Raw genomic sequence first — 57,671 nt, 5'->3', positions numbered from 1 at the left:
TGGCGATATGGTTATGCTAGGTGCTAACCTTCCACACTATTGGAAAACCGCTGAAGATGCAACAGAGGATTCGGTTTCAATAGTAGTGCATTTCCGCGAAGACTTTCTGGGCGATCATTTCTTCAACATACCGGAGATGAAAAAGATAACACAGCTGTTAAAGGACAGCAGTAACGGTATACACTTTACTGGAGACACTATCGCTGCCCGGCAAATGATGAATGCTCTTTTACTGGAAAACAATAGTTTCAAAAAACTCATAATACTGCTTGACCTGTTGCATCTGCTAGCTACAGCAACCAGGTATTCTATATTGCAAAAACAAAATGAGTTTGCACTGCTATCATTTTCTGGCATAGAGCGCATTCACCAGGTATTTGCTTATATCGTCGACAATTTTCAACATGAGGTTTCACTGGAGGCCGCGGCAAGCATTGCCAATATGTCTACACATGCTTTTTGCAAGTATTTTAAACGGATCACCCGTAAAACCTTTGTTGGGGTTGTTAATGATTACAGGGTCGATTTTGCCGTGCGTGAATTAATCAACACTGACAAATCAATTTCTGAAATCTGTTACGATAGTGGCTTTAACGATATATCCAATTTCCATAAAACGTTTCGTTCAAAAATGGATATTAGTCCCCTGCAGTACCGAAACAATTTTAACAAGCAAACGGCTTAACTTTGTTTATAAAATCCATTGCCTGAAAAGAGGCAAAGAGAAACAAGTGAACTACCCAACCCCAGCATAGCTGATTGGTGTGGCTTCGGAGGTCATAGACTTACTCAGTGGCAACGCCTTACTCCGTTTTTGGTTAATGTCCGAGTTAGTATCTAAACCAGACAATATTTTTAAACCTTGTATTTTAATGTTTATGCTTGCATTAAAATCTCTATTGGGGACTGTATTACAGCTTTGAAAAGTTCATTCTCTATCTTTTAGAGGTAGGTCTTGGTTCAAATGATTATAGTTTGAACAGGTCTTGCTGCTTGGAAAGAAGCGCTCTATTTTAACAACCGTTTTGTTATTCCAAGTAGCTTTATACTCAAGCATGTCAATATTTTTTGTTTTTATATCAATCCCCAATCCAAAGATATTATCGAAGTTGATTACAGTTATTTCAAAAGAACTGTTTTTTGTAAATTGACTTTACTAATTTTCCATCAATCAAAGAGCATTTTTTAAAATAAAATCTATCATCCGCAGCCAAATTGTTGTTTTTTTTAGGTGTTTTGGCTGTGGATATTTTTTTATCGTCAGCCAAAACTATATATTTGAGACGTGTTTTGGCTGCGGATAAAATTGTTTTTCATCGTTGATCATTAAAAGAAATAAAATGGAATTGCTCATTGGAAGAATAGCTGAGAAAAAAATATTGTCAGAGACATTTGCCTCGCCTTCATCAGAACTCTTAGCGGTTTTTGGCAGGAGAAGGGTCTGAAAAACTTTTTTGATCCATTCAGTCTTTCAGAAGCAGCTTATTTTTGAACTTTCGGGAGTTCATGATGCGAATGCTACTGAGCAACTGCTCAATTTCAGCAAGGCCATCGCAGATGCCTTAGGCTCCCAATTAACTCCTGCAGCCCCTAAGAACTGGACAGAAGCCTTCTGGCAACTCAGGGAATTTGCAACCCCTATAATTAAAAAAAGAAAAGCTGTAATTTTCTTTGATGAGTTCCCTTGGTTAAGTTCACATAAATCAGGCTTTCTTTCTGCATTTGAATATTTTTGGAACCAATGGGCCTCACAGTAGCCAAATCTGATTGTGGTTATCTGTGGATCTGCTGCCACTTGGATGATCAAAAAAGTTGTCAACAGCAAAGGAGGCCTGCATAATCGCCTAACGCGTAAAATTCGCCTATTACCTTTCACATTGCAAGAGACAGAACAGTATCTAAAAAGCAAAAATGTCCATATTGACCGCTACCAAATGCTAACCATTTTTATGGCAATGGGCGGTGTGCCACATTATCTAAAAGAGCTCAAAAAAGGGGAAAGTGCTACCCAGGCCATTGATAGGCTCTGCTTCACTAAAGATGGTCTGCTTTCAACAGAATTCGCAAACCTATACCGCTCGCTGTTCGAAAACGCAGACAGGCATATTTCCGTAGTGAGAGCGCTCGCGGATAAACCGTCGGGATTGACAAGAAACGAAATTATAGCGGCATGTAACCTAAAGAGTGGAGGAACTACGAGTATTTTACTTGAGGAGCTTGTGGAGTCAGGCTTCATTACACCGCACCTGCCTTTCCAGAAGAATGCCAGTCAGAGCACTTACAAACTCAGCGACGAATACAGCCTTTTCTATCTTAAATTTATCGAACATTCCCGTGCCACTGGTGCAGGGACATGGCTAAAAAAATCATCGACGCCTTCTTGGAGGAGTTGGAGTGGTTATGCCTTTGAAGGGATCTGCATGAAGCATACCGATAATATTAAGCAGGCACTGGGTATTTCCGGAGTGTTCACTGAAGCATCAGCTTGGCGGCATATTCCAAAAGATGGAAACGGTGCACAAGTTGATCTGTTGCTAGACAGACAGGATAATGTGATAAGCATCTGTGAAATGAAGTTTTCAAATACTGAGTTCGCAATAGATAAAACCTATGCTGCCGAGTTACGGTACAAGCTTGATATATTCCGTCGGGAGAGCAAAACTAAAAAATCACTGTTCCTAGCCATGGTTACAACCTATGGCATTAAAAACAACATGTATTCTATTGGCCTGGTACAGAACGAAGTTACCATGGATGATTTGTTTTTACCTTAGCATAATATATCATAAGATAATAAGCCCTAATATTGAAAGTGCTAAAATGTCATGGTCACAGAAAGCAATGAATTGGATGTCTCATCTTTTACCATTTTAATTTTTTATGAATAAAGTTCTTAAAGTTTTGTTCTTTATTTTAGTAGTAATGATTTTTTTTGCTTCAATTATTTTTTTTGTAGAGAAAAGTAGCAATAATAAAATGAAGAAAGACAACGCTGTTTTAGAAAAGAATTTCAAACAGATTCAGTTTAAGGGAAAGGTAATTAAATCTACTATTATAAATCGGTTTGGTAAACAATACTATATCATTTGCATTAAACTCGAATATTCAAATATTAAGGATTTCTATCTTTTCAAGGAGGCCCATGGCCTTATAATAAAAAATGGTATCGCCACGATGTCTGGGGGAATCTTTATGGAAGATAAAATAGTAGATCGTGTAGAAGTAAATATTAATAACAGCAATAAAGAAAAGTTTTTCTATAAGAATGGGGAAATTGATGAATTCGAACTGTCATTTGGTGCCGGTGCAATTAAAGAAAGTGACATGAATGTCTGTAATTAGTGCAATTACCAACCTTATTGTTTTGTTAAGACCTCAAGGATAGTAATTTCAAAGCCTGCATAGTTGTTTGCAGGCTTTTTTTAATAGCATGGCAAGATTGGAATTGCAATAGAGAAGTGGGGGCATTTTATCAGTTTTGGTTTTGTTTTCATCATTCACCTTTCAACCTGAGCCGGAGTAAGGTAGCCAAGTTGTGTATTTCAACGAAACTTTCCAGTAGCCCAATAACCTGGCGATCGATGCTTCGGGGAGGGGCTCAATTGCGTGTAGCAATCTAATTTTAATTCTATTGGCCTTGTCCAGAACGAAGTTACAATGGATGATTTGTTTTCAATTTAGGTTGTCATCACTATTCAATTGAGATTGCGCAATCTTGTGATTTCAGGACGGTACACTATTCTTTTAACCCGGCTTATTGTCCCCTGAAAAAGGGAAATAGATATTTTTAACCCCTATTTCAGACAATTTTACCCCTCCAATAGAATTGTTACATTATAGATTTGTATTGGGGAATGCCCTGGGTAAATGGATGTTATTATGCTCGATATATTTGACAATTGGTAGAACATTGCCCCATCGAAAACTTTAAAGAAATAATTTGGGCAAAAAAAACATCGGTAATAGTCAATATTTGATCATTTTTTAACGAAGCATTTTTTGATTTTTAGAAGAAAAATTAAAAATTAAGAGAAGTTTGATGTTGGCTTAGTCAGATGGTTTTAGACGCTGCTTTTAAAGCAAATTAATGGTTTAATAAATATTTAATGCAATTAAAATTTCCTTTTAACACTTTGACAAAAATATTTGCGCTTAAGTTCAGGCATTGGTTTGCTTTGTGCTTTTCACCCTTACGTTTTTTTCCTTGTCCCAGTTACCGGCACTTCTTTCTGGGCTAAGTTTTGTAGCGCGTAATCCCGGATAAATTCTTTAGGTTTTGTAAAGTCCCCTTACACCGAAAGATTATTATTGCCGCTATACAGGAAGGTTACCTTTCTCTGGCCGTGGCAACCTTTCCGCTTAGCACAATATTTTTTGTTACACCAATTAATCACTTTATGACCAATATTCCGGATAATGGCAAATGGGGATCTTATAACGGTAGATCCCCGCTTGTTTCCTTTTGCAATAAGTACCATTTATTAACAGGGGTAATGGAAGCACTTATCAATGCCCAGACTTTTCCTGTCCACTACCGCAAACATAGCTTTATAGTCACCCCAAATGACACGAATCGCTACATATACCTGATAATGAAAGGTGTTGTAAGGGGATTTTACAAAGATTCAGGGTTTGAGATTACTACCTGGATTTGTCACGAGAATGAGATAGTGGGGGCTATAAATAACCCATGGAAAGATGCGCCTTCACATGGCTATATTCAGGCTTTAGAGGATGTAGAACTCATTGCAGTCCCCCGTGAATTAACTACCATGCTTTATGGGGATTTTTCGGAGGCTAATATCATAGGTAGAAAGATGATGGAACTTTATTATCGGGTAGCATATGATAGGGCATTAATTTGTCAAGTTCGCTCGGCCACTGGACGCTATCGGTATTTACTTAAAGTATTCCCCTGGATGATAGGCCGGGTGCCCTTAATCTATATCGCTTCATTTCTAGGCTTAAGATTAGAAACATTAAGTAGGACCCGGGCAAGCGAAATCAGAAAAAAAACAATTGACGATGGTCTTAACCTTTAACCCACCATAAGGATTTGATGAATAGTGTGGTAACTATTTTTTGTGTCAATGTTTTAAGGTGATGTTGGCAAAAGAACTTTCCATCAACAGAAATCCAATCCTTTTCCTTGATTAAAAACAGGGGGTATGTTAACAAACTAAAACTCTAAAAAATTGACGGGTGAAATTTAAAGAAAAATTTCATTTTGCAGATGGGTTGTTAAGCCATTGTTTAAAACAAACGGTACAAAATTGTAGAACAATAAATAATGAAGATAATAAAGCTTGGTTTCTTGTTAATTCTGTTTTGCCAAAGTGGCTGGTCACAAAATATTTGGACTAAGCCACCGGCGTACACTCCAAATAATGTTTCAATCGATGCGCCATTAATGGGAAATGGTGATGTTACCATTAGTGTAGGCTTTAAAAAAGATCGTTTACGTTATTATTTGTCTAAGAATGATTTTTGGCGGCTACGGTCAAAAGCTGATGGGTTGTCAGGCCCCAGGGTGGTAGGTTTTGTCGATATAGCCATTAATGGCTTTAATGAGGATAGTTTTTCTGCTGAACAATCACTTAGCAATGGTGTCACCACCTGTCTGCTACAAAAACAAGGGCAAAGTGTAACTGCAAGATCATGGGTGTCGGCAACAGAAAATCTTATTTTTTTGGAGTTAAGCGCTTCAGGTAAAGCGGCAAAGGTTTCCATTGGTTTAAATGCTCCGGAACATGAGCATGCAAAATTAAAAAGCGGAAAAATAAAAGATGTTTTTTGGTTTACCCGTGCCTTTACCGATAGTGTGGACATTCCGACAGAAGTGGCTGTCGCTTTAAAAAATATTAGCGCTAATGACAGCAGCATTCTACTACAACCAGGTAAGAAAATAACTATTGGAATTGCTGTTGAAAGTAAGTTCAAAAAAGCAAACCCTTTGGAAGATGTGTTGGACCGAATAAAAAAACTTGATAAAAAATCAGCTGCAGCGTTATTGAAAAAACACAATGCGTGGTGGAAAACGTATTGGGACCAATCGAATATAGCTGTTGACGACCCAGTATTGATGAAAGCTTATCATCAGGGACTTTATACAATGGCGGCTTGCAGTCGCGATCCAAAATTCCCTCCCGGAATATTTGGTTGGACCACGACAGATAAACCTGCCTGGAACGGGGATTATCATTTAAACTATAATTTTCAGGCACCTTTTTACGGGCTCTATGCAGCTAACCGAATCGCGCAGGGGGAGCCTCATGATGCTCCTCTTATTGATTTCCTCCCTAGGGGAGAATGGTATGCAAAAAATGTTAAAGGAATAAGGGGGATTTTGTATCCGGTGGGTATTGGTCCTGTGGGGATTGAAGTGACCCGTGATTTTGCTATTGGTGGTTACCAGAAGAAAGGGGATATTGAAAAGGGGGGGCTATTTTACGGTCAACGTTCTAATGCAGCATACGGGTTGTTAAATATGGCCCAACAATGGCGTTGTACTTATGATGAAAAGTATGGTAAAAAGATCTATCCCTATGCACTTGCCGTTGTCGAATTCTGGGAAGATTACCTGAAATATGAAAATGGCCGGTATGTCATTTATGACGATGCCATTCATGAAGGATCGGGAGGAAATGAAAATCCTATTTTATCGCTTGGCTTGGTTAGGAATGCCTTTGATCTCATCATTGATCTAAGTGCTACATTGAAGCTTGATGAAAGTAGGAAGGGAAAATGGGCAGATATTCTAAATAAATTGAGTGAATTTCCGATTCAGATAAGAAATGGCAGAAAAGTATTTAGGTACACGGAGAAAGGCGTAGATTGGTGGCCTGATAATGGACTGGGAATACAACATATTTATCCCTCAAATTCAATTAACCTAGATAGCAAAGCAGATTTGTTGGCCGTTTCCCGCAATACTATTGATGAGATGAAACGCTGGCAGGACATGAACACGACCAATAGTTTTTTTATGGCAGCAGTTAGGGTAGGATATGATCCGGCTGTTATCTTAAATGAATTGCATAAATATGCCTTGCATACTTATCCCAACGGTTTTCAATTAAATAACCCCCATGGAATAGAAAATAGTTGTACGGTGGCTAATGCACTTAATGAAATGCTATGCATGAGTGCAGGAAATGTAATTAGATTATTCAATGGCATTCCAAAAAAACAAAATGCAAGTTTTGAACGCATCAGGGCATGGGGTGCTTTTTTAGTTTCCGCCAATTTAAAAGATGAAATGGTTACCAATGTTAAGATCATAAGTGAAAAAGGAAAACTTTGTACACTCGTAAATCCATGGGCCGACAAAAAGGTTCTACTCATCAGGAATGGTAAAAAGGCAGAAGTCCTTAGCGGAAACAGGATTTCTTTTAAAACAAGTCCCAATGAATTGATAGAAGTACAATCTAATTAATCTTATGCCAAAAATTACAACATTTTATTTAATTACGGAGTACATTTTGAAGGGAAAAAGGCTACACTTGAATTGATTTTTTAAGTCAGGCTTGCATCGGATGTAAAAGATAGTCAATATTGCCTTTCATTTTTGTGCCATATTACAAGCGATCCTGAAAGTTTGAGTTAATGTGCTGATCCAAAGACTGAATAGAAAAATATTTGTATACTATTTTGCAGCAATATATCTGGCTTGGTACTTTTAAGCTTGCTAGAGCAAAAAAAGTATCAGTAAATATCAATGTAGTTTTCAGGTTTAACCATTTTTACTTTTATTGTACCCGATAAGCCTGTTCCAAAATTAATTAACGATCAGGTAAATGTTGTCAATATGGGGATTTCGCTAAAAGTGGTTCTGCACCACTTCTAGCGAAATCCCCAAATAAATATCATACTTACTGTTTTTTTATATTTTTTACGACATACATAAAATGTACAATAAATTATCTTAGCTTCGAAGGCTGAAACTAACTGGAACTGAGCAGATATGTCTTCCCAGACTGATAAAATTTTATTCGTAAAGAACTATAAAGCATTGTGCTATTTTGCCTGGGAAATGGTAAATGATACCGATCTTGCTGAAGATTTGGTTCAGGATGCTTATGTCAGTTTTTTAAAGCATAAACAATCTATTTCCAGCGATGAACAAGCTATCAAATCCTTCCTGTATTCGGCTATACGTAATGCTGTTTACAATCTGAACCGTAAATCCAAAACGGTACAAAAATATTTTCAAAGGCAGAACTTTTCGGATATAGATGAACCCGATTACGAACACATGGTCATCAGGGCAGAGTTCATGTCGGAAGTAAATATGATTGTAGCAGGGCTTCCTGAGGCCTGCCGGAAAATTTTTAAATTAAGCTATTTAGAAGGGCTCTCTAATCAGGAAATATCAGATCAGTTGTCTTTATCCATCAATACCATCAAAACCCAAAAACAGAGAGCTTTGCGTGTTTTAAAACAAAAAATACGTCCAGAGTTTTACGTGGTTTTTACGATGTTATTTTTTCGTTAAAATTTAGTTAACTAATTGTCACCCCTTTTTGTGGTTTAGGTTTCTTATACCTGTAATATGATCCGCATCCTTGAAGTGCAGGATACTAAATATGTATTAAAGATAATCTAGATTGAAGAATTTTATGAACAGCAGAAACTGGAAAGCCCTTTTACTAGGGTTTTGTATAATCGTATGTGGATTTGAAAGCAAATCTCAAGGAATTAATTTCCAACATAACCTGGAGGAGGCCATCGGGCAAGCTAAAAAGGAGAAAAAAATGATTTTTGTAGATTTTTATACCTCCTGGTGTGCACCTTGTAAAGTAATGTCTGATGAAATTTTCCCTAAGAAAGAAGTGGGTGATTTTTATAATCAAATGTTTGTTAACGTTAAGATTCAATGTGATGACAAAGGATATGGCTTAGCGTTAGGTAAGCACTACAAAGTACAGGCATATCCCACTTTAATGTTTTTGGATACAGCAGGTAATACTGTTCATTCTATTGCTGGTGGACTAGATGTGCAGGGCTTTATTCAATTGGGTAAAACAGCTTTAGATCCTAATAAAAATCAATTGGTATTGGTCAAGGAGTGGGATTCTGGCAATCGCACACAAGCCTTCATGACTAAATATTTCAAGACACTGGTTCAATCCTACCGCTCAGATAAGGCGATATATGATTTTGAAAAATATTTTGCATCACTTTCCGGGAAACAGAAGGCCTCAACCAATACGTTTGAGCTGATGCAGATAGTTAAGAGTGTACCCTTTTCTGCTCCATTCGAATATATGGAGATGAATAAGGTGGATTATTATAAGCAACTAGGAAAGAAAAAGATAGACAGTACGATTGCGGCTTCCTATCTCTGGTACTTTAAAAATTTGCAGGCTTCCGGGTTTAGCAATAAGGATCTCAGTGACTTCAAAAATAAAATGAAGCTATTTAGGAGCAAAAAATATCCTTTCTACGATGAGTATGCTGCTTTTTACCAGGTTTTTGATTCCTATGATGCTCAAGGTAAGGATGATATTAAATTGTATATAGCAAGAGGAAATGATTTTTTGACGAAATATGGGTTGAATAATGATGCCTATACTACTTCCTTAACCCATGTACTGGGAAATTTGACCTCCGCTAAAGATGAGGGGGCTGCAGGTATTACCTGGATGGAGTCGCTACTTAAACGCAAGAAAGACCCAAAATATTTAAACACCTATTTCTATATCTTATGGCGTAATTCGCGCTGGGATCAGGCTCTTGAAGTAGGTCAGCAGATCAGGGACAACCAAATCAAGGCTGATCGTTCTACTTTAGATATTGACAAGCAGATAAAAATGGTTAGTGAGCAAAAATCAAAGCATGTTAAATAATTGCTTGAAAAAGGTTAAATAATTGTCACCCCTTTTTAAGGTTTCGGTTTCTTAATCTCTAGTATATGAAGAATAACCCATTTGATATAGCTGACTTAATTGTTAAAAAGTTTCGCGGTAACCTTACCGAGGAAGAAAGTATTGCACTTTCCAATTGGCGTGATGATGATTTGCGCAACAAGTTATTTTTAGAAGATTTAGAGAAAAAATCAGCCCAGGGAATTGATACGTCGGTATTTAATCAATTCGATACGGCGCGCGGCTGGGAATCTGTGCTTAAAAAACAGCAAAGAGGCACTACAGTATTCATGTGGAGGTCAATAGCCGCCGTACTTGCTGTTTTGATATCGATAACCATATATTTCCTGGTTTATCAGTTTAACGATGGTACTGAGCGGATTGTGGAGAGTAAGGATGCTAAATATAAAAATGACGTGTTACCGGCAATTTTGGGTGCGAAAGTAATCCGGGCAGACGGATCGGAGATCAAGGTAGAAGATAATATTCTTTTCTCTGCCGATGGTCACATGAACAATTCATCTACTGAAGCTATAGGCAGCGAAGCGCAATTGCTGACTAAGCTGAATACACTTGTAGTTCCTGCGGCAAACTATATCAATTTAACCTTGGCAGACGGGACGAAGGTTTGGGTAAATGCGAACAGCCGGTTAAATTTTCCTTCAAAATTTGTGGGAAATGAAAGACGCGTGACGTTGCTGGAGGGGGAAGCTTATTTTGAAGTGGCCAAAGATGCTCATCGGCCATTTTATGTAGAAAGTAAGGGGGCAGAAGTTAAAGTGCTGGGTACACACTTCAATGTAATGGCATATTCTAATCAATTGGCAACTACTTTGGTAGAGGGTAGTGTGAAACTCTCTAAAGGGGATAAATCGGTCATGTTACGTCCGGGGGAACGGGGAGATATAAACGGGTCATTGATTGACGTACAACCGGCTGATTTTCAAAAGGAACTGGCCTGGAAAAACAATGTGTTCTATTTCAACGGCGATAATATTGTAAAGATTGCCCAGGAGTTACAATCCTGGTATGATTTGGAGGTTTCATTTTCAAATGACATTCCACTATTACAGACCTATACAGGGGAAATCCGCAGAGACGCTAATCTTTCCGAAGTGTTGAACATGTTGGAATTTGTAAGTGACCTGGAATTTAAAGTAGATAAAAATAAGTTGTTAATCTCTAAACGAAAAATATGAAATAAACTTACTCAACTAAACCATTCAAATTTCCAAAAGAAGACAGAGGTGTTGCTGCACCCCTGTCAAGATAATTAAGCTAACCAAACGATTTACATTAACTCAATTACACAAATGTATGAATAACTTATCATTTGGTAAAGGTTGTGGTACACCCGTACACATGCCTTTTCCAATAATTTTCCGGATAATGAAAATAACAACAGCTTTAATGTTGATTTTTATGACCTGTGCGTATAGTAATGGAAAAGCACAGCGCGTATCCCTTTCCCTTCATAATGCCAAATTAGAAGAAGCTTTTAAAGAAATCAGTAAGCAAACCAGCTACAAGTTCCTGTACAATGATGCGTTATTGAAAAATGTTAAGCGAATTAACCTGAATGTTGAAAATGAAGGTTTATCGCAGGTCATGTCGAAATTATTATTGAACCGGAATATGGTTTATAAAATTATTGACCAGACAATTAGCATCAGTGCTGCTTCAGGCTCCAATGTATCAGGTAGTGGCATTGCTTTACAAGAGCCCATCAAAGGTGTTGTGAGAGATGAAGGAGGAGTTTTGGTTGGTGCATCAATTGTCGTTAAGGGGACAAACATTACAACCAGTACCAATTCCAAAGGTGAGTTTAGTATAAACGCACCTGCAAATGCAATTTTGATCATACGCTTCATAGGTTATAAACCAAAGGAAGTAGCAGTTGCAAACAGGAAAAATATTACAATTCAACTGGAGGCTGATAATCAAACCTTAAATGAGGTGAATGTAGTTTCTACTGGTTATCAAAACATTGATCGTAAATTATTTACCGGTTCAGCAACCAGAGTCAATGCGAAAGATATAGCACGGGCAGGTGTCCCAGATATCTCGCGGATGTTAGAAGGTCAGGTCGCCGGAGTTTCTGTCCAGAACGTAACGGGTACCTTTGGTGCAGCCCCTAAGATACGTGTACGTGGAGCTACTTCTATTTCAGGAGATAATAAACCGTTATGGGTAATTGATGGAATTGTACTTGAAGATATTGTTAATATTTCCAATGAAGCACTTTCTACCGGTGACCCAAATACGTTAATCGGTTCTTCAGTAGCTGGATTAAATCCAGATGATATTGAATCCTTCAATATCTTAAAAGATGCAGCAGCTACAGCGATGTATGGTGCACGGGCCATGAATGGGGTAATCATCGTAACAACCAAAAAAGGGAGAAATACCGATGGGGCACCTCAGCTCAACTACAGCACAACGATGAGTATCTATAGTAAGCCCAGGTATGAGCAATTTAACATGATGAACTCAGGCGAGCAGATGAATGTGTTACTGGAGATGGAGCGAAAAGGATACCTTAGTCATGCCGCCTCTAAAAACTCCAAAGATGGGGGAGTATTTAATAAAATGTATGATCAGATGTACCAATACGATCCGATCAACGATTCGTTTACATTACGCAATGATGTTGCGAGTAGACAGCAATTCTTAAAACGCTATGCCGATGCCAACACAGATTGGTTTGATGTATTATTTAAAAATTCCCTGATGCAGGAGCACTCATTGAGTTATTCATCGGGTAATTCCAAATCTCAAACCTATGCTTCAACCAGCTTTATGAATGATGCCGGACAGACCGTTGGTGATAGGGTGAAACGATTTACAGCGAACCTACGCACAAACTTCAAATTGAGCGACAAATTCTCTGGCGAGCTATTGTTCAATGGGTCTATTCGAGATCAGCGCACTCCAGGTACCTTAACCAGAAGTGCAAATACATCCACTGGTGGATTCTCGAGGAACTTTGATATCAATCCTTACTCTTATGCGATGAATACAAGTCGCTTAATGACGCCATATAATGAGGACGGAAGTTTAGAGTATTTCAGGCGTAATTTTGCTTCATTCAATATCCTGAATGAACTGGAAAATAATTATATCGAACTGGGATTAAATGAGCTTAAGGTACAGGGAGGTTTTAAATATAAAATACTTCCACAATTAACCTACTCTGTTGATGGTTCTTACCGCTATGCCTCCACTATGAGGAAGCACTATGTCATGGAAAATTCCAATATGGTACTGGCTTACAGGGCACATGGCAATGATCCATTTATTATGGAAAACAATCCATTCTTATTTAGGGACCCTAACTTGCCAACAGCAGCCTTGCCATTTGTCACGCTACCTGATGGTGGCTTTTATAATGCCAACAGTGATAATCTAAAGAGTTACTATGTGCGTCACAATTTGGAGTACGATGCTAAATTTAAGGGAAAACATCGCCTGAATTTATTTGGGTCGATGGAGCTACGTTCAACAGACAGGCAATATGACAATTTTGATGGAGTAGGTTATCAGTATACCAACGCAGGCCTGGTACATCCCGACTATAAATACTTTCAGGATGCGATGTACCAAAACCGACCATACTTTGGAATGGGTTATTCAAAGGATCGCTTTGCTGCGATGATGTTGCGCGCAGCATATGCCTTTGCAGATAAATACAGTTTCAATTTCACGACTCGTGTAGACCGTTCGAATATGCTAGGCAAGACTACAGCGAAAAGTAAAGCATTAGGCTGGTTACCAACCTGGAATATTTCAGGGGCGTGGGATATCGACCAGGAAAAATTCTTTAAACAAGACAACTGGCTAATAGGTGGCGCCCGTATACGTGGTACCTATGGTTTGGTCGCCAATTTAGGAAATGCCAGAAACAAGTCCGTTTTGTATTTTAATGGCATCACCATGAGGCCCATTGAAGCCGATAAGGAACAGTATGTCAATATTGGCTCCCTGGAAAATGCCGACCTAACCTGGGAAAAACTATATGAAGGTAATATTGGAGCGGATCTGGCTATGTTCAATAGGAAAATTGATGTTACCCTGGATTATTACAAACGCGATATCTTCGACTTGATAGGACCTGTTACAACATCTGGTTTAGGGGGGCAGGTAATCAAGACAGCCAACTATGCAACCATGTCTGGACAGGGATTTGAAGCAACCATTGCAGGCTATCCAATCAAAAAAGGAGATTTCAAATGGCGTTCTTCCTTCAACTTTGGATGGAATAAGAACAAAATTACCAAACTGGAAATTAACCCGGTCATCAATGATCTGGTACGTGCTGAAGGAGGCCCACTTGAAGGCTACTCCCAACGCGGTTTATTTTCCGTTCAATTTGATGGCTTAAACCCGGAATATGGTTATCCAACATTTATTTCCGAGACAGGGGTACGCAATGCGCTACGCCTTGATTTCCAAAGTACAAAAAAAGATTTCTTAATATACCATGGGCCGGTAGATCCTACCTTCACGGGAGGTTTTTATAACCAGTGGGCTTATAAAAACTTCTCTTTATCTGCATTATTTACATTTAGTGCTGGAAATTATGTGCGTCTAGCCCCTGTCTTTGGGTCGGAGATGAGCGATGATATTGGAATGAACAAAGAGTGGTTAAACAGATGGATGGTGCCAGGTGATGAAAAATACACCAATATACCTGCCACCATCGACCCATTGGTCGCTTTTTTTCAAATGTCAACTAACCCAGGTTATCCATATAGTGCCTACAACCTATCTGATGCACGTGTGGCAAAAGGAGATTTTATTCGCCTGAAAAATATTACCCTGGGCTATAGTTTGCCTAAGTCTATAACAGAACGGTTAAAAGTGAGAAATATCGATGTAGCCATTGTAGGCAATAATATTAGCCTGTTGTATGCTGACAAGAAGTTAAATGGGGCTGATCCAGAATTTTTTGGTAGCGGAGGAGTCGCTTTACCGGTTCCAAGACAGTTTACATTTTCCCTAAAAGCTGGTTTTTAACAATTAAAATGCAATCTAATGAATATAAGAACACTATATAGCATATTGGGATTTACATTCCTTGTACTGATGACACAAGGCTGTAAGAAATATTTTCAGGTTAATCCGGATATGCGTACCGAAATGGATTCTGCCGATAAGGTGGGGCAATTACTGGTTACTGCTTACCCTTCTACAGATTACTTTCTATTTGGGGAGACTGCTTCGGATAACGCTACGGATAAAGGACCTGGAGCTTATGCAACCAATGATGTGGCACGCGGTAGCTATTATTGGGAGGAACTCACGCGGGCAGACGACTCCTATTCTCCAAGCAAATACTGGTTGGATATGTACAAAGTCATTGCAGCAGCCAATCATGCGATCGAAGCAGTGGATGACAACGGTTTTGGCATTAAAGGGCAACAGTTCAAAGGAGAAGCATTAATCTGCAGGGCATACGCACATCATATGTTGGTTTCTCTATTTTCCAAAGCTTATCAGATTGGAGGAGACAATGCTACCTACGGGATACCTTATTTGACTACACCCGAAAAAAATGCCATCCAAAACTACGACCGTGGAACGGTGACCTCTGTTTACCAAAATATTGAGAAGGACCTTTTAGCAGGCATGAAGTTGATTCGAGGTATAACCTTCAAGTCTTCCAAATTCCATTTCAATGAGCAGGCAGTTAATGCCTTTGCTGCCCGCTTTTATCTTTTCAAAGGAGATTATGATAAAGTAATCCAATACAGCTCGGCTATTTTTCCAGAAAATAATTTCAAGCAAAATATTCGTCCGGTGGCAGGTGCCTGGAAAGCAATAGGAAATCCAAACCAGCAATTTGGCAGTTCTACGGCAAATTACAATCTATTGATGGCTAATGTATTTACCAGGTTTGCATACTCATCTGGTGCAAATCGCTACGGAGGGGGTAAACTATTTACGTCCATGATTACCGAAAAAAATGTAACTGGAAAAGGGTTCTTCCAATACCTGACATCAACTGGTGGCGATGCTGAAAAACCAAACCTGAACAAATATCCGGAATATCGGGCAGACGAAAATTATTACAGTGTACAGGTATTGTTTTCAGCAGATGAAGCCCTGATGAACAGAGCTGAGGCCTATATCTACAAAGGACAGTATGATTTAGCATTGAAAGATCTAAACGATTTTGCAGCAGTACGCATTGATGCTTATGATGTGAGCCAACACGCCATTACCCAGCAAAAAGTCCTGGATTTCTATAACACCACGGACATCAAAGAAGGCCTAATTAAAACGGTATTGGATTTTAGGCAAAAAGCTTTTGCTCATGAAGGTTTGCGTTGGTTTGACATCAATCGCTATGGAATTGAGATTGTGCATAAATATTATGATAGCAATATGGTTGAGACCACGGATATACTAAAAAAGGATGATCCAAGACGTGTTTTTCAATTACCGGAAAGTAGCTCCCTCTCTGGCCTACCCAAGAACCCAAGATAAAATGAAGGAAATAAATAAACATATAAATAGAATATGATTATGAAAAAATATTATATACCGCTTTTTTTGTCACTTATCATTAGCGCTGCAGGCTGCAGAAAAGCTGAAAAAATTGATTTTCAATTCAATAAAGATTTGGACTATGTCCCTATTGAATTAGATAATTGGCTATCGGGGAATTTCACCAATCCTTATAACATGGAGATCGTCTATCGGTTTGACCGGTATAAAATGGGGGAATTAAAACAAAATTTATCCCCTGCAAAGGAAGAGAAAGTGAAGGAGCAAATGGAGATGATCAGGAATGGATTCATTGTTCCCTTTGAAAAAGCTGCAGGTTCGGTTTTTGCGAAAACTTATTTTCCTAAAGAATGGGTCTTATCTGGTTCCTATGCGGTCACCTCAGATGGGCGTATATTAGCCCTTTCTTCCGGGGGGCGCAGTATTACCATATATGAAGTAAACACTGCTGATACGACAAATGCTGAGGTAACCCGGGCGAAGTTAAAGACTGTTCATCATGAGTATGCCCATACCCTGACACAGATTATTCGTATCCCGCGCGAGTTTGAATCCATCTCCGAGGCAAACTATTCTGCAGATTGGCGCAGTAGCTTTACCTATCCTGATGCAATAAATGATGCACAGGGCTTTGTATCACGCTATTCAAGGGCCAATGTAATGGAAGATTTTGCGGAGACTGCCGGATTTCTATTGGTATATGGACAGCTCTGGTATGATACCCGCGCTGGAAAAATACCTGCTTCAGGTTATGATATCCTGAAGAAAAAAGAAGCTGCATTAGTCAAATTCTACAGGGATAGTTATGGGGTAGATTTCAGAAGGGTACAACGTGAAATGGCACAGGCCATGTATACCCGCTTTAACGATAAGCAAAAGCAGTCTTTTGCCTACTGGTTTTTTGATCAGGCTACCTTCACTTACACCTTGCCCTACAACACAGCGGTGAGTTCAGCGGATTTAAAAACGAAGGTAAACAATTTCATTACCAAGGCGCCCTTGGCAGCCAATACCCAATTCGACAAGTATGTTGTAAAAGATCTGACTTTCCTATTTACACCCGGAGCTTTAATTCCAAATAGTAATGCCAAACAAGGGGATTTGATTATCAGGGTTGGTTATCAGCGTAATACGGCCCCAGTAGCCTATGCCGATTATACGTTTAAATATTTAACAAACCCGGCAAACAACACGGTTAAATTTGATAAATCTACTCAAGGTACGGATGTAAACCAAAATGCGAACGCAAAATTGTTTATGCCCCCTTTTATGGACGAAATAGCCAGCTATTTCACCAGTGGGAACTTTGTCCCGGAATGGTCTATAGATGCCCCTTCCCGAACAAGATTAGATGAATTCTTTTTTGATTTTGGTGGTTTCTATAAAGAAGCAGATAAGGGTAGTTATATCAATTTCCCCCTACAAAGAGCGAGAAAATAGTATAAACAGTAGAAGTCTAATAAAATAAGAAGATGAAAAAATTAAATAAACTTTTGTTTCTGGGTGTATTATTGTTCTTCGGTTGCCGCCGGGAGGATATTGACTTAATTTTTGATAAAACGCCTGACCAGCGTATGGGGGAGTTACAAAAAGAAGTTAAACAGCAGTTGGTGGAAGCAAAATATGGTTGGCGGGTGCTTAGCTCAACCTTGACCAAAGGGACATATGGATTTTATATGGATTTTGATGCAGAGGGGAAGGCAGATCGTGTCCGTATGGTTTCCGATATTGACAACGTGTCAAGTAAGGTAGTACGCACTTCTGGTTACCGCGTGAAATTGATTAACGCTCCCATGCTTTCTTTCGAGACATACACCTACATCCATCAACTTGCAGATCCTGACCCTGGTGTAATTGGCGGTGAATATGGGGATGGCTTAAAAGCGGATATTGAGTTTGAACTGCAGCGCACAACTCAAGACTCTTTGTTCTTCAAAGGCCGTAAGTTTCGTAGTGATATGATATTAATCCGTGCGAGCCAGGAAGAGCAGCGGGTGTATCTCTCTGGTAATTTCCTGAGCGTGATAAATGAGGTAAAAAGCATATTTGCAAACAATCAAATCTCCTTATTCGACCACGCAGGTGTGACCTACCAGCTGACAATCAACTCCGATTCACGCACACTAGGTATCATGAGTTATGTTAATGATAAAATAGTAACAACCAATGATTTATTTTCTTATACCGCTGACGGGCTTCAAATAGGTAAAGGTATACCATTATTAAATGGAGATGTCATTGCTAAAATTTTACTCCTCGGAGGTAAATTGTATGCAATTACTGGCAAAGGGGACAAACATGAAATCCGGGGTTCCCAAACACCCTTATTGCCACTGGCAGACATGATGGGTAGCATGTATGCCAGAGTATTCTCTCCATTCAGGGTGCAGTACCCTGGGACCAACGCTGCTGGCGCAAATATTCTATATCAGGTACATAGGCAGATCCCAGATCCACCAGTAGCAGGTGGTGCTTCAAAAATTGACCTGGATTTGCAATGGGACACAGCAAATAAATACATTTACCTACAAGGCTATATGTATTATTCTGCTACACCTACGATGACGCGATACCGGTATAATTATACGTATGATAAAACAACAGGCTTATTCAAACTGAGCAATAAGGTGGTACAGTCTACAGGGTTTGCTTCTGTAGGATTAATGGACACTTTCCTTTTGAATAATGAATTCAAATTAGAATACTATTTTGACAGTGGAAATGCTTACGGACGAATAGTAAGTAAGGACGGGAATGTTACTATGACTTTGATGCCCCTTAAATAATCAATCCGTGCTTTAAAGGTAACCCATGTAAACTAGCATCAGTTATCGATGAACAAATGAGTGGAGTATTTTTATTTTTTACTCATTAGGATACATTAGTGGCAAGTGATTATAAATCCAGTAGGGTTTCCCGGTAAAATTCGGTGCTAGCGGTAGGTCGCAAGGAAATGGGGATGACGCACTATTAGCGAAGTCCCCATTGTTAACCAATTTTTTAAGAAAAACATTCACAATTGGTGAATAAATTAGGATCTTGGTAGTAGTGGCCAGTTATGGAAAAAAATGTCTTTAGCTACTTGTTGGGGAATCACTATAAGGTGAAGAGGGTAAGACAGGAACTGGACAATGTTTTGCTCTGTGAGGGATTGGAGCCGCAACGGATACAGTATGATAATAAAAAACACTGTCAGAGGCACTTGCCTTGCCTTCATTAGAACTATTAGCGGTCTTTGGCAGGGTCATTTTACCAAAGTCTTTCCTAGTCTCTCAAAGGTAAGTTTGGCTTTAATGGAGGGTTCGAATTCCTGTATTTCGTCAATAAGCTTTAAGGTCAATGCTTTTTGGTTTTTCCAAATCGTTGTAAAACTACACGATTTTTGAATCTGCAGAATCACAATTTATTGTTATATTTAAGTAACGTAATCAACTTAGTGTTTCCATTCAATGTCTAACCAAGATACTTCGCTCTACCAATCTGCTAAAAAGATCTGGCGCACTGTTGTTAAAGAAAAACCCAATCGTCCCTACGAGCTTGAGCTACAACTTGAACTCCATAAACGTCTTCTACATCTCTTCCAGCCTGGTACTTACTATTATTATATATTCAATATTTTCCAGGCCGAACTTGAGTTCGTCAGCCCTAGTATCAGCCATGTGCTGGGTTACCTACCAGAAGAAATGGATATTCTTCGGTTACTCGACATCCTGCATCCACAGGATAAACCTTATTTCCTTGAGTTCGAACGTCGGATCACAGAGTTTTTTGTCTCACTTCCGTTCGAAAAAATCCCTAAATACAAGATGCAGTACGACCTGCGTATGAGGGCAAAAAATGGTAGCTATATAAGGCTCCTTCACCAGGCGGTGCAAATTGACTATGACGAAAAAGGTTATTACCGTACCTTAGATATAGATACTGATATTACGCATATAAAGCCAGAGGGGACACCCTGTTTTTCGATTATTGGGTTGGATGGTGAACCTTCCTATTTTAACATTAGCACCGATGTTGACCTTCGGCCATCGACAGATCCTTTCACCCCAAAGGAACGCGAGGTGCTAAAACTGGTCATATCATGTTTTAACAGTAAGGAAATTGCTGAGGCTTTGTTCATCAGTCCACATACCGTTAATGCACACAGAAAAAATATCCTTCGCAAAGCACAGGTTCGCACTCCACAGGAACTTATCAGGAAAGCCTTCGAGGCGGGTTGGGTATGAGGGGATAAATAGCTAACGCTAGCTATTGGCGCTGTTCTGACAAATTCGGAAATTTATAGTATCAAACAAATAAATTTATTGTCATGAAAAGATTTTGCTTTTTTTTATTGTTGCTTTTAAGTTTTTATAGGGTTTCGGCTCAAAACCGAGGCTATGGCAAGACCGAATGGAGCGTGGCCAAACAAGCGCCTTGCTTTCCCAATCTATATGTATCTTATAAGTCTATTGGTTATGAGCCTTCAGTAACTGCATATACGTACAATTGGCGCATCGAGAATCGCTCAGACAAACGCGTCAGTTTCACTTTTGGCCCATGGATCGTTGCTGCTGATGGCAAGTTGAAGGAAAAGATGAACGGCGGGTTGTTTGTACTCGATCCTGGACAAACGTATACACATTCACCTGGATATAATAAAGTACTGCCACAGGGAAGTTCTATGGAATTCTTTATAACGGCCTATAGTGATGTAAAGGGCGGACCTTCCTATAACTGTGCGAACGGAACAAAATATTGTGTGTCCAACTGCGCCGGAACAGCTACTGCTTCAAGTACTGGTTCGAAATCAACTTCAAGGTTCGAATCCACGACATCCGTTGGGGCGACAAATGGACAGGCTTCAGGATCTGGGTCTACCCAAAGAACTGGGGCAGTTTCGGCCAAGCAGAATGTAGCTGAGGTAACCCTTCAGGCAACCCGTGGTACCTATAGTGTTAGGGCTGTAATAGATAATGTACAGTGTCCAGGCAGCATTCGTCTTGGTTTAGACCCCGATGCTGGCGATGGAAAAAAATTAACGATCTATGTCATGCCGAAAGCTGACAGCGGAACCTTTGCATCTGACAATGCAGGTGGAAATTGTGCTCTCCATGCTATCCTGTACTGGTTCGAGAATGGAAAATACCGTTATACCACGCCCAATCTAACAGTAACTAAAACTGGCCTCAATAGCTTTACCTTTACCGGAACGCTAAATGGCGGAGAAACGATCAGTGGATCTGGAAATTATACGCTGGTACAATGACAATCGGCTAATTCGCCGAAGCATACGGTGATCCACAGTTTTTTAATTTTATAAGGTAAAAAACATTAGTAATTGTTAAAATTTGAGTAATTCTTGAAGAAGGGCGTTTTAAGTTTTGACACAATTTAGCCGTTTTGTAAGCCCGTGTGGATATACCAATCAGATCCTATAAATAACTACCTGGTACGGCGGAACAGTATTGCAGAAAGATAATTATGGTTGAATAAAAATATCTGAAATGATTAATCTCTTTAAACCTCCTAGTTTATGTAAAATTAGGAGGTTTTTTTGATTTTTATTTTGTCAACTTACGCAAGATATCTTCAAAAGACTCAGACAGCAAAAAAACTTAGTCTTTTTATTCATCTCCATGGCATCCAAAAGCCCTAATGCTTCCAAATGGTCCAAGTCAGTCCTGGCAGTTTGATTAGAGATACCCATCCGGGTCTCTATCTCCCTAACAGTAAGCAATAAATCAGGCTCATCATATATCAGTTTAATGATAATGGCCTGTCGCTCGTTTACGCCATTTATCCTTTGGAAGTTTACCAGCTTCCTCTTCTCTGCTATTTTACGCTCGATATACTTGAAAAGGCAAATATTTTTACTCCGGCTGTATGTGACCCTTTTGAAATTACAATTAGTGAAATAAATAGCTTTATTGTTATTAAGAATATACAGATCGGTAAAGTATGTTTTCGTAAATGGACTGTTTTTTTTCGCAATACGACGAGTTTTTCCGTCAAAAGTGAATTAGATTTACTTAACCAAATATAAACGATCCTGTGATAAACTGTTTCTCAGTGGAGGCATCCTGCATTTTGATTAATGATTTTATCAGTTCTGTTTGGGGACTCATAAACACAAATATTGAACGGTGGGATAACACCAGATTGATACTGAGATGAAAATATTAAAATTAATACTTCTGTTTGCTTTATGTAGGGTGGGTGCATATGCCGGGCCAGGGAGTATTGCAAGTAAAGCAAGCGTAAGTGCGTCATCCGAAACTGAGCAGGGAAAAGCAAACTACATCATCGATGGCATTATCAGAACTGATAATAAAGGCGAATGGGTATCGAAAAGTAAGGTTACCTTTTGGGGGCAGATTGATTACCCCTGGGTGCAATTAGACTGGGATAAAGCCCAGGCTATTAATCAGATTATACTCTATGACAGGGCTAGCACAAAATCGCACAATGCAGGGGGGACACTAATCTTTAGTAATGGAACGCGTATTTCGGTATTTGCCATTCCCAATAACGGTGCGCCAAAAGTGATTAGTTTTCCTGAACAAACTGTTAAATGGGTACGCTTCGAGACTACCGATGCTGACGGTGCAGCTATTGGTTTGTCGGAAATTGAGGTTTACCCCGGGCCTTCGCAAATAGTGGAGCCTGTTTCTTGGGTAAATCCATATATCGAATCCAATCGCGGAAGATACTTTTTCTTTGTAACTGGGAGTCAGCCTTTTGGGATGATTAGTGCAGCTCCATTAACGCGCAATAAAAACCAGTATGGTGGTGGTTATAATTACAATTCTACAGAAGTTTTAGGCTTTCCGCAAATACACTGCTGGATGATGTCAGGCATTACCTTAATGCCCACAACTGGCGCTATTGACCCTAACAAGGGAGAACAGGAATGGAAATCAACCTTTTCGCACGATGGCGAAATTGTGCAGCCAGGTTACCATCGCCTTTATCTGGATAATTACCATACCTGGGTAGAGCAAACCGCTGGCGACAGGGTAAGTTTTTATCGTTTTACCTACACTAAAGATGCGCTGGCTAACGTGCTGGTTAACCTAGGGGGCTATGTTGGCGAGGCAACCATGAATGATGCGCGGATTGAAAAGATCAGTAACACCCGCATAGAAGGTTCTGTAAATACAACAGGCAGATTATGGGGAGGACCCGAAAATGTGCGCGTTTATTTTGCCATTGATTTCGAAAGGCCTTTTGAACATTTAAACGGATGGGATGGAAAACAGCAGTTGGCTGATGTAAACGTATTAAACGGAACCGCCGATAAAACGGCCAGAAACGGTGGTGGAATGAGCTATTATGATGCAGCAACTACGGGCGTATCGGCACAATATCAGGTAAAAGCTGGCGAAAGTATACAATTAAAAGTGGCCGTTTCTTACACCAGTGTTGCAAATGCGAGGCAAAATCTGCAATCAGAAAGCCCTCATTGGAATTTTGGTCAGCTTCGCAAAAAGTCCCAGGAGGAGTGGAATGAGATGCTAGGGCGCATTGCCGTAAAGGGCGGAAGCATTGATCAAAAAACAAAGCTGTATACCGATTTATGGCACGTATTGCTTGGTCGCCATAAAATCGATGATGTATCGGGCGATTATCCCGATAATACAGATGGCGAAAAGAAAGGGAGTGCTACGGTAAACCTCAGATTTAAAGTAAGGACCTTGCCCAAAGATGAAAATGGTAAGGCAAAATTTCACATGTACAATTCGGATGCTTTTTGGTTAACCCAGTGGAACCTTAATATTCTTTGGGGCCTGGCCTGGCCCGAGGTACTCGATGATTTTTCAGCCTCATTAATCCAGTATGCCCAAAACGGTAAGCTCTTGCCAAGAGGCCCCAGTGGCGGAGGCTACAGTTATATTATGACCGGATGTCCGGCTACGAATCTGATCACCAGTGCTTATCAGCGCGGAATTTTAACCAAAAAGCCTGCAGCAGTTGCTTATCAGGTAATGAAAGATAACCATGCCCCAGGCGGTATGATGGGCGGTGGTGCAGAGGGTATTAAACCAATGGAATTTTACATCACTAACGGATATTATCCTGGCAATGCCGGTATTACGCTCGAAATTGCCTTTCAGGATTGGGCGCTTGGGCAAATGGCAAAAAAAATGGGGAAAACAGCCGATGCAGCATATTTCACAAAACGATCGCAAGGGTGGACTACACTTTTTAATCCCGAGCAAAAATTAATTTTCCCGAAAAAGACCGATGGCAGCTGGCTAACCAAAGATCCCCTTAGCGGAAGTGGCTGGGTAGAAGCAAACGCCTGGCAGGCCACCTGGTCGGTTTCGCATGGTATAGACCAACTTGCTAAATTAATGGGCGGTGCAGATAGCCTTTGCAACAGGCTTAATTATGCCTTCGAAAAAGCCAAAGACCAGGATTTTGTATTTGGCTATGGAGCAGGATATGTAAGTTATGCCAACCAGCCCGGCTGTTCCAATGCGCATGTATTCAATTATGCAGGTCGCCCTGACTTAACCCAGTATTGGGTACGCAGGGTAGCCGAACAGGCTTATGGTGCTGTTACCCCTGATAAGGGGTATGGTGGACACGATGAAGACCAGGGACAAATGGGCGGTGTGAGTGCTTTAATGGCAATTGGTTTATTTAGTTTAAACGGCAATACGGCTATAAACCCCACTTACGACATTACCAGCCCGGTTTTTGACGAGGTAATCATTAGATTAAACAATAAGTATTATAAAGGGAAGGAATTTGTGATCAAAACCCATCAAAATTCAAAAGAAAATTGCTACATCCAAAAAGCAAGCTTAAATGGGAAAGATCATAACCAAATCTCTTTTTCGCATGCCGATTTTAGTAAAGGTGGCATTTTGGAGTTGTGGCTTGGGCCCAAGGCCAATTTGTTATGGGCTAGGTAAATTTCTTTAAGTACCGGTAAGGTTTTTTCTCAAAAATCAATTTGATGGAGACTGTGACTGGTATAGAAGAAATTGGACTTAATCCTTATATTTAGATTGATCAGTTTAATAACCAAATAATTACCTTATGAGGAGGCTTTTTTTTATCCTGCTTGGAGCGGTGCTGCTTCTGGCAGCAAGTATATATTCTTACTCATCAGCCGTTAAGCTGCCTGCCGGGGTAAAAGAAGCTTATGATGCTTTACCGGAGAAATTGGATTACAATGTTGATGTGAAGCCGATCCTCTCCGACAAATGTTTTGCTTGCCATGGGCCTGATAAGGCCAAACAGCAGGCCGGGCTCAGGCTGGATATAGCTGAATTTGCCTACGCCGAATTGCCTGAAGATAAAACTAAGGTAGCCATAAAACCGGGGGACCTGGAGGACAGCGAATTTTTTCACCGCATTCTTTCCGAAGATCCAAAGTATATGATGCCTTCGCCCGAATCGCACCACACGCTTACCACAACCGAAAAAGCAATATTAATTAAATGGATAAAAGATGGGGCAGTTTATAAACCGCACTGGGCATTTGTAAAACCGGTAAAAGTAGCTATACCTGAAGTGGATGAAGGAAATAGGCTTATCTACAATCCAATCGATAATTTTGTGCTGGCAAAACTGGAGCAAAAAAAACTTCAGCCGGCTAAGCAAGCAGGGAAGGAATTGCTATTACGTCGGGTTTCGCTTGATTTAACCGGCTTGCCGCCTACATTGAAAGAGATTGATGATTTTTTAAAAGACAATTCGTCTAATGCTTACGAAAAACAGGTTGATAGATTATTGAAATCTCCGCATTATGGCGAAAAAATGGCTGTTGATTGGTTGGATGTGGCACGTTATGCCGACTCGCATGGTTACACGATTGACCGGCTGCGGGACATGTCGCCCTACCGCGATTGGGTAATCAAGGCTTTCAATGCCAACTTCCCATATAATAAGTTCTTACAATGGCAGCTTGCCGGCGACCTCATGCCGCATCCAACACGCGATATGATTACGGCCACGGCTTTTAACCGCAACCATCAGCAAAATATGGAAGGCGGTATAATTGAAGAAGAGTTTCAAACCGAATATGTGATAGACCGCACCAACACTTTTGGCACCGCTATGCTGGCCATGTCTGTAGGTTGTGCAAAATGCCATGATCATAAGTTTGATCCCATATCCCAAAAGAATTACTATCAGCTTTTCAGCTTTTTTAATAATGTAAAGGAAGCAGGGCAAATTTCATTTGACGATGCATTGCCTACACCCACACAGCTGCTACCCACCCGCGAAAAGGAGAAAATACTGCAGTTTATTAACCATAATATTCAACAGGAACGGGATCAAATCAGGTTAAGTACTAATAAAGCTGCTACGCGTTTTGAGCAATGGTTAAGCACAGGTAATTATAAAAAGCTGGCGCTTAATCAAATTCCTGTTAATGGCCTGCAAGCTTTTTATAGTTTCGATAAAGGGAACTTTACCAGCAGTGTAAACACTAAAGAAACTGGTGTAATGCGGGGAGATAAACCTACATTTGTAACAAGCGATGGGGGGAAGGCACTCTTGTTTAATGGCGATACCTGGCTTGATTTAAATCAGGTTGGTGTTTTCAGTAGGTCCGAGCCTTTTAGTATCGGATTGTGGGTAAACATTCCGAAGCAGCTTACCGAAGGGGTTATTTTTCACAAAGGTAATTCCGAACGTTTATACAATTTCAGGGGCTACCACCTGTATCTTAAAAATAACAGATTGGAACTGAACATGGCGCATACCGCACCATCAAATGCCCTGACCAGGCTCAGTATAGCAGAGGTCCCCCGAAATAAATGGGTTCAGCTTACTGTAACCTACGATGGCTCGTCAAAAGCCGGGGGGTACAGATTATATCTGGATGGTGCCGAAATGGAGATGGAAACCACGATGGATCAACTCACAAAAGATATTTTGTTCACTTCTGGCACGCAGCCCGGATTACAAATTGGTGGATGGTCTCGGGGGCGGGGCTTTACAGGCGGTAAGGCCGATGATATTGCCGTTTATAACCGTGACCTGATTCCTTTTGAAATTAAAACACTTGCCAAAAAGACGAGTTGGGCAAGTATTGCCCTTAAAGATAAACAGGCATTAACTGTTGCAGATAAAGCGATACTCAAAGCTTATTATCTGGCAGCGGTTGATCCGGAATTACTCGCTGAAGAACAAAAGTTGAAAGCCCTGCGCCGCACCCTGGCAGATTCGTCAGAAAATATTGCCGAGCTCATGGTGATGCAGGAAATGCCTAAACCCAAAAAAACTTTTCTGCTAAAAAGAGGTAATTACGATATGCCCGGAGAACAGGTTTATCCCGCTACTCCCGAAGCGATATTGCCTTATGCTAAAAATCTGACTAAAAACCGGCTGGGTTTGGCCAGTTGGGTAACCGATATCAACAACCCGCTGACGGCAAGGGTAGCGGTTAACCGCTTGTGGCAAAACTTTTTTGGTGTAGGATTGGTTAAAACCGCTGAAGATTTTGGTAATCAGGGCGAAATGCCCTCTCACCCCGAATTGTTAGACTGGCTGGCTGTTCAGTTCACGGAATCGGGTTGGGATGTGAAGGCTTTGAACAAATTGATCGTCATGTCAGCAACTTACCGGCAGGATTCCCGTGTAAGTAAAGCGGCTGTTGAAAAAGATACAGAAAATCGTTTCCTCTCTCATGGCCCGGCTTATCGTTTAAGTGCGGAAATGATACGTGATAATGCTTTGAAGGCCAGTGGTTTGCTGAATTCAGCAATAGGTGGCAAAAGTGTAAAGCCATACCAACCCGAAGGTTTATGGGAGATCAACAATACCAGTTATACGCCTGATACTGGAAAGGCGGTTTACCGCCGTAGTTTGTATGTGGTTATTAAAAGATCAGTTCCCAATCCTACACTCTCTACATTCGATGCCCCTACACGCAGTTATTGCATTATGCGACGCCAGCAAACCAATACGCCGTTGCAGGCCCTGGTTACGCTCAACGATCCCACCTTTGTGGAAGCAGCAAGGGTAATTGGAGAGCAGATGAGCCGGGCAAATCAGATCCGTGTGGGGATAAACGATGCCTATCGCAAGCTTACTGGCCGCAGACCCTTGGCGGCAGAAGTTGAAATGCTTTTAAAGGTACAGCAGGCTGAACTTAAAAAATTTAAACAACACCCTGAAAAAAAATACGGCTGGTTAAATACCGGTCAATATAGAGTGGATAAAAAAATAGACGATGCGCTGATTGCCGCCAACACAGTTGTGGCCAGTACCATTTTAAATTCGGACGCATCATTAACCAAAAGATAAACGATATGTCTAATTTTCATCATCACAACGAGGAGTTCAGGTTACACACCCCTGAATTTAACGAACTTAACAAAAAGCTCGACAGGCGGGAGTTTTTAACTAAAACATCGTTGGGCATAGGGGCACTCGCTGTTGGATCGTTATTTGGGAATAGTCTTTTCGGTAATTTGACTAAAACAGTAGCTACACCATCAGGGGGCGATTTGGAGGCAGATATTTTAAGGGCATTGCCGCATTTTGCGCCTAAGGCCAAAAGAGTGGTATATCTGTTTCAAAGTGGCGGACCATCGCAATTTGAGCTTTTTGACTATAAGCCTAAGTTAGTAGATAGGTTTGGTCAAAACCTGCCCGATTCGGTGCGGCAAGGTCAGCGCCTTACCGGGATGAGTGCTAACCAAAGCGCTTTGCCCATGGTGCCGGCCTTTTGTAAATTTAACCAGCACGGCCAAAGCGGAACATGGATAAGTGAGCTGATGCCGCATACTGCTCAAGTGGTCGATGAGCTTTGCATCATCAAGTCTATGCATTCAGAGGCCATTAATCACGATCCTGCCATTACCTTTTTTCAAACCGGCAATCAGTTGCCCGGTAGGCCATCAATAGGTTCGTGGCTCAGCTATGGCTTGGGGTCCGATAATCAGAACCTGCCTACCTTTATCGTACTGGTATCTAAAAACGGACAAAAAGACCAGCCATTATATTCGAGGCTTTGGGGGAATGGTTTTCTGCCTTCGTGCCATCAGGGGGTGCAGTTCAGGGCTGGTAAAGACCCAGTTCTCTATTTAAATAATCCGGAAGGTTATGATGGTAAAGACCGAAAGGAAATGCTGGGGTACCTATCAAAATTAAATCAGTTACAGAATCAGGCCTATGGTGATCCAGAGGTCGAAACACGTATAGCGCAATATGAAATGGCCTACCGGATGCAAACCTCTGTACCTGATGTTATGAGTACTGCTGATGAACCTGATGAGGTTTTTGAAATGTATGGTGCAGATAGCCGTGATTCGGGAACGTATGCTGCCAATTGTCTGCTCGCGCGAAAGCTGTTAGAGAAAGATGTGAAATTTGTACAGTTGTACCATCAGGGCTGGGATCAGCACAGCGGTTTACCAGGTGGTATTACCACACAATGTAAAGCAACCGATCAGGCCACTGCTGCGCTCATTAAAGATTTAAAGCAGCGGGGTTTACTGGAAGATACACTGGTGATATGGGGCGGAGAATTTGGGCGTACCGTGTATTCACAGGGCAAACTCACTGCCAACGATTACGGACGCGACCATCACCCCCGTTGTTTTACTATGTGGATGGCTGGGGCAGGAGTAAAGCCAGGAATAACTTATGGCGAAACAGACGATTTTAGCTATAACATTACCAAAGATCCCGTTCATGTGCACGATTTTCAAGCTACTTTGTTGCACCTAATGGGAATTGACCATGAAAGACTCACCTATAAATTTCAGGGCAGGCGTTTCAGGCTTACTGATGTAGAAGGAACAGTTGTTAAAAATATACTCGCCTAGTTTAGGGGTCGATAATTTAAAAAACAGGATGAACTCAAGAAGAAATTTTATCAAAAATACCGCCGTTGCATCGGCTTTAATTACTGCCTCGCCATCAAAAAGCTTTGCCATCTTACATCCCGATCTGAAACCAGACAACCCAGTCATCGGTCAAGGCGATTTTACCTATAAAGCCGATAAAAACTGGGCGAAAATAAGTGTAAACAGTAATCCGTTGGCCAACTGCCACGAAATGGTACAGGATAGCAAAGGCCGGCTGATTATGCTGGGCGATCATACCCAGAACAATATCCTGGTTTTCGATAAATCGGGCAAACTGCTTGATTATTGGGGTACCGCTTTACCGGGTGGTCATGGTTTAACTATCAGCAAAGAAGGTGGCGAAGATTTTTTATTACTAACCGATTGTGGCTGGGCATTGGATAAAACCGGTAATGGTTATGGCCAATCCGGTCAGGTATTAAAAACCACGGTTGATGGTAAACTGATCTTCGCGATTGGCCACCCCCGAACCATTGGGGTTTATAAAGATAATGAAGACTTTAAACCTACCGAAACGGCTGTTGCCCCTAATGGCGATATTTATGTGGCAGATGGTTATGGCTCTGATTATATTCTTCAGTATAACAGCAAAGGGCAATACATTCGGCATTTTGGTGGACATCACAATACCAATAAAGACCATAATTTAATTAATGCGCACGGGGTAACCGTTGATACCCGCGATCCAAATAATCCAACCTTAATTTGTACCTCGCGGGAGGAGAACTGCTTTAAAGTATTTACACTGGATGGCAAATTTATTAAGCGAATCGATATGCCGGGGATGTACGTATGCAGGGCTGTAATTAATGAACAAAATATTTACGCCGGGGTATGTTGGTCTAAAGATACCGCAGGTAAACGCAATGCCAATACCGGTTTTGTAACGATACTCGATGCCCGGGATAAGGTGATTTCCAATCCCGGAGGGGCGGCGCCAGTTTACAAAAACGGGGTATTGCAGCCAACCTTACAGGCCGTTAACCCTGTTTTTCAGCACGGCCACGATGTCTGTATCGATGAAGATAAAAATGTGTATGTATGCCAGTGGAATGCCTATCATACTGCACCGGTAAAATTAACGCGCGTATGATAGTAGGGGATATAACCACCTTTGCCGGACACCTGCATCCCCTTATTGTGCATCTGCCCATAGGCTTTATTTTATTGGCTGGCATAATCAACACCTTGTCGTATTTTGACCGCTATGCCAATCTGAGACCTGCGCTGCCGGTAATTTTGTTTGTTGGGTTTATTTCGGCGGTATTGGCCTGTATCTTTGGCTACCTGCTTTCCCTGTCAGGTAGTTACAATCAATCTACGCTAAGTCATCACCGGTTTTCCGGAATTATGCTGGCGGCCATTGCTGGTTTGCTTTGTTTTATTTCCCTAGAACGTGTAAAAAGAGAAATACTTATTCCCAAAAAACTATTTTCAGTGTCCTTATTGGCCCTCATTGTTTTGATGAGTTACAGTGGCCATCAGGGAGCCAGTCTTACCCATGGCAGTGATTACCTTACCATGAACATCCTCTTGAAAGAAGTAAGGAAGAAGCCTACAAGCATTCAAAGTGCAATGATTTATGAAGATGTGGTGGCATCAATACTTGCAAATAAATGTGCGCAATGTCATCAGGGCAGTAAACAAAAAGGAGATTTATCAGTAGAAAGTCTGCAAACTTTACATAAAGGAGGTAAAACAGGTGCTGCGGTTGTTGCTGGCCAGCTTCAGAGAAGCGAATTGTACAAGCGCATTACCCTGGATCCTGCGCACCGGGATTTTATGCCTGCTGATGGCAAGCCACCGCTGAGCAGCACTGAGGTTGCAATAATTAAGTGGTGGATTGAGCAAGCCGGCGCTGTGGAAGGTAAAACCATTGCCCAGCTTAAAAATACGACAGTAATACAACCAAAAATCGGGGCCTATTTAGGTTTTAATAAAGATAACGAAAGTAAAGATACTGATACTCACTTTATCCAGGCGGTTAATCCCGATATTCCGCTAACTGTTGATAGTGGGCTGATTGGTAAATTAAGGGCCAGTGGATTAATGGTAAGGATGATGTTGAAGAGACCGGTTATGCTCGATATTACCCTGCCTGCTAGATCAGGATTGAAAATGGCTGATTTTAAGCGAGAGTTGTTGGCTTTGTCCAAAAATATCATCTGGTTAAATTTGTCTGCAAATAATTTTTCAGATGCCGATCTTGCTATATTAAAATCATTCAGCAACCTGGAGAAACTTCGGATTGATAAAAATCCGGTAACGGATCGGATCAGTAATGACTTAATTACTTTAAAACATTTGGAAGCCGTAAATTTAAATCAAACCCAAATTACAGGCGATGCCTTAACCACGCTGAAAAAAAATCCCGCTATCAAACGTGTATATACATGGGGAACTGCCGTGAAGCAGGTTGAATAAATGAGGAACGAAACTTAGAGAATAGTTGAGCGCCAAATCCTGGTAATTTCATAGATGCATAGCTTTTACTTGTACCTGGTTTACCAATAATAAGACGAACAGAGGGCTATGCAAACATATAATGGCGGTAACGATGAAGCTGAATCAATAGTTTACTCATTTTTTGTCGATCCCTTTGCCATCGAAATGGGGAATTTTCAATGCCGCGATGGCTGTTTCAGGTAAGCTTACCTTAAATAATGTAGGAATTCCCAACGACCTCGTTATTAATATCTGGATCTAACTGACCGACATCAATGTCGGTCAGTGCAATACAACATCTTCAGATTGCCTTAATTTAATTTTTATTTCAATCAAATCACAAAATAAATGATTAAGATTCCAATGCGAATTGATGCAACATATCCTGCGACCTTGCTAACAATCTACTTAAACTTTAATTTCATCATACACAGCATATTAGCGATCATCCTTAATGAATAAACATCAGTCATTATCATAGTTCTAATTTTTCATGATGATGAATGTTAAAGTTGCATTTGAACTTTAAACCTCAATGATCAAATCTTTCTCATAGCCATTATACCTCTCATTCAAATAGCCATGTGGATTACAGATAATTTCAGTGTTACCAATAGTATATCTGGTAGGCGTATGGATATGGCCATGAATCCAATACAAAGGCTGATGCTCCAAAATCACATCTTCAAGGTTTGAAGCATAGGCAGCTGACAAGGCATCATCTCTATCAGGCTGGGGTATCGACTTCACACTAGGAGCATGATGAGTAATTACCACATTCTTAAAACCGCTTGATTCTTTGAGACTTTTTTGTAGCCAAGATTTTGATTTTTTGTGAATCTGGTAAGTATCTATTGATCTTAATTTTGAATATGCTGGATCAACACGTATCTGTGCATAATCGTTCATTCTAGCCTGGCAAATAATGCCAGATTCCACAGGATTTCCAAATAAGCTAAAGTCCGTCCACAAAGTTGCACCGTGGAACCTTATGCCCTCAAACTCAACCATATTATTTTCAAGGACATTTACATTTGAGTTTTTGGATGCTTCAAGTATTTTGTTGAGTGTCTTCGGGTATGATCCCTTATAATATTCGTGGTTTCCCAATAAATATATGACTGGTTTAGAGGGAATATTTTTCTTAACCCATTCTATCCCTTTTGTCCCCAAGTTTGTATCACCAGCCAGGATAACGAGATCGGCATTGCTAAAATCCAAATCTGATAACCCAAATTCTTGATGCAAATCACTAATTATCTTTATTCTCATTTCTTTAGTTGATATGTAGCACACTGACAAGGTTTACTATACTATAAATACCCGTGTTTTTTTCTAATTTGGTCAACGTATTTATAATGATTCCTTTCACTATTCAGTAATTATTCTAAATGCGGGAGACATTTCTTCTTGTTCCGCCCGGGATATTCCCAATTTAGTAGCTATCGTTCGCCAATCCTTTACAGCTATTGAAACCTCTTTAATGACTTGGTGCATTTGATTTTCTTTTAGCTGAAACAATTCGCCAACACTTAAAGCCAAATCGAAATCCAACGCATTATTGTCCATATCAATATTAAGAGCCAATCCATTTTTATCTACTGAGGGATTGATATCATATGCAGGCGATAACCTCCATCCATTTTCTGTCAATAAAAAGCCATGATTCCTTAAATGATCATCAGTGTTGGAGATTGCTATGTTAAATACTATCCTTCTCCACAGTTGATGCAGGTCTGCCTCTATGTTCGATCCATAACGCTGTATAAAATCTGCTATCTCAAGATAACTAGGAGTAGCGTCCCTAATGCTATCCTCACTATTTTTTGTCATAGTCATAGCCGAAGCAAAATGAATACGCTCACCCGTATCCCGATCAAACCGCCTGGATAAAAATGTACGATAGGGTCCTCGTACCTTTTCAAGTGTACAAACTGGCATATTGATTCCAGCCTTGGTCGCCAGTTCATAAGCTAAGTATTCCCATGCAGCTTTATCAATTATGTCAGCTTTTGAGGGAAACTTTGCAATACACAACTGACCATCCAAATCAACAACATTTGCTTTTGGTCTTGCTCCACCCAGTGATGATCCTGGCGCAAAAAGCATTGGAATCCAATCACCACCATTTTTCCCTTCCTCATCTTCTTCGTAAGCTTTGACACTTGCCTGTAGCTCCCGAAGATGAGTAATTGGTGGAGTAGGATTATTCTTGTTATCATCAAGAAAAGGTCCGTTGGGATCTAGCTTAAACCTTAATGCTCCCATCCTGGAAGCATCATGAACGCCCAATAAAAAATCAATTTCGTATAGTTTCGGTGTCGCGTCCCCTTTGGCAAAAGCAGTTTGCGCAGCACGACGCAACATAAGCTTTCGTCCCCAGGTATCCGGCATTGAATCCATAAATATACCAAAATTGTCTTTTTTGTCAGGGTATTGGGTTCCTGAATATAAACCGATTTCAGGATCAAGCAAAAACAACTGATCAGACTTTAGCCATCCCCGGTCGTATTCAAATCCAAATATCCTATGTCCTTTACTCTGCTGAGCAGAAATCACACCTATGCACCGTGGAGTATCCATGCCTTTCCAATGGGCGTATACCCATATATCTGTCTTTGTTGCTGCCATTACTTTAACAAATCTAAGTCCTGAAGCTTTCTGCCAAGTTCATCATCTACTGCCAGCTTAAGGAAATCTTCATGCAGATTCAGTGCCTTAAGTACATTGAAATAAGCTCCCATAGACACTCCAGGATCCCCCCGTTCAATTTTACGAAGAGTTGCTCTTTCAATAGCAGCGCGTTCTGCAAGTTGAATTGCAGTTAGTTTCCTACGCTTCCTAGCAAGCTTGATATTTTCACCAAACTGATCCCAAATCATTTTATATTTTGGAAATATAACAACTTTCTTTGATCTCATAATGAGTATAATTATATCCAAATATAGTTAAAATGAATATAATAACATCCGTTTTCGCTACCTATATAGTTATTTTCTCTCGGTAATTCAGATTAATGAAATATAAATGGGTATTATTATGCTCAATATATGTAAAAATGAGTGTAATATTGATCATGTTTTTCTTGTCTCTGATTAGTTATGGATGCAGCGAACCGAATATCTCAAACGCCTTATACCCAAAACCTTTTTATTGCTGGTCTAAAATATCTGCAGATGGAACCTATTTTCTGTCGCATTTATGATTTTGTATCCCAGCTTTTCAAGCTTAAATTCAAATAGGACTGAGATTATCGTTGTAGTTAACTAGAAATAATTTGCCCCAGAATTTCTTTTTTGAAGTCCGTTTCTCTATACCAGACTATCTTCGATTGAAACTTGAAGAAGTAGTAAAATATTTTAGGAGTGGGGGAACATATGAAGAATTCTGCAAACAATATTCATTGAATTTAAAGTCTGAGGCCATTGAAATATATATATGATGAGGCCTTTCAATATTGATAATGATCTAGTCTTTTTTAGAATAGGGGATACAGAAGGCAAAATAGAATATACATTTGAAGGAGAAAGTTATTTTAATCTTTTTGATTTTTATTACTTTCAAGATGCTATTGAGGAGTCTAAAAGTGGAAGCTGTCTTTCGTTAAGCGATACTGAGATAGCTAAAAAACTTTACGATTATGCAATGAATGATGCATGATTTGCACAGCAGGCCGATAGTTAGCTCTGCAATTCTTCTAATGCTCAAAAATCGCCACTTTCAGAATTCTGTAGTTAACGATTCAGTCAGGTTTCGAGATCTTACTTTGTGATGGTTATCATCAAATACCTAAAATTGGGTATTGCAAAACCAGCTGTTTGTTTTTAGCTTACAGTTGAAAATTGATGTATACTCTCAGAAAGGAAAGTTTGTGAAATATGCAAGGGTTTATATTGAATTAGTTTTTTAATTTTTTTGATAAAACCTTTATGAAAAACTTTCCTTTATTTTTTCTTGTCCTTGCCATTGCGCTCTTTTGTTCAAGCTGTTCTAACTCTTACCGGTTGATTGCTACCAAAGAGCATGGTAATTTTATTGTTCCACCTCACACAGATTTTCATCCCATTGCTGAAAATAAACTTGGACATCGTTATTATTATGTCTTATTTCCAGGAATAAACAGCAATTATGAATACGCGGTTTCCAATTTAAGTGCCGCAGAACATTGGTCTGGAAATATCGATTATTTTGATAAAGTTCAAACTCATAAGCTCTTTAAGAAAAAAAATGTTAAAAAATTCTCAGATTCTTTAAACTCGGCAATAAAAAAGGTTTCGAAGGAAAATAATTATTATCAAAGCGGAATATTGGATAAACATAATTCTCTTTATTTTATTCAATTTGACTTTGAAAATATCCTTATTAAAGCTAAGGTAAAATCCAGAAAGGATAGTGCATTGCTTGCTAGAATAACCGCGGTGAAACCCAACATTGGTGATAATTCAGACAACATTAAGCCACTTCCTTTAGCACGTGAAAATCCGTCTTGGGCCAACAAATCAAGTAAGGGGGCGCTTAAAACTACAGATAGGAAGACCAATATATCTAATATAGATCAAACTGTTTCGCTTAATTCGGCATCGATCGAAAGCAATTACGATGGTATAGCAAAGGATTTACTGATAGAAATTGCAAATCAGGAAGGTGAACAAGCGGGTAGATTTCATTGGGCCAATAGCATTTCCCAAAATATCCTTGAAAAAGTTTTTGAAATGATCCCTGTGGAGGAAAACAGCTCCTTAGCTAGATTCGGTTTTGTTAAAGGGCCTACCTATTCGTTGTTGCTACTCAATCCAAAAATCAGTTTAGAAATTGATCTCGATAGTAAAATGGATAATCCTCATGATACTGGAAGTAAATTGATGAATTGGTCTTCATCCATTTCCACTTCTTTTTACAGGGATAGAACAGGAAATATCAAACAACAGCCATCTCTCGGCTTAAGACGTTCTTATAATCCAAATACATTAATTACAAAGCTTCAACATACAACAGATGTAGGTGGAACCATAGATGTAAATTACTATAACGTTGCAAATAATGCAGATCTTGAACTTTCAAAAATTATAAATCGTACTAAATATATAGCATTGTATCAACCGCCACAAAAATCTAATAATTTGGCAAGGGGGGCTGAAGGCGAGCCAAAAAACTGTATGGTTTCCCCAGATTATGATTTGAATTCGCAGCTCATATTTAGTGCTAATACAGAAAGCCTATTGGCTAATCCAAATCAATGTGTAGAAGGCATCCCGATTTTCGAGCATGTTGGCGTATTTGGTCCTAGAAACTTGATTTTGGCTAATATTAATATTACCCTGAATAATAATTCTATGCTAATTCCCTTCGGAAGAACTATTGGTGAGTTAATCCAAACGGGTAAGATTATTGGAAATTTCAAAATTCGTCGCGTTTACAAAGGCAATCTTGTAAAAATGAAGTTTAACAACACATTTTTTGAAAATACATCGCTTTTGCCAATGGATCAATTGACCAATAAATAAAATTATATGCAACTCTCAAGATTTCAAAACACTAAAATTTACACGTCTGGTGTAAACTTTTTTATTTATTGGAAAAATAATTCCAATGCGCCTACACTTCAATTTAATGATAGCTTTATTCAAAATGCCGCTAACAATTGGGTCTTGCTTTTTCATGAAAATCTGATTGACCATAGTAAACTTGATGAAATCATTTTCTTGAATGTGCTTAGTACATTAGATGATCAAAATGCAGTAATCCTCTGGGTAGACGACTTTGCTTACAAAAATGATTTAATAGATAGATGTAGAAAGATTTTTCTAAATAAAAATGTCATATCAGATTCTACTTTAGAATTTGAGCAGAACCAATTATTAAATACGCACAAATTTTCATTTTTTGGTTTTGGTGGAGCTATAATTTCTATTCTCAGCGATAAAAAATTCTTGATTAAAAGAAATGATGCTAAAGTCTTTACTTTTAAAGTCAACAGATCTAATTGTTTTTTAGCAAGTATAACCATAGGTCTCACCGAAAATACCAGTTGTATTAACTTCAGTTCTCATTTTGACCAGATAACTAAGAGCTTATCCATCTCCCTCCCTTATCTGTCTAAAAAATTGCTCGATGATCAAAAAGAACCGGTAGTTACTGCTAATTTTTTTGATGCTGCCAACCTGGTTGGGTGTGTTTTGGAAGCGGATTATTTCCCTTTTCAAAAGACAAATCAATCTACCTTCAAAATTGCAGCACTTAAAAAAAACAAAAGCTTAAAAACGAATTTGATAGACGTAAATGGTCAAAACTTAGAAACAACAGAAATCGAAAACCTTACATTCTCTTTTTCCAAGGTTGTAGTTGATGAGCAGAATCCATTATACAATCGTTATATTCTATCACCAACCGATGGCCAGATAAATACAAACCAAAATAATTCACTTGTAGGTTATTCAGGCACCGAAATGCTTGCTTTAGAGGATAAATCTAATACGTTATCCATTTCATTTGCTAAAACAAAAGACTTTTTTGTAGATGAAAATAAAATTGATATTGGTGTTTATAATCAGAAATCGGAAGTAGGCACTTTCACTTTCGTCAATAACGCAAAATATAATTTAGATACAGAAAGATCACCTTTATTCGATAATGCCAAGAAGGTAACAACGCTAGGTGATACGAGTTTGGAAATCCAATATGCACCTTTGTATGTTTCAGATTTGCCTGCAAATACTAAGATCCCGATTTTACCAACATTAGCATTTGGAGGTAGCGAAGAATTAAAGGAATTAGAAAAAATCTTTACACAGATAAGAATTAATAGGCTACCTAAAACTACCAAATTAAAGCCTAAAATAGGAAATTCAAAATTTGTTACGCCCCAAGGATTTTTAAGGGATGGGAATAAAATTGATTTCATTAAACCCTATCAGAGAACAGCTAAAAGTGGTTTGGTAGACAATTTTCAATTTAGTATAGATGGTGTAGGTGCAAATTCTGATTTTTATCTATCCTTAGGTAAAGCAGAGGTGTTTTTCGTATTAACTCCAGCAATGCTCGAAGCTAGACCCGAAGTACTACAGGCCACTTTTATGCTAGAAAAATTTAAGGTAGAGCTGGCCAGTTTTAATGCCGTAAGCACTGACCCTACTAAGGAAAAAACATATCTCATATTTAAATTTGGTAAAAAAACTTTCAATGAACTACTAGAAGACACGACTAAATGGAGTAATTATGGGCACTTCAAAACTGGCGCAGATCAAAATCTGATCAGTGAAATTTTAAAGGTTTCTACCTTTCCTAATACTAACGATTATGCTTATTTTAACAATACCATTAAGAATGACCCAAATTGGAATGGGCTAATTATACTTAATATTCCTATAAGTGATCCCAACCAACTTCCTGATCTCTTAAATGGACTAACCAGTTCTCAAGAATTAGATTCAAGTGCATCTATAGCAATGACTGGTGAAAAGCGCAAATTTAAAACAGGGTTAAAATTTCAATATGTTGCTTTTCAGACCAACCGTACATTTATTGATGATGGTGAAGTTAACATCAAGTCCACGAGCTTTTTTGGTTTGATTGATTACGACCTTTTGAATGATAAAAGTGGTGCAAAATCGGTAGACTATGATGAAGTATCTAAGCATTTTCCTGATAAGAAAAAGGATATTGTAGACTATAGTTTTTTGTTGACCAAACTATTGGTACGATTTGAAAACTCTGCAATTCATGATTTTAAATCATTTGCTTTTCTTCAAGTACCGAAAACATTTGATGACGATATTACAATAGATCCTTTTAAACTGGTTCATCCTAACATCAGTATACCGGGTGCTGTTGAAAAAGATAATTTTATCAGGCTTGAAGGCTCAATAGAAGCCAACGGAAAAGGTACAGAAGATATCAGGTTTACTGCCCAATCTAATTTAAAAATTACATTTGATGATGGTAGGGATCACAAAAGTATCATAAAAAGTATAACGGTAACGAAAGTTTCTTTTACCAATGAAACAGCAAACCGATTTAGGTTTGATATTAATGCTACTGCTGATACCGATTTTCGTGCACTTAAGGATATCATTTCTATTGATGATCTAAAGTTTGAAAATATTGGATTTGGATTTGAAATGGGAAGCAAGTTGCCAAAATTGGATTTTGATGTTTCTAGACTTTTGGTTTTTCCTAAGATCAATTTTAATGGAAAAGGTTTTTTGAGCAGTTTTCCCATTAAGTTTAGTTATTTTGATACCTTTAAATTCAAAAAAACAGCTGTCAATTCGATTAAAATCGATTACGATTTCTTCACCTTCCCATCCGTTAAAGTCCCAAATATAGGCCTCGGATTAGAGAGTAATCTCTTTTCATTCGTGTTTGATTTTGATTTGGGGACCCTTGGTAACCTGAGTGCATTAAAAGACCTAACCGGACAGCTATTAATGGGCTGGTCTGCTAAGGGAGGGTTTGCCTTAGGCTTTAAATTAAATGGACCTAGTACCGATGGGCTTCATTTAAATTTGTTCGGCGGACTTAAGCTCGATGTGAAGGAATTAGATTATGGAAAATTTAAACCTAAAAATTTTACAGAGTGCAATACTTATTTTTTAAGGCTCAATGATGCCAGAATAACCATTTTTGGGAAGCCATACCCATCAGAAAAAAATGTATTTAGTGGTATTATCATCACCAATTTTTCTACCGCTGATAAAAAGATTGCTTGGTTAATTACCTACGAAAAGAAAGATAGCGATCTGGTGTTAGCCTTAGGCCAGCGAATGGGGCCGCCAATAAATTCCTCCATTACAACAACAGTTGCAGCTATAGATGCAGTAAAAGATACATTTAAAATCAAGCTGAAAGAACTTGATCCTTGTAATGATAGTCTTTTCTATGATAAAATAAACTTTAGGCCAGAAAGAAACTGGATTGTAGCTTCAGAATCAATTGTGCCTAAAGATTGGCCGTTGGATCTTAAGTTTATTTTTAATGATCCATCAATATATGGTCTATATTTGGCACTAAAGGGCGAATTCTTAAAGGGTTTTAGTATAGATATTCTTTACAAGAAATTAGCTGAAAACCTTGGAGTTTATACTGCTGAAATTCAACTACCAGACGAGCTCAGAAACCAAGAACTTGGTGGTGGATCATTAACATTGCCGAACATTGGCATAGAGATTTATACGAATGGTGATTGGAAAGTAGATATCGGTTTTCCAAGAAGTGGGAATGACTGGAGACGTTCTGGTTTCATTCAGTTAAGAACAGCCCCTCCATTTGTAGGGTTCTTCGGATTTTATATGATGATGTCTAAGATAGCATCAGTAACGCTCTTTAAAGGATACGTAGCGGATACATATTCGACAAACAATTTACAAATCATCCAAGCTGGATTTGCGCTTAGGGTTGGATTGGGATATTACCTCAATAAAGGTATCCTATATGCTGGCGCATCAATAACAGTGTATGGCATACTTGAAGGAGCATTTGCTTTTGAAAAGGGAAAAGGTCTTGAACAAGTATTTCCAGACCATTTTGCTGTATTGGGAAGAACAGGCGCAATTGCCGAGCTTATTGGGTATGTTGATTTTAGGATTGTAAAAGCTTCTGTACATATCTCTTTAAGTGCAGAATTTGGTATGTTGATGGTATACATCGGAAATGATCGTGTACAAAATGATCAAGGAAACTTTTTATCAAAAGGAATCCAGCCCGTACTTGTTTACATTGAGGGAAATGTTACTGTGAAGGTTACCATCAAAGTTGGGTGTGTAAAAATCCGTTTGAAGTTCCATAAAACTTTACGCTTTGAATATACCATTGGAGGTGGATCATCTAATAGATCTGCACTTGCACTTCAAGGTCTGAATTTTATGGAGTTAAAGACCCTGGTGGCAAAACCAAAATTAATCATCCATATTAAAGGAATTAAGGCAGTGCCGATGATTTACATTCCGGCTTTTTCAAAAGTAAATGAAGAAGGAGTGGAGGTGCTAAAAATGATTCATTATTTCATGATCCCATTTTTTGGTAAAAACGTAGAAAAAGATGCTGATGGAGAAGTAACTAAAGTAATTCCAAGCAATTTTAATATCCTCAAAGACAAAATCATCTTGCCTTTTTTCAATGAATTAATTGCGCAGTTAACGCTTGCCAAAGTTGATGAACCAGGCCTGTATGATACATTGCGCAGGGTATTGGTTACAGGGGAGGCAATAAGAACAGTTGCAGGTGTTGAAGAGAAAATTGAAATTGATATCAAGCTAGATGCATATATACCAACCTTCATTCAAGGAATAAATTCACAAGATAAAAAAGTTGTCAATGATATTTTAAAAACACATTTTGGCTTTGATGCTGCTGAGCTTAAACCGGATTCTGTAAATGACAATTCAATTACTGTTAAATATGAAGACGAGCACCTCTTGATTCCTGCACCAATTGGTAAAAACATTCAAATTGTGGACGAAAATAATCAGGTTATATTGCCTGCCACCAAGAATGGTTTTGATATTAGCGTAGAAGGTTTAGTGCAAGACGATGCTGGTAACACCAAAATTAGTGCTAAAATTGGTACGGTTAATTATAATGAGGACGTAATTGACTACATGGAGGATTTCTTCGATGATTATAAAACGCAATTTTTAGAAAGAAGAGAAAAATCACTAAAGCTAAAAACAGCTGTTCAAGATATTAGAGAGGAAATTATCATCCCAGAATTTTTCAAACTAGTAGCCTTACTAACCTTAGAAGCATTCCATAATGATACCAATCCAAAGCATGAAAAAGGCACTACAGAATACAATCCTATTGTTAGCTTAGATGCAAATGGTAATTTTTCTTATGATAATGGAAAACTATGGGAAACTAATAATGCACTTACAGAAATTGTTGGACAACTGAATTATTTCTATAACAGTGGATTAAGGTTGCCAACTGTTTTGAATGATCCAACTACAAAATCAATTTATAGTATTTTAAAGCAGGAGGAGATTGTTAAGCCATTAACAACAGTAGATTTAAAAGACATCAAAGTGTCCGTCAACAATGTTGATCTTACAAAAAATGTTTATGCTGACGATAAGGCAAAAACAGCTATGTTGCAACTGATCAAGGGGTTTGGGCCTGGATTTTCATTTGATGAACTTAAAAAAGAATTTAAACCGATCAAATTTACAAGGCCATTTAAATTGATGCCAGTTAGTCTAGCCATTCAAAATGGAAAGCTAGCTGTGAAAGATAGATGTAGATTTTTTGAATTCCCTAAAAAACTTGCCCAACAATCATCAGCAAAAGCGAGGTATGCTTTTGAAATTAACTATGCTAATTATAAAGTTCAGGTTGAAGGAAAAGATGTTGTAGAATATACCACTAAAGACAATTCTTTAAAAGGCTTTTCGAAATGCCTAAATATCTCCATTAAGGTTAAAAAACATAGTAAAAGGATTTTGGAGGTTGTTAATGTATTTGCAGATGACTTGAACCTGATGAATGCATTACATAACGACAATTTTGATATCGATAAAATCGATTTTTACTATCAACATGAACCTGCAGCCAATGGGGCAGAAGAAATGATCTCCCTTGATGAATTAACTACTGATTATGCTACCATCCTAAAAACAAATCTTTCTCCTCGCACTGCACCGCCATTGTTTAATGAATTGAGTGCTGCTTTTTTGAAAAAGGGAGATGATGACCGTAAATATTGGGATGATTCGAACCAAGCAGATAAGTCTAATTTCATTCGTTTGGTTTGGGAATCTCTTACCACAAATAATGGAGGATATTTTCTAATTCTAGACAAGGATGCACCAAAATTTGATGATGATTCTAGCGGAAAAGAATTAGAAACTGGAACTGTTATCTTATCGCTGGCTGGCAAAAAAGCACCAAACACCGCTATACCTGCGTATTTTAATGCATTTAAATTAGATCTTTTGGCGGATCCAATTAATGCCACAATTATGGCTGGATTAACAGCAAATACCCATTATTTTTATCTTGATGAAGTGATCATGAGTAATGAGGTATTTACAAACAAAAAGGTTTTAGAATACTATCCAACTATTCCAGCACATAACCTCGGCTTAGAAGTAATTCGAGATGTTGATCCTAAGAAAAAGTTAAACTATCATAATTATCTGCCGCTAGAATTTAACCTAAGTAAAAAAGGAGGAGCTGAAATTTTATCGGCTGATAAGATTTTACCGATAATGCCAACCAATAAAAATGATCAGGATGATAATCAGTTAACCTATAACCACATTTCCCCTCTGGTTATTCAAGATAAAATTGATGTAGAAGGAAAGAATTTAAAGCGATATGATGAAATTGGCAATACCTTCAGTATTAATATCAACTTAAGGGATGTATTCGGTTATCGTACCAATTCTAAAGGAAATTATATCGCTAGTGCAGATTATACGCATTATTACTTCGATAAATTGGTGCAAATTGAAGCTTGGCCACTCATTAGGTTTAGTTATTGGTTTAAAGGTTATGTTACTGGTAAACTGCAATTTGAACTTTCATGTAACTGCGACATCAGAGAAATTTTAGATATGGCGGGTATTGATAAAATCAAGGACGTATCCAACCCGGCGGATGTAAAACTAGTTTATAAGTATAAAAAGAACGATATAATAGCAAAAGATGATGTAAAAAAATTAGGATTGGTAATTCCAGGTGTACTGAATAATCTTTATACTATTTATGCGCAGCTAACAGATAAAAAAGTTATCGCCGAAATTAACGGGTTAAATGCAGCTGCTGAAAAAATAAAATGGATAAGTAAAATTCAACAACTCATTGAAGAACTTACTTTCATCCTAATTGAGCAAAAATTCCCAGACACAAAAATTACAAGTAATGTATTTACAGTAGAACACGCTACTTCATTTAAACTTAAAAAAGAATTAGGTGTTCAGATTATTCTGAAACGTACAAATTTTGCACTGCACACTGGGTCAAATGATATGTTTAAGCCAGTAGTTACCGATTCGGTCGCTTTAGCAGATTTAACTGAACCCTATATTTGGGATTATGATGCGACTCATCAAATTGCTAGTTATGTTAAACTTTTAAATCCTAAAGCAAAAAACAACTCAAAAATAAAAGATTTAAATGATGCCATCAAATCCACTACGGCAAGTGCTTTCTGTTTAGGTATTTCTACGGAAATAAAAGAAGATACACTTACCAAACAAAAACTGAGTGAAAAAATACTTTATCTGATAAATGGAACAAATTTAGCCGCCATTAGGGCAAGGGTTAATAACAAAACTTTCGATGAAGCAAGTTATTTTGGTATCAAACCGTTTTCTAACAAACTTTGGTCTGGAGACTATACCCCATCATTTGACTCAAATTATACCACATTCGCGAATGTTGATTTAGATAAATCACTCAAGGCGGTGCTAGACAAAATAGATCAACTTCTAAAAGCAGATTACCTGCCTGATTCGATTTTGCCTAATGGCACAATCAATCCTGTGGATAATAAAATCATTTATAATAATTTACTTATAGGGAAAAAAACAATCGTTGAAGAAAAACTTAAAACACACATCGATTGGGTAATGAAAGATGAGCCAATAACTGCCGGAATGACCAAAGAGTTTAGAGATTTGTTGTTAAGTAACCTTTCAAGCTTTTATGCCTATGATGGTATGATTAAAACATCATGTTCGGGCTTAGATGTATTAAAAGAGATTGATTCGAGTGGAAATGTTAAAGAACATCGATTAACTATCAATTTTAAACAGGCTAAGGATAGTAATTATAATCTAGTGTCTTCAAAACTCGGTAATCATGGTGAAGAATGGTATATCATGTTCGATCAGCATGAAAATCTTATTGATAACATTAACTTTTCGGTTAAACCAGAAATTACACATATTGAATGTGATTATGAAAGTCTGGATCCTGATGACATCATTCAACAATCAACATGGATTCAGCTTATTTCTCCAGTGGCTTTAGGTGATAGCGAATATCTTGTTAAAGATTGGAAGAAAATTACAAGAGAGTTTCCAGATAAACCTCAAATCATTAAACACCAAGCCGTTCAAATGTATAAAGACGGAGACCCAGATATTAAATATTGGAACCCTGCAAAAATTGGCCTATGGAATTATGAATTTGGTGTGAATGATGTTTATACTAAAGATGACATTGTGAATGTTGAATTACACATCCAAAGTACCGATAAATCTAAATCAATTGACCCAGAGCCTAATATAGAAGGATTTATCGCCTATTGGTCGTCGAATATTTTAAAATTAGATATCAAATCTCCAAGCTTTATTAAAGATCTTAATCAGTTTGTAGATGATCTGAACGATCAATTAAATATACTAAGTTTAGTCAAAACAGGAGCTTTAAAGGATGTGGAAACGGTTTATACTTTTGAGTTACAGAAATTAGGTGCATCAAAATGGAAAATTAAGAAGATTATTGATCCAATTAATGTCGTGTTTAAAGATAATGTAGACACTGCACCTAATGTTTTGATTGGGCCTTTTGATATTCTAAAATCCAAAGATAGGGTTGTTTCGGTAACCCCGTTTGTTAAAATTCGTAGAAATTTTGACGTAGGAAACCCTGAGTTTCACTATGTAACAGAAACTGTAACACCAAGTAATGCGGCCACACCACAACTCAAATATTTTGCTCCGATACGAATCGAATCCGAAAGTCCGAAGAAAGTAACCCTTGATAGTGTTTATACCTTAATGGCACAAATGGAATTACCATATAAGTCTACAGCCAAATTATTAATCAATACAGCAGACCTAGATCAGAAACCAACTACTGTATTGCCTGTAATTCCGATCAGACAAATGGAATTTCTGCCTACAGGAAAGCCAAATTTATCGGGTGTCATTCCTATCGATAAAATGTTTGAAACCTATGCCAATGGTTATCCATCTATTTCTCTAACGATTTATAATGATGGGGGTGAGGATGATCTCCCGATTTTCTTTGCCGACAATATCTATAAACAAAAGCAATAACTAAAATTATGAGTTTAAAAATCAGCCTTTACAGCCCCGAACTTTTTGAAACAAATGATGATGTAGACATCATATTTGAAGTTACAAATACTGCTAATCATGCAGTAAGTATATTAAAGTGGTTTACTCCTCTTGAGGGACTTCGTTCATCATGTTTGTTGATTAAATCTGGAAATAAAATCATTAGGTATGAAGGTATCAAAGTAAAGCGGGGGGAGCCAGATCAAGAGAGTTTTCTGGAGATTGAGCCAGGAGAAAGTGTGTCGCAAAAAATAAGCCTTGAAGAAGCGTATAACCTACCCTTAAGCGGAAATATAAAGGTAAAATTCGATTTAAGTAAGTTGTTCGCAATTGATGATTTGAAGAAAAACATAAAAATTGTCTCTCAATATAATAAGCTAAAAATAAATCAATTAGCTGCTGTGGGTTGCGTGTTTAAACTCAATCGGAAGAATAAAAAGGTCATGACTTTTGGAGCTAAGATGCAAGGTGCCAAGGTTAGTAAGCTTAAAACTAATGCGCTCAAAGACCCGAAAGTGAAAGATATGAGCACAGATGAGGCCAAAAAAATTAAAACAGCTCACAGCAATGGCTATGCTCTGGCTAAAGCAGCGTTAACATCACTTGCAAACGATCCAAAATATGTAAAATGGTTTGGAGCGCATAATGCAGCTAGGTTTGCTGAGGTTAAAAGAGTTTTTGGTAAAGTTAAATCTGGTCTTGAAGCCGTTGAATTTACTTATATCAATAATGGACCAAGTTGTGGACCTAAGGATATAGCCTATACAGCGGATGGAAGTGATAAAATATGGTTGTGTAAAGGTTTTTGGGGCCTTGGTGCCACGGGAGTAGATTCGCAAGCCGGAACAATCGTACATGAACATAGTCATACTTCCGGGTTTACAGATGATCATGAGTATGGAATTGCAAAATGTGTGCAATTGGCAAAAGATGATCCTGAAAAGGCAATAGATAATGGCGATAGCTATCAATTTTACTCAGAAACTTAACACAAACTCATATGCACTATCACATCATTTCAATCATTCTGTCCATTACTTGCTTTATCATTATATTGCTAGTAGGGACCTTAACTCAAATTTTAAGGGAGGGATATAGGCCGGATGCAGCATTAGCACCATTTAGTTTTTCGAGAGTACAACTCTGGCTATGGACGTTAATTATCATTCCAATATTTGCTCTGAATTGGGGATTTGTAAACCCCACAAAACCAGAAATTAATCCAACTTCACTCATTTTACTTTCCATATCAGGTGCGCTAACCTTAACATCTGCAGTAATTTCCCAAATTCATCTGAATGCCAATCAGCTCACAAAAATTAAAAATGATACTAAAGGCTTTTTTTATGATATTTTAGTAGATGATCAAGGACAACTTTCAATTGCTAGACTGCAAAATTTTGTTTTTACAATTGTTTTTGCAACCATCTATGTAACCATATTCTTCTCAAACGGGCATAAATATGCAGATTTTGATGATTATGTTTATGCTTTAATGGGAATATCTTCTGGAACTTATCTTTTTGGTAAGGCCCTTCGGAAATAGATGGATTAGCTTGCGTTCGAGGTGTAAGAAGGTCGGATTAACAGCTGGTAAAAGACGTACTTTCGGGATCGAAACAATTGAGCGTATTATCTGCCAAATACACAGATTAATGGGCATAAATGAGGGCATTAAATATTATATAGATTATTGCGGCGTCAGTCTATGAGATTGAATTGCTGGTATTTTCATTCAGTCCTTTTGGTGGGCCATTAGGAATACTTGGTTTAATGAAACACGGCATGTCACAGCACTGCCAGGTAATATTGGTTAATTCTATTTATGACCCTGAAAATAAAAGGGACAGACATTTTGAAATTCTTAATCAAATCTGCATAGCTGTATACTTTTTATCACTGCTTGGAGCTTGCCTTTCATTCTTCTTCTACAAAGGAAACAAAATAAAAAAATACAAAATTGGAATAGTCCTCTTTGCTGACCCAATAAGAACAGAGATAGGTCATTGACCAATCAAGTATTTGGTTACCTAAACGTCTCTTGGTATAGCAGGCAGCTTAACTGAAAGTAGCTGGGTTTTATTGCCTGGCTATTTTTTCTGAAATACAAAACTCCGTCAACGTTTAAGATTCCACAGCTGTCTTGACTATCGGGGCAAGAGATTTTAAGAGTCTTTTTCCTCTTGTTACATTCTGATTTATGCCAATTCCCTGATAGTGAATTTACTTCATGAGCTATTTAACTTCGTTCTTATCGTCAATCTGTGTGTAAGTGCTTGCAGTTTGGGTTTATCTAATCAGTCTTTTCAACAGCAGGATACATATCGCGCTTATAGATGATAGAGGTTGGAAGTTCAAGTATTCCCTTAGAAATTTGTATATTTGTATAATTAATTTTTAATGAAACAAATTAAGGATGAACTACAAAGTATCATTATTGGAAATGGACAGGATGGCTCAAACAGCAAACTCCAAAAAGTCCAAAATTTCCTTAGAAGAAATGCGCAACCAGGCCCAGAATCTAAAGAACAAAAGTATCTCAAAAGTGAAGAAGAGTCACTCCTAATTGATTTTGCGAAGAATGAAAATCTATTCTACCCTGGGGAAATCTCGGAAGAACTGTTCATCAGCGAAGGCGCTGAACAGAGAGTTTATCGTTTCGATGATCACGGCGTAATCAAGCTTAATAGCGGCCTGTTTTACGAATATTGGCTAGACTATTTCAATAGCCTGCTGGTCCATAATTATTTTTTCAAGTCTACCGCTTACGATTTTTTGGGATTTAAGATCATCGGAAATGAGTTTTTTGTAGTCGTGAAGCAGGATTTTATTCTTGCTACTGAAACGACAGACTTATCATTAGTCCGTGATTTTTTAGTGTTTAATAACTTTAGCCATATTCGCAACAATGACTATAAAAGCCTACAACTTGGGCTGATCTTTGAAGACCTCCACGATGAGAATGTGCTTAGTCGAGAAGGCCTGCTATATTTTATTGATACCGTATTTTATCTAACTCCGGACTTTTATAACGTCTCTTAGGACAGTAGTTACTGGTTCACCCTTAAGGTTAACTATGGCTGCGGGTTTAATAACCTTGTGTCGAGTAGGTATAGTTAGCCCAGTGCTGAGTTTTCCTGATGGATGGTGTAATTTGAGGGGATACATAAAGTTCCCATTTTGAATCCTGGGATAATCGACCCTTTCGGAAGGCAAGGATAATAGCCAAAACTACTGTTTCTAAAATGGATATTTTCGGCGGGGGAAGGCTTGATCTTTACCGTCTGCCTCGCTGAAAACCTAATCTTATCAAAATGCTTTTAAAAAGCAATAGGCAATATTAAATCCAGAGCCGCCTGAACTGGCTCTAACATAGTATAGCTTACAATGGGATCAACATTTGGTCCACCCCGGTTCCCACCAAAACGACGGCTAAAAAATGATTTCATTATGAACTAATGTAATTGTTAAATTTCGCTGAGCTTCACGTCATAAAAGTGCTCGTTCATTTTCAGGCACTCCTTCCAGGTAGAAACAATAACCCTTTTATAAACGATAAAATAATATGTGCAACCTAAGCTTGCAATAAAATTGAGAAAGCTGCATATTATAACTTTGAACCGTGTTTTTTGCTTAAACTATAATCAATCAGAAAATAACCAATTGTGCAATTTTAGTCGAACGGGCCTTAGTACCAAGGTTTGACTTTGATGACAGGGTTAGATTGTAAATACCTTTATTGCTGCTTAACTCGATTTTAAACTTTGTTTTTCGCCTATAGAGCCCCTTATGAGTGTTTTTTTAAAACTTAACTTTTAGCTAAATATTTAGATAGGGTTACCTTTAGGGTTACATATAGGGCTACAATTTAACAGATTTATGGCCGTTTCCCAGGTGCTATATAGCCTTTAAGTAGTTAAAATATCCACATTTTAAGGCGATTGTATACCCCAAATTACCTCATTTTTACGGGGTAATTTATTGTTTAATATCTTGTTTATTAGTGTTTTATTTGTTTTGGTGTTTGTTGGTGGTGTGTGGGGGAATAATCTAAGACATATTGTTTATTCTGATGCTTGCCTTTACTAAAGCGATACTTGAAACCCCTGCAATTCTGATATCCTTGGCTTGGTGATTAGAGTTTTGGCTAACTAGTTTGATGTAGTCATCACCCTTATCTGATTTTTGGATGTACTTTACTGTTACCATCTCATCGCCATCAAAGGAATAAGACAAGAGATACATCTCGCCCCAAAAAATATTTTCAACAAAGTTTTGGATCACCTTGTAAATTACAATATCGCCTGATTTTAACAGCGGGTACATGCTGTCCCCAACTATACTGATAGCGCCGTCACATTTAGGTAGGTTGGGTATTTTGATTCGATCTAAGACGTTAGCTTTTTCATTAAAGACCGAAGTTAAGCCTGCTGCTGCCTGGAAGTCATACAGCGGAATTTCCTGTAATTCTTGTTTAATGTCTGTTCGCATCAAATATTTCTTATTAAGTATAGCAACTTGTTCGTTTGCGGGAGCGTGTGTGTCTTTCATCATTAAGCCAGTTCCGGTAATTAACCATTCTAGATTTATATCCTTATATTTTGAGTAAAATTTCTCAACAGTATCCATCGTTAGCCCACTGCTTTTATCTAAAACCCCATTGGAAATGCCTGTTTCAGTATAAAATTTGTTTTTGCTAACTCCTTTTATTTCAAGGTACTGCATGATGCGCTCCTTCTGAATTGAGATATTTTTCATTATTTATTTTTTAAACTGAGATATTTATCTATACATTTGCTTTCGTATTAAAAGCAATAAGAGCAATGAACAAAAATAGTCAAAATCGTAATACATACAATACCGTAGTGATCTCCGAATTATCGTCCAGACATGGATTTACTAAGATTTTTATCAGACAATGCCTTAAGGGCGATAGGAATAGCCTTTCCGCCGATACAATCAGGAGAGAGTATAAACAACTTGTAAAAAAAGTAGAAAGTGCATTAAACCACTAATATTTATGTATAAGGCTCCATACGAATTATTTAACAATCAATACGGGGTGCGCTTGAGCTACATTGTAAGTGATGTAGATAAGCGTAATGCCGAGAGTGTCGCTTTATTTAGTTACAGTGCTTACAAACTACGGTCTCATCGAAATCAGGGGTTCAGAATTAAAGAGGGAAGGGGTTTAGGGAACGAGGCTCTGATAAATTTCTCCAAGCTACCGGTTCAGGAACAAAATGTTTTGATCGAAAAATGGGGTGATCCGGCTAAAACGACAAAGCATCATCAGTTTAAGGATTTTATTACACCGGATGCTGCAGCACTTAGTTTTTTTAGTGCCTATCGCCTTGCGGATGGCCGGTCATTGCCTAAAGAGGTTATTTTGAATTACACTACTCATGCTTCCATTTTAAATGCCTGCCACATCATTATCAGCAATAACAGTGCAAGACGTAAAGCAATGGGTGGCGTAAAGGCCAATATCTGGGGGAAACTGGCAGAGTGCGTATTTAATTTGGATAAAAAAGAATTTGGCCATTCACTGCCACCTAACTATCGCCGTTTACAGGAAAAATTTAGAAAGTATAAAAAAGAGGGGTATACAGCTTTAATACATCGAGGTTTTTGCAATGATAATAGTAGAAAAGTAACTGTAGATGTAGAACGCTTGATCCTAAGTTTATATATCGCACAAAATAAGCCTTATGTTGGCGATGTAAGTAATGATTACCTGCGTTTTTTGGCAGGGGATATCGATATTTTTGATTTTCAGACAGGGGAGGTTTTTGATCGCAACCAGTTCTGTGAAAACGGGCAGCCAATAACCTTGAGTGAAGCCACTGTCTGGAATTATATCAATGAACCTGGCAACAGGATTATTGTAGATAAGTTTAGAAGCGATAGTCTCACATTCAATAGTACGCATCGCCCACATCACCACCGGCACGCACCAAACTATTCTTTCAGTAAAATATCAATGGATGACCGTGATTTGCCACGGAAAATGCCGAATGGCAATCGGGTTAAAGCATATTATGCTTATGATATTACCAGTGGGTGTGTAATTGGCGTGGCTTACAGCCAAACTAAGGATAAAGCATTGTTTATCGATTGCATGCGCAATATGTTTCATTTTCTTGACCGAAACGGCTATGGGATGCCAATGCAGGTTGAGGTTGAGCATCACCTGGTTAATACTTTCAAAGAGGATTTAATGCAGGCAGGGGTAATTTTTCCATTTGTGCGCTGGTGCAATCCAGGCAATTCGCAGGAAAAATGGGCTGAAACAGGCAACCGAATTAAGAAGTATGGCTATGAAAAGCGCTACCAGGATGGTATCGGGCGTTTTTATTCGCGCCTGGAAGCAAATAAAACCAAAAGTGAGAAAATATTCGATGCTCAGAACAATAACTATAAGGAGAAAACATATTCCTATCAGGTCCTTACTGCCGATGACAAGGAAATTATTGAAAAATACAATAATGCCCTGCATCCAAATCAAAAGAAGTACAAAGGTTTAACACGCGCCGAAGTATTGGCTATGTACGTAAACCCGGAACTGGCTCAAGTAGACCGTGCACTCCTGCTACGTTACATCGGTAATGTTGCAACCACAAGTATTCGCAGAAGCCAGTATGTACAGGTGCAATACGCTAAATACAGTTTGCCTGATCCTAAAGTTATGCTACGTCTGCTACCTAACAATTATGAAGTTAAGGCATATTATCTCCCAAACGAGTTTGGCGAAACTGACAGTGTTTACCTCTATCAAAATGAGGTATTTATCTGCAGATGTGAGAAAATAAGCGCTTACAATACTGCAAATGCAGAGTGGTCAGAAGAAGACCCCTTAAGTTATTCAAAGCAGGCACACTATGTAACCAAATTCGACAGCATGGTTAAACAAAAAAAAGCCGGTTTGTCAAGGCTTAAGGTTGTCGAAAACACCAATTACTATGCCCAGGGCGAAGTAGAGGTTTCTCTTGAAAGTGCCTTGCAACCCAATGAGCGGTTTGATTTACCAGAAGATTACCATTACGAAGATTACAACAGAATGAATGCCATTAACGCACTATAAATATGACACCTGAAAACATTAAAACCAAAATTGTTGCAGCCATAGGGCTGCAGCGAACGAAATTTGTGAGCGATGCCTCACAAGCGGTGGCCTTAGGCATAAATGCTGCACAGCTTAACCGCTTAAAAAAAGGCGATACACAAAATGTACTAAGTCATGGGAAATGGATTAGTATAGCCCGAAAACTTGATGTGCAATTAACTGATGCTCCGGCATGGGTGACTGCAAAAACCAATGTTTACCACTTTGTATATACCCAGTTAGAAACTTGCCAGAATAATTCACTCTCAGGAATATTATGTGACATGGCGGATATAGGAAAAACCTATGCCGCCCGTCAATATGTTAAAGAACACCAGAACGCGATATATGTGGACTGTGCCCAGGTAAAAAGCAGGCAGAAATTAATTCGTCATGTGGCCAGGGAGTTTGGGGTAAACCATACCTGCAGATATACAGATGTATACGACGATTTAGTCTATTACCTGCGTAGTGTTGAAAAACCAATCATTGTACTCGATGAGGCCGGTGACCTGGATTACTCTGCTTTTTTGGAGCTGAAAGCGCTCTGGAATGCAACTGAGCGATTCTGCGCCTGGTATATGATGGGAGCTGAGGGGCTGGAAGCCAAAATAACCAGGAATAAAGACCTGAAAAAGGTTGGCTATACCGAAATATTTAGCCGCTTCGGCAATAAGTACCAACAGGTAGTGCCCCACGGAAAAGAAGCCCGAGAAGATTTTATTAAACACCAGGCGGCTTTGGTGGCTAAAGCAAACGGAGCAACCGACATGCAGAAAATTTATGCCCGGACAGAAGGGAGTCTGCGTCGGGTATTTACTGAGGTTCAAAAATTAAAATTGGTATAAATGAATTTGAAAAGAGCTTTAAGTGGTGCTGAAGTTAAGACCATGAAATTTAAAACAATGGATTTTACCGGTGGGTGGTTAGATCTATTAGGTAAGCCTGAACCTGCGGGGTGCTGGCTGGTTTGGGGTAACTCGTTTAATGGTAAAACACGCTTTGTACTTACCCTTTGTAAATACCTTACTGCTTTCGGAAAAGTGGCTTACGATAGTTTGGAAGAAGGTTTTTGTAAAGATATGCAGGATGCATTAAGCGATGTAGGCATGGAGGATGTTAAAAACCGGTTTCAGTTTTTAGGAAAAGAAAGCATTCCAGATTTGACTACAAGACTTGAAAAGCCCAAAAGCGCAGCCATTGTGGTTATAGATAGTTTGCAGTATTCAGACCTTAACCTAAGGTCGTATAAAGAATTACGCTCCAAATTTCCCAAAAAACTATTCATTATCATCAGTCATGCCGATGGTAAAGAACCTGAAGGGAGAGTGGCCAAGAAAATTAAATATGATGCCGCTAAAAAAATCAGAATAGAAGGTTACCGTGCTTTTTCTCAGGTACGGGGAAAAGGATCGGCGCATTATGATATATGGCCGGCGGAGGCTGCAAGGTATTGGAACGAACTAACTTAAAAAAATGAAGGATTTTAACCAGCATATCAAAGAAATGTCGCAGCACTTTAATTTAAATAAAGAGGAAGTTACCAATCTGTTTCTGGATTTAGCAGATGAATTTTTGATGGACTATTCTGGTAATGCAAATGCTGCGAAAGTTTGGAAGGCAACACCAGAGTTTTGGCAGTGGTGGCAGCAGATCTGGCTAAATAGAGACAGCATGATCTTGAAGCGATATCCCCAAAGATTAACCGGTAGGAAGACCCTAAATCTTTATCTGATATGGCATAGCTCCAAATACACTGCAATGAAACCAAGCAAGGCGGTTTATGACGCCTTTATACAGATCATAAAACAAAATGAAATTTTACTTAACGAACTAATATAGCTATGGAACTAGGACAAATTGAAAAACTATTAAAATATTACAATAACAGCGAAATAAGGGTTGTTAACGATATGCATCCACATTTTAATGCGGTTGGGGACGTGATTGGTGGTGAAGAAACCGGACTTAAAGTCAAACGTTTCGATACCCAGCAAACCTTCTTCGTTCAGGCAGCTGATATTAAAATAACCAAAAGAAAGTAGACCCTAATCATAAAGAATAATTGCGCCATAAAATAGAGAATATGCAAAACAGATCAATCAACATTAACGAATTAAGTACCCTTGAACTGGAAAAATTACTTGCCGAGAAGAAGAAAGCTGAAAAACAACAACGCATGGCTGAAAAAGCCATTTATGAGAAGCATAAGGACGGCACAATCGAATTGCTTTGGGAGGAGGCGAATGAGCTGGCGCTGGCAACAGCCAGATTTAAAAATAAACTGCATACCGTTATGGATTTGCAGGCCGAGAAGCTGAATCAATATGGCGGTATAAGAGGCAATAGCAAGGGTGGGTTTGCAATTGTACACAGCAATGGCTCTAAAAATATTACCAGGCGCAGGGATACTGATCGTTTTTGGGATGAACGCGCAACAAAAGCTGTTGGATTAATTAAAGATTTTTTAAGCGATACCGTTAAGAAAAGAGATGCCCAGCTCCATGATATTTTAATGAGCTTTTTGGAAAGAAATGTAAAAGGTGATTTAGAATATGCCAAAGTCATGGACTTACTCAAGCATGAGGATAAATTTAATGACGTGCGCTGGGTCAGCGGCTTACAGCTGATTAAAGAAAGTTACAGCCAATCCTTTAAAGCCTTCGGTTACGAATTCAAGAAACGAAACCAAAGTGGCAAATGGGAGAGTTTGAGCCTTAACTTTTCTAGTCTCTAATTTCTTGCATATGCTACAAAGCACTGCCGAGGGATTAGTTGACACCGGCGTTGCATACTAAGTTTTAGAAAGCAAGTATTTTAGTGTTAATAGTTATAAATTCTGCTGATAAACAATGTTTTAAAGTAGATGTGAGTTTGAATATCGGGTAATTAGCCGATA

39 protein-coding genes (1 of these 39 running past the window's edge) are annotated in these 57,671 nt (G+C 38.6%); 33 read left to right on the top strand and 6 right to left on the bottom strand.

Annotated features, from left to right (window positions below; translation table 11 throughout):
• Window positions 1-685: the 3' portion of an AraC family transcriptional regulator gene (locus DBR40_RS21545; protein ID WP_124561797.1), read on the top strand. Its footprint begins 176 nt before the window's first position; 685 of the gene's 861 nt are visible here — the last part of the coding sequence; its start codon lies off the left edge, out of view; the stop codon is at window positions 683-685.
• Between the two features lie 243 nt (window positions 686-928).
• On the opposite strand, the gene DBR40_RS27305 is transcribed toward DBR40_RS21545, so the two are convergent.
• Window positions 929-1,057, bottom strand: coding sequence for a zinc ribbon domain-containing protein (locus DBR40_RS27305; protein WP_124561796.1), 129 nt, complete (start codon window positions 1,055-1,057; stop codon window positions 929-931).
• Between the two features lie 397 nt (window positions 1,058-1,454).
• On the opposite strand from DBR40_RS27305, the gene DBR40_RS26915 reads away from it, so the two are divergent.
• The 14 genes from DBR40_RS26915 to DBR40_RS21475 all read left to right on the top strand — a co-directional run bounded on the left by DBR40_RS26915 (window position 1,455) and on the right by DBR40_RS21475 (window position 21,624).
• Window positions 1,455-1,757: a hypothetical protein gene (locus DBR40_RS26915; RefSeq protein WP_199748408.1), complete on the top strand. Its 303-nt coding sequence runs from the start codon at window positions 1,455-1,457 to the stop codon at window positions 1,755-1,757.
• Between the two features lie 42 nt (window positions 1,758-1,799).
• On the top strand, window positions 1,800-2,774 hold the full coding sequence (locus DBR40_RS27045; RefSeq protein WP_233603951.1) for an AAA family ATPase: 975 nt from the start codon (window positions 1,800-1,802) through the stop codon (window positions 2,772-2,774).
• Window positions 2,775-2,880: 106 nt separating this feature from the next.
• Window positions 2,881-3,342 (top strand): hypothetical protein, encoded by a 462-nt coding sequence (locus tag DBR40_RS21530; protein WP_124561795.1) that lies wholly within the window; start codon window positions 2,881-2,883, stop codon window positions 3,340-3,342.
• A gap of 1,151 nt (window positions 3,343-4,493) precedes the next feature.
• Window positions 4,494-5,042, top strand: a complete 549-nt coding sequence (locus tag DBR40_RS21525; RefSeq protein WP_233603950.1) for a Crp/Fnr family transcriptional regulator — start codon at window positions 4,494-4,496, stop codon at window positions 5,040-5,042.
• Between the two features lie 248 nt (window positions 5,043-5,290).
• Window positions 5,291-7,435 carry a glycosyl hydrolase family 95 catalytic domain-containing protein gene (locus DBR40_RS21520; protein WP_124561793.1) on the top strand — a complete coding sequence of 715 codons (2,145 nt, stop codon included), beginning with the start codon at window positions 5,291-5,293 and terminating at the stop codon, window positions 7,433-7,435.
• A 528-nt stretch (window positions 7,436-7,963) separates the two neighbouring features.
• A complete protein-coding gene (locus tag DBR40_RS21515) occupies window positions 7,964-8,494 on the top strand; it encodes a sigma-70 family RNA polymerase sigma factor (protein WP_124561792.1) in 531 nt (176 codons plus the stop codon).
• Between the two features lie 124 nt (window positions 8,495-8,618).
• Window positions 8,619-9,848, top strand: a complete 1,230-nt coding sequence (locus DBR40_RS21510; RefSeq protein WP_124561791.1) for a thioredoxin family protein — start codon at window positions 8,619-8,621, stop codon at window positions 9,846-9,848.
• A gap of 65 nt (window positions 9,849-9,913) precedes the next feature.
• Window positions 9,914-11,065 carry a FecR family protein gene (locus tag DBR40_RS21505; RefSeq protein WP_124561790.1) on the top strand — a complete coding sequence of 384 codons (1,152 nt, stop codon included), beginning with the start codon at window positions 9,914-9,916 and terminating at the stop codon, window positions 11,063-11,065.
• Between the two features lie 190 nt (window positions 11,066-11,255).
• On the top strand, window positions 11,256-14,882 hold the full coding sequence (locus DBR40_RS21500) for a SusC/RagA family TonB-linked outer membrane protein (RefSeq protein WP_158674102.1): 3,627 nt from the start codon (window positions 11,256-11,258) through the stop codon (window positions 14,880-14,882).
• An 18-nt stretch (window positions 14,883-14,900) separates the two neighbouring features.
• Window positions 14,901-16,355: a RagB/SusD family nutrient uptake outer membrane protein gene (locus DBR40_RS21495; RefSeq protein ID WP_124561788.1), complete on the top strand. Its 1,455-nt coding sequence runs from the start codon at window positions 14,901-14,903 to the stop codon at window positions 16,353-16,355.
• 39 nt (window positions 16,356-16,394) lie between these two features.
• Entirely contained in the window at window positions 16,395-17,816 is a 1,422-nt protein-coding gene (locus tag DBR40_RS21490) for a substrate import-associated zinc metallohydrolase lipoprotein (RefSeq protein WP_158674101.1), read from the top strand.
• Between the two features lie 32 nt (window positions 17,817-17,848).
• Window positions 17,849-19,162, top strand: coding sequence for a DUF4302 domain-containing protein (locus DBR40_RS21485; protein ID WP_124561786.1), 1,314 nt, complete (start codon window positions 17,849-17,851; stop codon window positions 19,160-19,162).
• Between the two features lie 663 nt (window positions 19,163-19,825).
• Window positions 19,826-20,602 carry a LuxR C-terminal-related transcriptional regulator gene (locus DBR40_RS21480; protein ID WP_124561785.1) on the top strand — a complete coding sequence of 259 codons (777 nt, stop codon included), beginning with the start codon at window positions 19,826-19,828 and terminating at the stop codon, window positions 20,600-20,602.
• Between the two features lie 83 nt (window positions 20,603-20,685).
• Entirely contained in the window at window positions 20,686-21,624 is a 939-nt protein-coding gene (locus tag DBR40_RS21475; RefSeq protein WP_124561784.1) for a hypothetical protein, read from the top strand.
• Window positions 21,625-21,927: 303 nt separating this feature from the next.
• Here the strand turns inward: DBR40_RS21475 and DBR40_RS27300 are convergent, their stop codons facing one another.
• Entirely contained in the window at window positions 21,928-22,158 is a 231-nt protein-coding gene (locus DBR40_RS27300; protein ID WP_410522642.1) for a MarR family transcriptional regulator, read from the bottom strand.
• A 370-nt stretch (window positions 22,159-22,528) separates the two neighbouring features.
• Here DBR40_RS27300 and DBR40_RS21465 point away from each other — a divergent pair, with 370 nt between their 5' ends.
• From DBR40_RS21465 to DBR40_RS21445, 5 genes are all read left to right on the top strand, one after another.
• Window positions 22,529-25,279 carry a GH92 family glycosyl hydrolase gene (locus DBR40_RS21465; protein WP_124561783.1) on the top strand — a complete coding sequence of 917 codons (2,751 nt, stop codon included), beginning with the start codon at window positions 22,529-22,531 and terminating at the stop codon, window positions 25,277-25,279.
• Between the two features lie 127 nt (window positions 25,280-25,406).
• Window positions 25,407-28,628: a DUF1553 domain-containing protein gene (locus DBR40_RS21460; RefSeq protein WP_124561782.1), complete on the top strand. Its 3,222-nt coding sequence runs from the start codon at window positions 25,407-25,409 to the stop codon at window positions 28,626-28,628.
• Window positions 28,629-28,633: 5 nt separating this feature from the next.
• Window positions 28,634-30,154 carry a DUF1501 domain-containing protein gene (locus DBR40_RS21455; RefSeq protein ID WP_124561781.1) on the top strand — a complete coding sequence of 507 codons (1,521 nt, stop codon included), beginning with the start codon at window positions 28,634-28,636 and terminating at the stop codon, window positions 30,152-30,154.
• Window positions 30,155-30,182: 28 nt separating this feature from the next.
• Window positions 30,183-31,289, top strand: a complete 1,107-nt coding sequence (locus tag DBR40_RS21450; protein ID WP_124561780.1) for a twin-arginine translocation signal domain-containing protein — start codon at window positions 30,183-30,185, stop codon at window positions 31,287-31,289.
• Window positions 31,286-32,620: a c-type cytochrome domain-containing protein gene (locus tag DBR40_RS21445; RefSeq protein ID WP_158674100.1), complete on the top strand. Its 1,335-nt coding sequence runs from the start codon at window positions 31,286-31,288 to the stop codon at window positions 32,618-32,620. Before DBR40_RS21450 ends, DBR40_RS21445 begins: the two co-directional genes overlap by 4 nt.
• Window positions 32,621-33,166: 546 nt before the next feature.
• Here the strand turns inward: DBR40_RS21445 and DBR40_RS21440 are convergent.
• The 3 genes from DBR40_RS21440 to DBR40_RS21430 form a co-directional block, all read right to left on the bottom strand.
• Complete coding sequence (locus DBR40_RS21440; RefSeq protein WP_124561778.1) at window positions 33,167-33,913, bottom strand: metallophosphoesterase; 747 nt, start codon at window positions 33,911-33,913, stop codon at window positions 33,167-33,169.
• Window positions 33,914-34,012: 99 nt separating this feature from the next.
• Window positions 34,013-35,272, bottom strand: a complete 1,260-nt coding sequence (locus tag DBR40_RS21435; RefSeq protein WP_124561777.1) for a type II toxin-antitoxin system HipA family toxin — start codon at window positions 35,270-35,272, stop codon at window positions 34,013-34,015.
• On the bottom strand, window positions 35,272-35,562 hold the full coding sequence (locus tag DBR40_RS21430) for a helix-turn-helix domain-containing protein (protein ID WP_124561776.1): 291 nt from the start codon (window positions 35,560-35,562) through the stop codon (window positions 35,272-35,274). The genes DBR40_RS21435 and DBR40_RS21430 overlap by 1 nt, the downstream gene beginning before the upstream one ends.
• Window positions 35,563-36,079: 517 nt before the next feature.
• On the opposite strand from DBR40_RS21430, the gene DBR40_RS21425 reads away from it, so the two are divergent.
• From DBR40_RS21425 to DBR40_RS21395, 7 genes are all read left to right on the top strand, one after another.
• Window positions 36,080-36,301 (top strand): hypothetical protein, encoded by a 222-nt coding sequence (locus tag DBR40_RS21425; protein WP_199748407.1) that lies wholly within the window; start codon window positions 36,080-36,082, stop codon window positions 36,299-36,301.
• Window positions 36,302-36,570: 269 nt separating this feature from the next.
• Window positions 36,571-38,145, top strand: coding sequence for a hypothetical protein (locus tag DBR40_RS21420; RefSeq protein ID WP_124561775.1), 1,575 nt, complete (start codon window positions 36,571-36,573; stop codon window positions 38,143-38,145).
• Window positions 38,146-38,151: 6 nt separating this feature from the next.
• Entirely contained in the window at window positions 38,152-47,646 is a 9,495-nt protein-coding gene (locus DBR40_RS21415; RefSeq protein ID WP_124561774.1) for a hypothetical protein, read from the top strand.
• An 8-nt stretch (window positions 47,647-47,654) separates the two neighbouring features.
• On the top strand, window positions 47,655-48,656 hold the full coding sequence (locus DBR40_RS21410; protein WP_124561773.1) for a M35 family metallopeptidase: 1,002 nt from the start codon (window positions 47,655-47,657) through the stop codon (window positions 48,654-48,656).
• Window positions 48,657-48,667: 11 nt separating this feature from the next.
• Window positions 48,668-49,213: a hypothetical protein gene (locus tag DBR40_RS21405; protein ID WP_124561772.1), complete on the top strand. Its 546-nt coding sequence runs from the start codon at window positions 48,668-48,670 to the stop codon at window positions 49,211-49,213.
• 227 nt (window positions 49,214-49,440) lie between these two features.
• Entirely contained in the window at window positions 49,441-49,677 is a 237-nt protein-coding gene (locus DBR40_RS21400; protein ID WP_124561771.1) for a hypothetical protein, read from the top strand.
• A gap of 390 nt (window positions 49,678-50,067) precedes the next feature.
• Complete coding sequence (locus DBR40_RS21395) at window positions 50,068-50,709, top strand: hypothetical protein (protein ID WP_124561770.1); 642 nt, start codon at window positions 50,068-50,070, stop codon at window positions 50,707-50,709.
• Between the two features lie 1,008 nt (window positions 50,710-51,717).
• Here the strand turns inward: DBR40_RS21395 and DBR40_RS21390 are convergent.
• Entirely contained in the window at window positions 51,718-52,425 is a 708-nt protein-coding gene (locus tag DBR40_RS21390; RefSeq protein WP_199748406.1) for a helix-turn-helix transcriptional regulator, read from the bottom strand.
• A 262-nt stretch (window positions 52,426-52,687) separates the two neighbouring features.
• On the opposite strand from DBR40_RS21390, the gene DBR40_RS21380 reads away from it, so the two are divergent.
• Genes DBR40_RS21380 through DBR40_RS21355 form a run of 6 tightly spaced genes read left to right on the top strand, consistent with a single transcriptional unit; the run spans window position 52,688 to window position 57,509 of the window.
• Window positions 52,688-54,751 (top strand): hypothetical protein, encoded by a 2,064-nt coding sequence (locus DBR40_RS21380; RefSeq protein WP_124561768.1) that lies wholly within the window; start codon window positions 52,688-52,690, stop codon window positions 54,749-54,751.
• A 2-nt stretch (window positions 54,752-54,753) separates the two neighbouring features.
• Entirely contained in the window at window positions 54,754-55,620 is an 867-nt protein-coding gene (locus tag DBR40_RS21375) for an AAA family ATPase (RefSeq protein WP_199748405.1), read from the top strand.
• Window positions 55,621-56,244: a hypothetical protein gene (locus DBR40_RS21370; protein ID WP_124561766.1), complete on the top strand. Its 624-nt coding sequence runs from the start codon at window positions 55,621-55,623 to the stop codon at window positions 56,242-56,244. It begins immediately after the preceding gene.
• A gap of 4 nt (window positions 56,245-56,248) precedes the next feature.
• Window positions 56,249-56,614: a hypothetical protein gene (locus DBR40_RS21365; RefSeq protein ID WP_124561765.1), complete on the top strand. Its 366-nt coding sequence runs from the start codon at window positions 56,249-56,251 to the stop codon at window positions 56,612-56,614.
• A 2-nt stretch (window positions 56,615-56,616) separates the two neighbouring features.
• Window positions 56,617-56,817: a hypothetical protein gene (locus DBR40_RS21360; RefSeq protein ID WP_124561764.1), complete on the top strand. Its 201-nt coding sequence runs from the start codon at window positions 56,617-56,619 to the stop codon at window positions 56,815-56,817.
• 41 nt (window positions 56,818-56,858) lie between these two features.
• Window positions 56,859-57,509, top strand: a complete 651-nt coding sequence (locus DBR40_RS21355) for a DUF3164 family protein (RefSeq protein WP_124561763.1) — start codon at window positions 56,859-56,861, stop codon at window positions 57,507-57,509.
• Window positions 57,510-57,671: the final 162 nt, after the last annotated feature.

The organism is Pedobacter sp. KBW01, from assembly GCF_003852395.1.
GTDB lineage: Bacteria > Bacteroidota > Bacteroidia > Sphingobacteriales > Sphingobacteriaceae > Pedobacter.
The sequence above is the reverse complement of the archived record's forward strand: the minus strand, read 5'-3'. Positions and strand labels throughout refer to the sequence as shown.

Bases quoted from the DNA above. Each gene is read 5' to 3' on its own strand.
- DBR40_RS21515 (WP_124561792.1), top strand. From the start codon at position 7,964: ATGTCTTCCCAGACTGATAAAATTTTATTCGTAAAGAACTATAAAGCA.
- DBR40_RS21440 (WP_124561778.1), bottom strand. From the start codon at position 33,913: ATGAGAATAAAGATAATTAGTGATTTGCATCAAGAATTTGGGTTATCA.
- DBR40_RS21460 (WP_124561782.1), top strand. From the start codon at position 25,407: ATGAGGAGGCTTTTTTTTATCCTGCTTGGAGCGGTGCTGCTTCTGGCA.
- DBR40_RS21510 (WP_124561791.1), top strand. From the start codon at position 8,619: ATGAACAGCAGAAACTGGAAAGCCCTTTTACTAGGGTTTTGTATAATC.
- DBR40_RS21520 (WP_124561793.1), top strand. From the start codon at position 5,291: ATGAAGATAATAAAGCTTGGTTTCTTGTTAATTCTGTTTTGCCAAAGT.
- DBR40_RS21420 (WP_124561775.1), top strand. From the start codon at position 36,571: ATGAAAAACTTTCCTTTATTTTTTCTTGTCCTTGCCATTGCGCTCTTT.
- DBR40_RS21500 (WP_158674102.1), top strand. From the start codon at position 11,256: ATGAAAATAACAACAGCTTTAATGTTGATTTTTATGACCTGTGCGTAT.
- DBR40_RS21495 (WP_124561788.1), top strand. From the start codon at position 14,901: ATGAATATAAGAACACTATATAGCATATTGGGATTTACATTCCTTGTA.
- DBR40_RS21435 (WP_124561777.1), bottom strand. From the start codon at position 35,272: ATGGCAGCAACAAAGACAGATATATGGGTATACGCCCATTGGAAAGGC.
- DBR40_RS21365 (WP_124561765.1), top strand. From the start codon at position 56,249: ATGAAGGATTTTAACCAGCATATCAAAGAAATGTCGCAGCACTTTAAT.
- DBR40_RS21475 (WP_124561784.1), top strand. From the start codon at position 20,686: ATGAAAAGATTTTGCTTTTTTTTATTGTTGCTTTTAAGTTTTTATAGG.
- DBR40_RS21370 (WP_124561766.1), top strand. From the start codon at position 55,621: ATGAATTTGAAAAGAGCTTTAAGTGGTGCTGAAGTTAAGACCATGAAA.
- DBR40_RS21530 (WP_124561795.1), top strand. From the start codon at position 2,881: ATGAATAAAGTTCTTAAAGTTTTGTTCTTTATTTTAGTAGTAATGATT.
- DBR40_RS21465 (WP_124561783.1), top strand. From the start codon at position 22,529: ATGAAAATATTAAAATTAATACTTCTGTTTGCTTTATGTAGGGTGGGT.
- DBR40_RS21505 (WP_124561790.1), top strand. From the start codon at position 9,914: ATGAAGAATAACCCATTTGATATAGCTGACTTAATTGTTAAAAAGTTT.
- DBR40_RS21445 (WP_158674100.1), top strand. From the start codon at position 31,286: ATGATAGTAGGGGATATAACCACCTTTGCCGGACACCTGCATCCCCTT.
- DBR40_RS21425 (WP_199748407.1), top strand. From the start codon at position 36,080: ATGATGAGGCCTTTCAATATTGATAATGATCTAGTCTTTTTTAGAATA.
- DBR40_RS21480 (WP_124561785.1), top strand. From the start codon at position 19,826: ATGTCTAACCAAGATACTTCGCTCTACCAATCTGCTAAAAAGATCTGG.
- DBR40_RS27045 (WP_233603951.1), top strand. From the start codon at position 1,800: ATGATCAAAAAAGTTGTCAACAGCAAAGGAGGCCTGCATAATCGCCTA.
- DBR40_RS21415 (WP_124561774.1), top strand. From the start codon at position 38,152: ATGCAACTCTCAAGATTTCAAAACACTAAAATTTACACGTCTGGTGTA.
- DBR40_RS21380 (WP_124561768.1), top strand. From the start codon at position 52,688: ATGTATAAGGCTCCATACGAATTATTTAACAATCAATACGGGGTGCGC.
- DBR40_RS21450 (WP_124561780.1), top strand. From the start codon at position 30,183: ATGAACTCAAGAAGAAATTTTATCAAAAATACCGCCGTTGCATCGGCT.
- DBR40_RS21395 (WP_124561770.1), top strand. From the start codon at position 50,068: ATGAAACAAATTAAGGATGAACTACAAAGTATCATTATTGGAAATGGA.
- DBR40_RS21355 (WP_124561763.1), top strand. From the start codon at position 56,859: ATGCAAAACAGATCAATCAACATTAACGAATTAAGTACCCTTGAACTG.
- DBR40_RS21405 (WP_124561772.1), top strand. From the start codon at position 48,668: ATGCACTATCACATCATTTCAATCATTCTGTCCATTACTTGCTTTATC.
- DBR40_RS21525 (WP_233603950.1), top strand. From the start codon at position 4,494: ATGGAAGCACTTATCAATGCCCAGACTTTTCCTGTCCACTACCGCAAA.
- DBR40_RS21490 (WP_158674101.1), top strand. From the start codon at position 16,395: ATGAAAAAATATTATATACCGCTTTTTTTGTCACTTATCATTAGCGCT.
- DBR40_RS21390 (WP_199748406.1), bottom strand. From the start codon at position 52,425: ATGAAAAATATCTCAATTCAGAAGGAGCGCATCATGCAGTACCTTGAA.
- DBR40_RS21400 (WP_124561771.1), top strand. From the start codon at position 49,441: ATGAAACACGGCATGTCACAGCACTGCCAGGTAATATTGGTTAATTCT.
- DBR40_RS21410 (WP_124561773.1), top strand. From the start codon at position 47,655: ATGAGTTTAAAAATCAGCCTTTACAGCCCCGAACTTTTTGAAACAAAT.
- DBR40_RS27305 (WP_124561796.1), bottom strand. From the start codon at position 1,057: ATGCTTGAGTATAAAGCTACTTGGAATAACAAAACGGTTGTTAAAATA.
- DBR40_RS21360 (WP_124561764.1), top strand. From the start codon at position 56,617: ATGGAACTAGGACAAATTGAAAAACTATTAAAATATTACAATAACAGC.
- DBR40_RS21485 (WP_124561786.1), top strand. From the start codon at position 17,849: ATGAAAAAATTAAATAAACTTTTGTTTCTGGGTGTATTATTGTTCTTC.
- DBR40_RS21375 (WP_199748405.1), top strand. From the start codon at position 54,754: ATGACACCTGAAAACATTAAAACCAAAATTGTTGCAGCCATAGGGCTG.
- DBR40_RS21430 (WP_124561776.1), bottom strand. From the start codon at position 35,562: ATGAGATCAAAGAAAGTTGTTATATTTCCAAAATATAAAATGATTTGG.
- DBR40_RS21455 (WP_124561781.1), top strand. From the start codon at position 28,634: ATGTCTAATTTTCATCATCACAACGAGGAGTTCAGGTTACACACCCCT.